This is a genomic window from Azorhizobium doebereinerae UFLA1-100, from assembly GCF_000473085.1.
In the GTDB taxonomy this organism is placed as follows: domain Bacteria; phylum Pseudomonadota; class Alphaproteobacteria; order Rhizobiales; family Xanthobacteraceae; genus Azorhizobium; species Azorhizobium doebereinerae.
The window spans coordinates 55,983-102,245 of record NZ_AXBA01000025.1 but is presented as its reverse complement, the minus strand read 5'-3'; the positions used below and the strand labels follow the sequence as shown (position 1 = coordinate 102,245).

The following is a 46,263-nucleotide window of genomic DNA, read 5'->3' as shown; positions in this document are numbered from 1 at the left end:
GCGCCAGATGTCCTGTACCCGCATCCTCCATGGTGACAAGGGCTATGATAGCGATGCCATCCGCCGACAGGTCGAGGGCATTGGCGCCATGCCGAACATCCCGCCCCGCTCGAACAGGCGCTGGAAGAACTGCTTTTCGCCAGCACTCTACCGCGACCGAAACGCCATAGAGCGCATGTTCTGCCGCCTCAAGGATTTCAGGCGCATCGCCACACGATATGACCGGCTCGCGACCAACTTCCTGGCCGCCGTCTCCATCGCCGCAGCCGTAAGCTACTGGTTATGAGTCTGGGCCCTAGGCAAGAGGGAAAGGGCGATGCGCCGGGCGTCGGCATCAATGGCCATGGCCTCGGCGACCGATCCGGGCGCCCTCCCCCGCCCGCTGCGGGCGAGCGTTTCCTCAACGGTGGCAGCGATTCCATAGAAGCCGATGCGTCCGTCGAGGAAGGCGGCGACGGCCACCTCATTGGCGCCGTTGAGGATGGTCGGCGCCGATCCGCCCTCCGCGAGAGCCGCCCGTGCAAGCCCGAGGCAAGGAAAGCGCCCGACGTCGGGGGCTTCGAAGGTCAGCCGGCCCAGCGTCGCGAGGTCCAGCCGGCGGCAGTTGGTGGGCAGCCGGCCGGGATGGGCGAGGCAATGGGCGATGGGCAGGGCCATGTCCGGCATGGCCAGCACCGCCACCACCGAGCCGTCCACGAATGACACCGTCCCATGGACGATGGATTCGGGGTGGACCACCACATCGAGCTGCTCGGGCGGCACCGCGAACAGATGGTGCGCCTCGATCAGCTCCAGCCCCTTGTTCATCAGGGTGGCCGAATCGATGGTGATCTTCGCGCCCATGGACCAGTTGGGATGCTTCAGCGCGTCCGCCGGCGTCGCCCGCGCGATCACCTCCCGCGTGGCGGTGCGGAACGGCCCGCCCGAGGCCGTGATCATCACCTGCTCCACCGCGCTGCGCGGCCCGGCGCTGAGCGCCTGGAAGACGGCATTGTGCTCCGAATCCACCGGAAACAGGTCGGCTCCGGTGCGCGCCGCCTCGGCGATGAAGAAGCTGCCCGCCGCCACCAGGCATTCCTTGTTGGCGACACCGATGCGCCGCCCGGCGGCGAAGGCCGCGACGGTCGGCTCCAGTCCGGCGATGCCGGAAATCCCGGCGATGACCACATCCGCCTCGCGCGCCGCCGCCTCCAGCACGGCTGTTCGGCCCGCGCCGCTGGCGATGCCGGTTCCGGCCAGAAGCTCCGCGAGGCCGGCCCCGGCGGCCTCGTCGGCAATGGCGGCGAAACGGGCGTTCAGGCGGATCGCCATGTCGGCCAGGGCCTGCGGGTCGCGCCCGCCCGCCACGGCCTCGACGCGAAAGGCGTCCCCCGCCCCGGCCAGCACCTTGGCGGCGCTGCGCCCCACGGAGCCCGTGGCGCCAAGGATGGAGACCGCTGTCATGACTGACGTCCTACCATAGAAGCAGCCCGGCCGCAGGCGTCGCCCCGCCGTGCAGCAGGGCGATCAGCAGCGCGGCGAGCGTCGCCGTGGCGAAGCCGTCCAGCCGGTCCAGCACGCCGCCATGCCCGGGAATGAGCTTGCTCGCATCCTTCACGCCGAAGGTGCGCTTGAAGGCGGATTCCGCCAGATCGCCCGACTGCGCCACGATGCTGAGAACGAGGCCGATGGCGATGAGCACGGGCGTGAAGACGAGCCCGCCGGCCAGGGCGACGGCCAGCCCCGCCAGGGTGCCGAACACCGCGCCGCCCACGGCGCCGGACCAGGTCTTGTTGGGCGACAGGCGCGGCCAGAGCTTCGGCCCGCCCAGCGCCCGGCCGGTGAAATAGGCGGCGATGTCGGTGCCCCAGACCACGGCGAACAGGAACAGGACCGCCAGCATCCCCACCTGATCGTCGCCGCGCAGCACCAGCACGGGCAGCGCGGCGGCGGCGGCGCAGAGAAAGCCGAGGGTGGACCAGAGCCGGGGCTTGGTGGTGACGGCGCAGGCTGCGGCGCCGGCGATGACCAGCCAGGCGGTGGTCCCGGGCTCGCCCAGCAGCAGCAGGATCATGCAGCCGATGAGCACCATGCCGCCGATGCCGTAGAACAGCGGGCCCGGCGTGATGCGGGCGACGCTGGCCCATTCCCACACCACGCCCAGCGCCGCCACCGTCCACAGCAGGAGGAAGGGCGCGCCGCCGAAATAGGTGGCCGCCAGCACCACTGGCGCCAGGACCACCGCGGACAGGGTGCGCTGCTTGAGGTCGCGTCCGCCGATCACGGGCATCAGCTGCCGGTTCGGGCGGCAAGCCCGCCGAACCGGCGATCCCGCCGGGCGTATTCCTGGATCGCGCCCAGAAGCGCGGCATGGTCGAATTCCGGCCAGTAGATCGGCAGGAAGACCAGTTCCGCATAGGCCGCCTGCCACAGCAGGAAGTTTGAGAGCCGCTGCTCGCCGCTGGTACGGATGATGAGGTCGGGGTCCGGGATGCCGGCGGTAGACAGGCGGCTGCCCAGGAGGTCGGCGGTGATCTCCTCCGGCCTCAGCGTCCCCGCCGCCACTTCGGCGGCAAGGCGGGCGGCCGCCTCGGCGATCTCCTGGCGGCTGCCGTAATTGAACGCCACCACCAGGGTGAGGCCGGTATTGTCGCGGGTCAGCGCCTCGGCCTCGTCCAGCATCAGGCACAGGTCGCGCGACAGGCCGGCGCGCTCGCCGATGATGCGGACCTTCACATTGGCCGCGTGCAGGTCGGCCAGATCGTGCCGCAGGAAGCGCCGCAGCAGGCCCATGAGCTCGGAAATCTCGCTCACCGGCCGCGACCAGTTCTCGCTGGAGAAGCTGTAGATGGTCAGGTAGCGGATGCCGATCTCGCGGGCGGCGCGCACGCAGCGGCGCAGGGCTTCCACGCCGCGACGGTGGCCTTCGACGCGCGGCAGGTTGCGCGAGGTCGCCCACCGGCCATTGCCGTCCATGATGACGCCCACATGAACCGGCACCCCCGTCTGCAACGGGGCGCCGGTCTCCTGAACGCCGTCTGCCCGGGACATGGCCCGCTCCCCCGTCACGCTGAGCGGTTCTTAGACCGACAGGATTTCTTTTTCCTTGTGGGCGAGCGTCTGGTCCACCTCGGCGATGGTCTCGTCGGTGACCTTCTGGACCTCCTTGGAATGGCGCTCCATGTCGTCTGCGCTGATGGCGCTGTCCTTCTCGAGCTTCTTCAGGAGGTCCATGCCGTCGCGGCGCACATGGCGCGCGGCGACCTTGGCCGCCTCGGCATATTTGTGGGCGACCTTGACCAGTTCCTTGCGGCGCTCCTCGTTGAGCTCCGGGATGCGGATGCGCAGCACCTGGCCTTCGGTATTGGGGTTGAGGCCGAGATTGCTGTCCCGGATCGCCTTCTCCACCGCATTGACCATGCCGCGGTCCCACACCTGCACCGACAGCAGGCGGGCCTCCGGCACCGACACCGTCGCCACCTGGGCCAGCGGCAGGTGCGAACCATAGGCATCCACCTGGATGGGCTCCAGCAGGGCGGCCGACGCCCGTCCCGTGCGCAACCCGCCGAGTTCCTGCTTCAGCGATGCAACGGCGCCCGCCATGCGGCGCTTGATATCGGCAATGTCGAAAGCGGTGCTCATGGCTGTCCTCTATGTTCTCCGGCGGCGCGGCCTGCCGCGCCCGCCTTCGTGTCGGGGCGCGGGCACAACCGGCCGCGCATGCCCACAGGCCGTGGGCTGGAATGGGTCGCCCGCGACGCCTCTGTCAAGAGCCGACGCAGGTTTCCGGCCGCCCTCTCCCACCACCGGGGTGGGCGCGGGCACCAGACCGAGACGGCATCGTCTCCGGAGAAACGGCGCGCAGCGGCCCGACATGCGGGAGATTTGTTCCGACGCAAGGTGGAAGGCGATGCCTGTCCCTCCCCCGCGCCGGCGAAGCCCCCTTGAGCCGGATCCGCTCAGGCTGAACCAGCCTGAGCGATGAATCCGCCTCGAAAGCGATGAACGGAGAACGCATGACCCGACCGGCCTGCGATGCAGGCCAGTCGGCGTGCGCCCTAGGGCGAGACCACCGTGACGCGCCCCTCCCCCTTCGCCGCGGCGACGATGGCGCCCGGCTCACGGATGGAGAATACGATTATGGGCAGCGCCGCTTCGCGGGCAAGGGCGAAGGCGGCCGCATCCATCACCTTGAGATCATAGGCCAGAGCCTGATCGTGGGTGATGCGCTCGTAGCGCGTCGCGTGAGGATCGGTCTTGGGGTCGGCGGTATAGACGCCGTCCACGTTGGTCGCCTTCAGCACCGCGTCGGCGTCCAGTTCGGCCGCGCGCAGCACGGCGCCGGTGTCCGTGGTGAAGTACGGATTACCGGTGCCGCCGGCCAGCAGCACCACGCGGCCGAGCCGCAGGTGGCGCATGGCGGGCTGGCGGGCATAAGGCTCGCAGACCGTGGGCATGGGAATGGCCGACATGGTGCGGGCGGGCTGGCCCGCCGCCTCGATGGCCGCCTCCAGCGCCAGGCAGTTCATGACGGTGGCGAGCATGCCCATGTGATCGGCGGTGGAGCGGTCGAGATCCTCGCCCGCCACCCGCGCGCCACGCAGGATGTTGCCGCCGCCCACCACCACGCCGACCTCGCAGCCGAGCTCACGCGCGGCCACGAGTTCACGGGCGATCCGGGCGACCGTCGGCGGATGCAGGCCGAACGGTTCGGATCCCATCAAGGCCTCTCCCGAGACCTTGACCAGGATGCGTGGGTAGGGAAGGTCCGGCATGGCCGTGCCCTCTCCGACCGCGGTCAGGACTGGCCAGCCGCGGCAGCCACTTCGGCGGCGAAGTCCGTCTCTTCCTTCTCGATGCCCTCGCCGAGCGCATAGCGCACGAAGCCGGTGAGCTTGATCGGCGCGCCGACCGAGCCCTCGTTCTCCTTGAGCACCTGGGCGACCGTCTTGGAGCCGTCGTGCACGAACGGCTGCTCCAGGAGGGTGACCTCCTTGAAGTAGGTCTTCATGCCGCTCTCGGCGATCTTGTCCTGCACGTTGGCCGGCTTGCCCTGGTGCTTCTCCAGCAGGATGGCCTTCTCGCGGGCGATGGTGGCCTCGTCGATGCCGGAGGCGTCGAGCGCCAGCGGGTTCAGCGCGGCCACATGCATGGCGATCTGGCGGCCGAGGGTGGAGAGCTTGTCCACGTCGCCCGTCGATTCGAGCGCGACGAGCACGCCGATGCGGCCCTGGCCCTCGGAGACGGCGCCATGCACATAGGTCGCGATCACGCCCGCCGACACCGTCAGCTTGGCCGCGCGGCGGAGAGTCATGTTCTCGCCGATGGTGGCGATCAGCGTGGCCAGCTTGTCGGCCACGGTGACGCTCTCGCCCGGGAAATGGGCGGCGGCCACGGCTTCGATGGTGCCGTCCGTATTGAGGGCCACCTTGGCGGCTTCGCGCACGAACGCCTGGAAATCAGCGTTGCGGGCGACGAAGTCGGTCTCGGCATTCACCTCGATGGCGGCGGCGTAGTGGCCGGAGGACTCAACCGCGACCAGGCCCTCGGCGGCCACGCGGCCAGCCTTCTTGGCGGCCTTGGCGAGGCCCTTCTTGCGCAGCCAGTCGATGGCGGCCTCGATGTCGCCGTCGGTCTCGGTGAGCGCCGCCTTGCAGTCCATCATGCCGGCGCCGGTCTTGTCGCGCAGTTCCTTCACGAGTCCTGCAGTGATCGCGGCCATGCTCAGCTTCCTCTTCTTCTCACACCACGGCCGGCCAGGGTGTTTCCCGAGCCGGCCGTCGGGGCTTCGCCCCTCACCTCAAGTTTCAAGACGCTGGAAGGATCACTCCGTCTCGGCGGAGAACCCCTTCGCCTGGGCGATCCAGCCGTCCACGCGGCCCGGCAGGCCCACCTCTTCGCCGATGCGCACGGCATCGGTGGCGTCGAGGTCGGCGATCTGCTGGAAGTGGAACACGCCGAGATCGTTCAGCTTCTGCTCGATCTCGGGGCTCACGCCGGTCAGCTTCTTCAGGTCGTCGGCGACGCCGCGCGGACCCGAAAGGGGCTCGAACGAGGACCAGATGCTGGTCTCGACCGGCAGGTCTTCAGAAAGCGGCGCCTCCGCCTCGCCCATGTCCACGCCGAGGTCGGTGTGGCCACGGCCGATGCCGTCGATGGCGGCGCGGGCGACGAGGTCGCAATAGAGCTGGATGGCGCGGCCGGCGTCATCGTTGCCGGGAACCGGGAAGGCGATGCCGTCCGGATCGGAATTGGTGTCGAGGATGGCCGCCACCGGGATGCCGAGGCGCTGGGCCTCCTTCACGGCGATGTCTTCCTTGTTCGTGTCGATCACGAACAGCAGGTCGGGCAGGCCGCCCATGTCGCGGATGCCACCGAGGGCGCGTTCCAGCTTCTCCTTTTCACGGGAGAGCGTCAGGCGCTCCTTCTTGGTGTAGCCGGAGCCCTGCTCGGGGCCGGACAGCATCTCTTCCAGCTTCTTCAGCCGGGCGATGGAATTGGAGATGGTCTTCCAGTTGGTGAGCATGCCGCCCAGCCAGCGGGAATTCACATAATACTGCGCGGAGCGGCGGGCGGCATCGGCCACCTGGTCGGCCGCCTGGCGCTTGGTGCCGACGAACAGCACGCGGCCGCCCTGGGCCACCGTGTCGGACACGGCCTGGAGGGCGCGGTGGAGCGCCGGCACGGTCTGCGACAGGTCGAGGATGTGGATGTTGTTGCGCACGCCGAAGATGTACGGGGCCATCTTGGGGTTCCAGCGGTGAGACTGGTGACCGAAGTGCACGCCAGCTTCCAGGAGCTGACGCATGGAATAATCGGGAAGAGCCACTTTGGTATTCTCCGGTTGAGCCTCCGCGGACGTACCCTCGGCCCGTCAGGGACGAAGGCACCGGATGGGCGATATGCCCGATGTCCGCGTGCGGAATGGCGCGGCTAATAGCTCAAGGGGGGCAAAAGGGCAAGGGCAGGACGGCCCGCAAGTCCTTTCTCCCCCGGCGATTGCCGCAAACAGGTGAGCTTTCCTCACCCGCGCGCGCATTTTTCGCGTTTGCCGGCGGCGACGGCGGCGGCCAGCGTCGGGGCATGCCCCCCGGCGCAAAACCCAAGGAGCCGTCATGTCCCATCCCGTCCTCTGCCAGGTCAACGCGGGAATCGCCACGCTTACGCTGAACCGGCCGCAGAAGCTCAATGCCATCGACTATGCCATGGCCGATGCCCTGCTCGCCCATCTCGATGCACTGGAGACCGACGCGTCGGTGGCGGCGGTCATTCTCACCGGGGCCGGCGACCAGGCCTTCTCCGCCGGCGGCGACATTCCCGAATTCTCCCGCAGCGTCGGCCTCGGACCCTTGAGCGCGGTGCGCGACTTCGTGCGGCGCGGGCAGGCCATGACGGCGCGCATCGAGGCCTTTCCCAAGCCGATCATCGCCGCCGTGAACGGCCTCGCCTTCGGTGGCGGCTGCGAGATCACGGAGGCGGCTCCGCTCGCCATCGCCAGCGAGCAGGCTTTGTTCGCCAAGCCGGAGATCAAGCTCGGCATGCCGCCGACCTTCGGCGGAACCCAGCGCCTGCCCCGCCTTGCCGGCCGCAAGCGGGCGCTGGAGCTGCTGCTGACCGGCGACAGCTTCCCCCCGGCGCACGCGCTCGCTCTGGGCCTCGTCAACCAGATCGTGCCCCATGGCGAGCTGTTGCCGGCGGCGCAGGCGCTCGCGCGGCGCATCATGCGGCATTCGCCGGTAGCCGTGGCCAGCATCCTCACGGCGGTGACCCGCGGCATCAACCTGTCCATTGCCGAGGGCTTGCAGATGGAAAGCGAGCAGTTCGCCCGCATGGTGCCCACCCATGATCTGCGCGAGGGGCTCGACGCCTGGATCGAACGGCGCCAGCCGCATTATCTCGGCCGGTAGGCCTGATCCGGCCTTGAACGCGCCGAAGAGGCACGGGCCGGAGCAGCGCATCCGCGGCTCGTTCAAAGAGTCGCGGCCATCTCCGGTGGCTGCGGGACGTCGAGTTCGTCCCGCAGCCACGCGCGGAACGCCGCCACGTCCGGCCGGCTCAAAGACGAGCCGTGGGCCAGCAGCCAATAGCCGGTACGCGCCTCGACCGGCGGCCCGAGAACCGCCACCAGCCGCCCCTCGGCCAGATCATCCTGGACCACCGGCAGGCGTCCCATGGCGATGCCCAGCCCCCGCGCCGCCGCTTCCAGCGCCAGATGGATGCCGTCGAAGCGCAGCCCGCGGTCGAGATCCGGCACGGCGACGCCACGGCGCGCCGCCCAGGCGCCCCAGTCCTCGGCGACATCGGTGACATGCAGCAGCGTCTGGCCCGCAAGGTCCGCCGGGGTTCGCAGCGCAGCCGCCTGGCCGGGCGCGCAGACCGGCACCAATTGCTCGCGCACGAGAAGATCGGCGCGGATGCCGCCCCAGCCACCCGTGCCCATGCGGATCGCCAGATCCACGCCGTCTCGCGGGAACTCAACGCTGCGGTGGGCGGTATCGAGGCTCACTTCGATGCCGGGATGCCGGGTCCGGAAGCGGGCCAGCCGGGGGATGAGCCAGCGCAGGCCGAAGGTCGGCGCCACGCTCAGATGCAGCCGCTCGGCGGGACGCCGGCCGGGCACGGCCTCGGTGGCGGCGGCGATCTGCGCCAGGATGTCCCTTACGCGCGGCAGATAGGCCGTTCCCGCCGGCGTCAGCGCCAGTTGCCGATGGCTGCGCGCGAACAGCGGCACGCCCAGCCAGTCCTCCAGCCCCTGGATGCCGTGGCTGACCGCGCTGGGCGTGAGGTGCAGTTCCTCGGCCGCCAGCTTGAAGGAGAGATGCCGCCCCGCCGCCTCGAACAGGCGCAGCGCATTCAGGGGCGGCAATCGATACGCCATATCGGCCCTCGCCCTACGCCGCCTCCACCGCCACCACGCCGGGGATCGCCTTCAGCGCGCCGGCGATCTGCGGGGAGACCGGATAGCGGCCGTCGAGGCGGATTTCCACCTCGGCCTTCCCCTCCTCCATCAGGAGGACGAGGCTCACCTCGCCGTCGCCCCGGCCGCCCGACAGGCGCTTGGAGATGCCGTCCAGCGGGTCGGTGGATTTCACGAAGATGCGCAGGCTCTTGTGGTGGCGGGAGGTCGCCTCGTCGAGGCGCTCGCACGACTGGATGCGCACCCGCACGTCCTCGCCCTGGAGCTCGGCCCCCACCATCATCAGGAGCGGCGTGCCCGGCTCCAGCAGGTCGCGGTAATGGGCGAGGCCTTCGGAGAAGATCACCGCCTCGAAATGCCCCGACGGGTCGGAAAGGCCGACGATGCCCATGCGCGTGCCGGACTTGGTGCGCCGCTCCTGGCGCGACACCACGGTGGCTGCCAGCCGCCCCGCCGCGGCGCCCGCGCGCACGCTGCGAGCGAAATCGCTGAAGATCGGCACCCGCATCTTCTTCAGCGCCTCGGCATAATCGTCCAGCGGATGGCCGGTGAGGAAGAAGCCGATGGCGTCATATTCCTTCTGCAGCCGCTCGGCCGGCATCCAGGGGGCGGCATCCGGCAGCGGCAGCTTGGCCTTGACCGGCCCGGAGCCGAACATGTCGTTCTGGCCCGACGAGCGGTCCGCCTCCACCCGCTGCGCATGCCCCACCACCGCGTCGAGGGCCGCGAACGCCTTGGCGCGGTTCTTCTCCAGGCAGTCGAAGCAGCCGGCCGCGGCAAGGCTCTCCAGCGTGCGCTTGTTGACCATCTTCACCGGCAGCCGGCCGGCGAAGTCGGCGAAATCCGCGAACGGCCGGTCGCCCCGCGCCGCGACGACCGCATCCACCGCATGGCCGCCCACGCCCTTGATGGCGGCCATGGCATAGATGATCCGGCCGTCCACCACCGCGAACTCGCGGGTCGAGAGGTTGATATTGGGCGGCACCACCTCGATGCCGAGCCGCTGCGCCTCCTGGCGGAATTCCGCCAGCTTGTCCGTGTTGCCCATGTCCAGCGTCATGGAGGCGGCGAGGAATTCGGTGGGGTAGTTCGCCTTCAGCCAGGCGGTCTGGTAGGAGACCAGCGCATAGGCGGCCGCGTGCGACTTGTTGAAGCCGTAGTCGGCGAACTTGGCCAGCAGGTCGAAGATGGTGTCGGCCTGCGCCTTGGGGACGCCGCGCTCCTCCGAGCCGGAGACGAAGCGCTCGCGCTGCTTCTCCATCTCCGCGCGGATCTTCTTGCCCATGGCGCGTCGCAGCAGGTCGGCTTCGCCCAGCGAATAGCCGGCCAGCGCCTGGGCGATCTGCATCACCTGTTCCTGGTAGATGATGACCCCGAAGGTCTCCTTCAGGTAGGGTTCGAGCTTGGGGTGGATATAGTCCGGCTCCGCCCGGCCGTGCTTGCAGTCGCAATAGACCGGGATGTTGGCCATCGGGCCCGGCCGGTAGAGCGCCACGAGGGCGATCAGGTCCTCGACGCGGTCGGCCTTCATGTCCACGAGGGCGCGGCGCATGCCCGCGCTTTCCACCTGGAACACGCCCACCGTCTCGCCGCGGGCCAGCATGGCGTAGGTCTTGGGATCGTCCAGGGGAATGGACGTGATGTCGAGGTCGATGCCGCGCTGGCGGATGAGCCGCACCGCCGTGGTGATGGTGGTCAGCGTCTTGAGGCCGAGGAAGTCGAACTTCACCAGCCCGGCCTGCTCCACCCATTTCATGTTGTACTGGGTGACCGGCATGTTGGACTTGGGGTCGCGATAGAGCGGCACCAATTCGTGCAGGGGCCGGTCGCCGATCACGATGCCGGCGGCGTGGGTGGAGGCGTGGCGGTTCAGCCCCTCCAGGCGCACCGCGATGTCGAACGCCTGCTTGACCACCTCTTCCTGGTCGCGCGCCGCCTGGAGACGGGGCTCGTCTTCGATGGCCTGTTTCAGCGTGACCGGGGCGGCCGGGTTCTGCGGCACCAGCTTGCACAGCTTGTCCACCTGGCCGTAGGGCATTTCCAGCACGCGGCCGACGTCGCGCAGCACGCCGCGCGCCTGCAGCGTGCCGAAAGTGATGATCTGCGCCACCTGCGAGCGCCCGTAGCGCTGCTGCACATAATGGATCACCTCTTCGCGGCGGTCCTGGCAGAAGTCCACGTCGAAGTCGGGCATGGACACGCGGTCGGGGTTCAGGAAGCGCTCGAACAGCAGGCCGAAGCGCAGCGGGTCGAGGTCGGTGATCTGGAGCGAATAGGCCACCAGCGAGCCTGCGCCCGAGCCACGGCCCGGCCCCACCGGGATGTCGTGCGCCTTCGCCCATTTGATGAAGTCCGACACGATCAGGAAGTAGCCGGGGAACTTCATCTTGCTGATGACGGAGATCTCGTAGGCGAGCCGCTCCTCATAGACCGAAGTCTCCAGCCCCGGCGCCGGCCCGTGCTTGGCGAGGCGGGCGACGAGCCCCTCCTGCGCCTGCCGTTCCAGCTCCGCCGCCTCTTCCGCCAGCGCGTCGCCGCCGCCGCCCGAGGTGAAGCGCGGCAGGATGGGCTTGGCGGTGCGCACCCGATAGGCGCAGCGCTGGGCGATCTCCACCGTGTTGGCGGTGGCCTCCGGCAGATCGGAGAACAGCTCCAGCATCTCGGCGCGGGTCTTGAAGCGGTGCTCCGGCGTCAGGCGGCGGCGGTCGCCGTCCGACAGCAGCTTCGATTCGGCGATGCTGATGAGGGCGTCATGGGCGTTATAGTCGCTCTGCGCGCCGAAGAATGGCTCGTTGGCCGCCACCAGCGGCAGGCCCTTGGCATAGGCGAGGTCGAGCAGGCCGCGCTCGGCGAGGCGCTCCAGGTCGGTATTGTGGCGCTGCAACTCCACATAGAGCCGGTCGCCATAAATCGCGGCAAGCTGTTCAAGGCGGGCCTCGGCGATCTCCCCATGGCCGCTCGCCAGCACCTTGTCAACGGGGCCGGCCGGGCCGCCGGTGAGTGCGATCAGGCCCTCATTCAGCTCCTTCAGCCAATCGAGCGTGACCCGGGGCTCCTCGTCATTGGGCGTTTCCAGATAGGCGCGGGACACCAGCGTCATCAGGTGCCGCCAGCCCGCCTCGCGGGCCGCCAGCAGCACGATGCGCGGCTTCTTCGGCGTCACGCCGCCGCGCTGCGCCACCGGCTCGGGCAGGTCGAGCGCCAGCGAGCAGCCGGCGATGGGCTGGATGCCCGCGCCATACATCTTCTCGGAAAATTCCAGCGCGCCGAACAGGTTGCCGGTGTCGGTCAGCGCCAGCGCCGGCTGGGCGTCCGCCTTGGCGAAATCCGCCAGCTTGCCGAGCGACAGCGCGCCCTCCAGCAGGGAATAGGACGAATGGACGTGGAGATGGACGAAGCCGGGGTCGCGCATGGCACTCGATCGTGAGTCGACGGTCCGGCGATCTTAGGGCCGGAGCGGCTGAGATTGAACTTATCTGCGCGGCGGTCCCCGCCTTCCCCTCCCCCGCCTTCCCCCTTCCCCCGAGGTCCGGCCCCCAAGGCCACGTCTTCCCCAAGGCCAGTCTTGCCGGAAGGCGGGAAGGCTCTTTAAGGTCCGCCGATGAAATCGGCTTTGATCTCCTGGCAGGTCTGGGCGCTCGGCGCCGCGGCCTTCGCCGCCCTCACCGCCATCTTCGCCAAGATCGGTGTCGCCGCCATCCATTCGGACCTGGCGACCCTGATCCGCACGCTGGTGATCCTCGTCCTGCTGCTCGCCATCGTGGCGGCGAAGGGGGCGTGGCAGCCGCTGGAGACGATCTCGCGGCAGACCTGGATCTTCCTGCTGCTGTCCGGCCTCGCCACCGGCGGATCGTGGCTGTGCTACTTCCGCGCGCTGCAGCTCGCTGACGCAAGCCGCGTCGCCCCGATCGACAAGCTCAGCGTGGTGCTGGTGGCGATCTTCGGTGCCGTCTTCCTCGGCGAGAAGCTCTCCTGGCACAACTGGCTCGGTGTCGCCTTCATCGCCGCCGGCACTATCCTGGTGGCGATCCGCTAGGCGGCTCCGCCCAGTTCCTTGGCCGCCTCGCGCTCCTCGCGCTGCGACAGGCCGCGCGCCACATAGACCATGGCCAACGCGGCCCCGAGCGCCATCAGCGCCTGCAGGCCGAAATAGACGCCGTAATTGACCACGCCATAGAGCTGGTCGAACAGCGCGCCGAAGGAATCGCCGGCGAAGCTGGTCATCAGGAAGAAGGCAGTGATCTGCGACTTCATGGAATGCGGCGCCACCACGTAGCAGAGCTGGAGCCCCACCACGGAGATGCACAGTTCGCCGATGGTGATGAGGAAGGTGGCGAGCACCAGGTACCAGACCGAGACCGGCCCATAGGTCGCCAGCGTCCCCGCCATGGTCATGACCGCCATGGCGGTCACCGTCAGCACGAAGCCGATCATCATCTTGTCCGTGGGCACGAGCGGCCGCCCCCGCGCCCCGTCCAGCCGGCGCCAGATGGCGGCGAGAATCGGCGTGCAGAAGATGATGATGAGCGGGTTGAGGCCCTGCGTCTGGGCGGCGGACAAGGTGATCCCGAACGGCCACAGGGTGAGGTCCATGTGGTTCTCCGCCAGGAACACCCAGGTGGAGCCGGACTGGTCGGCCACGAACCAATAGACCGAGACCAGCGCCAGGATGCCGATGAGCCGCGTCAGCACGGCGCGCTCGGCCAGCTTCTGCGCCTCGGGCTTCCCCGGCCCCATCCGCCAGCGCAACGCCTCCGGCGGGAAATGCCGCCGCCCCAGCACGAACACCATCATGGACACGGCGATCAGCGCGGCGGGGATGAAAAGCGCGATCTCATAGCCATAGTGGATCTGCACCAGCGGCAGGCCCAGCGAGGCGACGGTCGAGCCGATGTTGATGGCGGCGTAATAATAGGCGAAGGCATCGTCCAGCAGGTGCCCCTTGCCGAGGCGCTCGTACATCATGCCCATCAGCGTCGAGGTATTGGGCTTGATGGTGCCCGAGCCCAGCGCCAGCAGGGCCAGCGCCAGGAACAAGAAGGATTCCTGGCGGAAATAGCCGAGCACCAGATGGCCCAGAATGTAGGGGATGCAGAACCAGACGATGGTGCGGTAGCGGCCGAGGAAATGGTCGGCGATGAAGCCGCCGAGGATCGGCGTCACGTAGCAGGCGGCAGTGAACAACTGCACGATGGAGCCGGAATCGGCCTCCTTGAAGCCGAACACGTCCACCAGATACAGCGCCAGCAGCACGCGCATGCCGTAGAAGCTGGCCCGCTCCGACAGTTCGGCCCAGAACACGAACCAGAAGCCGGCCGGATGACTGGCCAGCAGCCATTTCCGGCCCGGTGCGGCCACAGCCCCCATCTCGCTCATCGACGCCACCCATTCCCGCCCCGCCTAGTGGTAGCAAGGAAGGGTGCCGCTGAGGCAATGGAATAAGCGCGATCCGGCGGAATTCAGGGGGTGTGGCGTCCGGGCCGCAGTCGCGCGCCCGACCTGGACGCCGGGCGCGAGCCGGACCTTGCTAGTCCAGCTCCACCACCTGCCCGTCGCGCAGCGTGACCCGACGGTCCATGCGCGAGGCCAGTTCCATGTTGTGGGTGGCGATGATGGTGGCGACGCCGGTCGCATGCACCAGTTCGGCCAGCGCTCCGAAGACGTGGTCGGAGGTCTTCGGGTCGAGGTTGCCGGTGGGCTCGTCCGCCAGCACGAGGCGCGGGGCATTGGCGAGGGCGCGGGCGATGGCGACACGCTGCTGCTCGCCGCCCGACAATTCGGAGGGACGATGGTTCAGGCGCTTGGCGAGGCCGAGATAGCCCAGCAGGTCACCGGCGCGGGCAGCCGCGTCGCGCTTGGAGAGGCCGCGGATCATCTGCGGCATCATCACATTCTCCAGCGCCGTCAGCTCCGGCAGGAGGTGGTGGAACTGGTAGACGAAACCGACATGGATACGCCGCAGCCGCGTGCGCTCGGCGTCCGGCAGGCCGGAGGTCGGCTCACCGTCCACGAACACCTCGCCGTCGTCCGGGTGCTCCAGGAGGCCTGCCAGATGCAGCAGCGTGGACTTGCCGGTGCCCGACGGCGCCACCAGCGCCACCGACTGGCCGGCTTCCACCGCGAGGTTGGCGTCGCGCAGCACCTCGATCACGCCCTCCCCTTCCGAATAGCGGCGGGCGACGTCGACGAGGGCAAGGGCCGGAGGGCTCTCGGGGGGCATCATTCGTATCTCAGGGCTTCCACCGGATCGAGCCGCGCCGCCCGCCAGGAGGGATAGAGGGTGGCGAACAGCGAGAGCGTGAGCGCCATGATGACCACCGAAGCGGTCTCGCCCACGTCCATCTTCGCCGGCAGGCGCGAGAGATAATACAGCTCCGGCGAGAACAGCTCGGTGCGGGTGATCCAGGAGATGAACTGCCGGATCTCCTCCACGTTCATGCACACCAGAACGCCCAGCAGCAGGCCGACCAGCGTGCCCACCACGCCGATGCTGGCGCCGGTGATGAGGAAGATGCGCATGATCGAGCCCTGCGTCGCGCCCATGGTGCGCAGCACGGCGATGTCGTGGCCCTTGTCCTTCACCAGCATGATGAGGCCGGAGATGATGTTCAGCGCCGCCACCAGCACGATCAGCGTGAGGATGAGGAACATCACGTTGCGCTCCACCTGGAGCGCGTTGAAGAAGGTGGCGTTCCGCTGTCGCCAGTCGACGATATAGACCGGCCGCTCGGCCGCCGCCTGCACCGCGCCGCGCAGCTCGCCCACGTCGTCGGGGTTGGCGATATAGACCTCGATGGCGTTCACGTCGTTGGCGCGGTTGAAATAGGCCTGCGCCTCGGGCAGCGGCATGAAGACGAAGGCGCTGTCGTATTCCGACATGCCGATCTCGAACACCGCCGCAATCTTGTAGACCTTGATGCGCGGCGAGGTTCCCATGGGCGTCACCGCGCCACGCGGCGCCACCAGCGTGATGTTGTCGCCCGCGCGCAGGGACAATTGGTCGGCCAGCCGCTTGCCGATGGCGAGCCCCTGCCCCTGGTCGAAGCCTTCAAGGGTGCCCTGACGGATGTTGTTGGCCACCGAGGGAAGCTGGCGCAGGTCCTTCTCCGCCAGCCCGCGCACCAGAACACCAGAGGCATTGTAGGGCGAGGAGGCCAGCGCCTGGCCCTCCACCAGCGGCACGGCGAGCTTGATGCCGTTCAGCTTGGAGATGCGCTCCGCCACCGCCTGATAGTCGGTGAGCGCATTCTCCAGCGGCTGCACCAGCATGTGGCCGTTGAGGCCAAGGATCTTGCCGAGCAGTTCCTGCCGGAAGCCGTTCATCACCGCCATGACGATGATGAGGGTCGCCACCCCCAGCACGATGCCGAGGAACGAGAAGCCGGCGATGACCGAGATGAAGCCTTCCTTGCGCCGCGCCCGGAGGTAGCGCAGGGACAGCATCCACTCGAAGGCAGCGAAAGGCCCGGTTCCCGTCGGCTCCGTGTCCGGCGCGGTTCCGCGCGAACCCGAGGCTGCGGCCATGCGCTGCCCTCCCGTCATCCCTTGAGCCTCTCAAATGCCTCTGCGGGCGTTACCAGCTCGCGCGAGCCGTCCACGCGCCGCTTCAGTTCCACCTTGCCGTCGGCGAGGCTTTTCGGCCCCACCAGGATCTGCCAGGGCAGGCCGATCAGGTCCGCGGTCGCGAACTTGGAGCCGGCCCGCTCCTCCGTGTCGTCATAGAGTACGTCGACGCCAGAAGCGGTTAGTTTCGCGTAAAGATCGGCGCAGGCGCCATCCACCGCCGCATCGCCCGCCTTCAGGTTGAGGATGCCCACCTGGAACGGGGCGACCGCGTCCGGCCAGATGATTCCCGCCTCGTCATGTGAGGCCTCGATCATGGCGGCCACGAGACGGGAGGGGCCGATGCCGTAGGACCCCATGTGGACGAGGCGCTCGGTGCCGTCCGGCCCCAGCACCTTGAGGCCGAAGGGCTCGGTGTACTTGGTGCCGAAATAGAAGATGTGGCCGACCTCAATGCCCCGCGCGGCCAGCTGGCGGTCAGCCGGCACGGCGCCGAAGGCCGCCGCGTCGTGCTTCTCCTCGGTCGCCGCATATAGCGTGGTCCACTGGTCAACGATCGACTGGAGGCCGGCGGCGGCGTCGAAGTTCACGTCGGCGGGCGGCGGCGCCATGTCCAGATAGTCGCCATGGCAGAACACCTCGCTCTCCCCCGTGGAGGCCAGGATGATGAACTCATGGGACAGGTTGCCGCCGATGGGACCCGTGTCCGCCACCATGGGAATCGCTTTCAGGCCCATCCGGGAGAAGGTGCGCAGATAAGCGACGAACATCTTGTTGTAGGAATGGCGGGCGCCTTCCGCGTCGAGATCGAAGGAATAGGCGTCCTTCATCAGGAATTCGCGCGAGCGGTAGACGCCGAAGCGCGGGCGCACCTCGTCCCGGAACTTCCACTGGATGTGGTAGAGGTTCAGCGGCAGGTTCTTGTAGGACTTCACCGAGCCGCGCACGATCTCGGTGACCATTTCCTCGTTGGTCGGGCCGAACAGCATGTCGCGCTCATGCCGGTCCTTGATGCGCAGCATTTCCTTGCCGTAGTCGTCGTAGCGGCCGCTCTCGCGCCACAGGTCCGCCGACTGGATGGTGGGCATCAGCAGTTCCACGGCGCCGGTGCGGTTCTGCTCCTCGCGGATGATGGCGCAGATCTTGTTCAGGACCCTGAGGCCCAGCGGCAGCCAGGCATAGATGCCGGCGCTCTCCTGCCGGATCATGCCCGCGCGTAGCATCAGGCGGTGGGACACGATGTCCGCTTCCTTCGGAACCTCGCGGAGAATGGGCAGGAAGTAGCGGGACAGGCGCATCGGACAGACTCGGAAGTTGGACGTTTCGGAAGAACTCGGGCTGAGAGAAAGCGGAACGACCCGAAAAACACAAGCCCGCCGGCCACAAGGCCGGTTTCCCGGCGTTTTTCGGCCGCCCGTCCCGGCCGCGCCCGGACCCGGCTCTCACCCTGGGAAACCTGCGTTGGCGGCGTATCGCATTGTAAGCGATGTATTTTTCACCACCATCGTGTTGCGGCGCAGCACGTAAAGTATTGCGCCGCAAGGATGACAAGCGCACGATTCTTGTTCTACGGTCTGTTCGCCACAAGAAAGGGGACCGTCCTGGTGCCGGAAGGCACAAGGAAGAGGGTCCGGGTCTCGGGAGGAATCTTTAAAAACAATACAGCCGACCGACGACCGCCTTCGAACGCGAGAGATTTTCGGAACGGCAGCACATTGGAAAAAGCGGCGGCACCCGCGATTTCCGCAAAAAAGTGCAAAAATTTAAAAAAGGCGAGACATCCGGTCTCGCCTTTCTTTTTTTGGGCCTCGCCAATACGGAAAAGTCGGTCAGCTGTTCTGACCTATAACTTGGGAGCTGACCTATGACTTGGAGCTTCCCCGGAGCCATCCGAATCCGCAGCGCCCCATCCGGCAGCTTTCGAGCATTTCCCGCTTCCTTGAAGCGGTGAAATTCTCAGACCCGTTTGTCGGATCGCGTTTTCTTCACGCGAAGCCGGATCCACTTCGTTCGAAAGCGCTCTAGTAACCGCGGTTGTCGAAAGGCATCGGCAGATCCTCCAGGCGGATCGTGCCGCTGCGGACCAGATACAACACGCCCGCCGTCACCACGATGGCCAGCAGCGAGGTGACAAGCGCCTTGCGCAGCAGAAGCGGCCGCACCGGCGCGCCGGGATCGGTGCCGGGATCGGGCGTGGCCCCTGCCTCCGCGGGGGAGCGGACGCCGAACGGCAGCACCGCGAACAGGCACAGCCACCAGACAATGAAATAGATGGCGAGGGTAGAACCAATGCCCATGGACGCCCCCTCAGGCCTGTTCCAGTTCCACCAGCGTGCCGGTGAAGTCCTTAGGATGCAGGAAGAGCACGGGCTTGCCGTGCGCGCCGATCTTCGGCTCGCCGTCGCCCAGCACCCGCGCGCCGGCGGATTTCAGCCGGTCGCGGGCGACGACGATGTCGTCCACCTCGTAGCAGATGTGGTGGATGCCGCCGTCGGGATTACGCTCCAGGAACTTGGCGATGGGCGAATTCTCGCCCAAGGGCTCCAGCAGCTCGATCTTGGTGTTGGGCAGGTTGATGAAGACGGTGGTCACGCCGTGCGCCACCTGCGGCACCGCCTCGGAGACGTCCGCCCCCATGGTGTCGCGATAGAGCGCGGCCGCCGCGGCGATGTCCTTCACCGCGATGGCGACGTGATTGAGCCGTCCGATCATCTGTGTCCTCCCCCCAGGCGGGCGCCCCGCCGCGCTCATGCTGCGGCGGGCCTTTGAAACCCGCTCGAAGGTATCAGACTTCGACGATGTGGACGTGGCAAACCGGCTTTTTGCCCCAGGCGCCGTTCACCGCACCGCGCACCGCGCGCTCCAGCGAATCCGACACCGCCTCGGGATCGCGGCGGCGCGCCTTGGGCATGCCTTCCATCGCCGCCACCACCGTGTCCAGCACGAGGTCGAGCATGTCGACGCCGCCCTCCCCGCGTTCCGGCACGCCGGTGATCTCCACCGAGGGATCGCCCACCAGTGTTCCACGGCTGTCCACCGCGAGCGCCACCGAAACCACGCCAACGAAGCCGAGGCGCCGGCGCTCCGGCACGGTCCGGGCCGAGTCGGGAATGAGCAGGCGGCCGTCCTTGTAGAGCCGGCCGAACGGCACGTCCTCCACTCGCTCGGCCGGTCCCGGCGCGAGGCGGATGACATGGCCGTCGAAGCAGGACACCACCTCCGGCACGCCGGCCTTGCGGGCCAGCGCCGCGTGCTCGGCGAGATGCAACGGCTCGCCATGCACCGGCACGGACACCTGCGGCCGCACCCAGCCGTACATCTGCTCCAGCTCGCCCCGGCGCGGATGGCCGGAGACGTGCACCAGGGCATCGCGATCGGTCATCACCTTGATGCCGCGCTTGATCAGGCCGTTGATGACCCGGCCCACCACCCGCTCGTTGCCGGGAATGGTGCGCGAGGAGAACACCACCAGGTCGGAGTGCGACAAGGCGATCTCCGGGTGGTCATCCTCGGCGATGCGGCTCAAGGCCGCGCGCGGCTCGCCCTGGCTGCCGGTCAGGATCGCCACCACCCTGTCGCGCGGCAGGAAGCCGAAGGCCTCCGCGCCGCGGAACGCCGGCAGGCCGTCCAGCAGCCCCTGCTCGCGGGCAACGCCGATGACCCGCTCCATGGCGCGGCCCACCACGACGACCTCGCGGCCGTTGGCGAGCGCCGCCTCGGCGATGGAGCGTACCCGCGCCACGTTGGAGGAGAAGGTGGTGAAGGCCACCCGGTACTTGGCCTTGGCCACCACCTCTTTCAGCGTCACCCCCACATCCGCCTCGGACGGCGAGATGCCGTCGCGGATGGCGTTGGTGGAATCGCAGATCATCGCCCGCACGCCCTCGTCGCCGAGCGCGCGCAGGCGCGCCTCGTCGGTGACGTGGCCGACCACCGGGGTCGGATCGAGCTTCCAGTCGCCGGTGTGCAGCACGAGGCCAGCCGAGGTGCGGATGGCGATGGCATGGCTGTCGGGGATGGAGTGCGCCACCGGCACGAACTCGACCTGGAACGGGCCGATGTCCACCGTGCCGCCGGAGCGCACCACGTTGATCGGGATCTTCGGCGCGCCCGGCTCCTGCAGGCGCTTGGCGTCGAGCAGAGCGGCGGTGAAGCGCGTGGTGTAGACGGGGCAGTCAAGGCGCGGCCACAGGTCGAGCATGGCGCCCACATGGTCCTCATGACCATGGGTGAGCACGAGACCGGCGATCTTGTCCTTCACGCTCTCCAGGAAGCGGATGTCGGGCAGCACGAGGTCGACGCCGGGCGCCTCCTCACCCGCGAAGCTCATGCCGAGGTCGACGATGAGCCAGGTACGTTGGCGGCGGGAACCGATGCCGTAAAGGCCGAGATTCATGCCGATCTCGCCCACCCCCCCGAGGGGCGCGAAGACGAGCTCGCTGGTATCAGCCATCAGATGGGTCAATCCACTTTCGGTTGGAGCGAAACGTCGCCCGCAGTCACGATTTCCGCGATCCCGTCGCGGCGGCGCAGCATCATGGCGCCACGATTGTCGATGCTCTCGAAGCGCCCGGTCACTTCCCGTTCGCCGATCTTCACGCTCACCGTGTCGCCGATGGCCAGAGCATAGCGTATCCAGTCGCCGCGGATGGAGGCAAAACCGTTGCCCGCGTTCCACTGGTTGAGCCGCACCGTCATGGCGAGGTCCAGCGCCTCCAGCAGGCGATCCGGCGCGGTCGGTGCGCCGGCCTCTTCCAGGCTGGTGGCACGATACGGCAGATCGTCCGGATGGTGGAGGCAGTTCACGCCGAAGCCGATCACCGCCGCCGGGCGGCCGTAGCGGTCATTGGCGCCTTCCACCAGGATGCCTGCCAGCTTGCCGCCGTCGAGCATCAGGTCGTTGGGCCACTTCAGCTTGAGACCGTCGAGCGCGATCAGCGGCGCCGCCGCGACCACCGCGTCGCGCAGCGCCAGCCCGGCCACGAAGCAGAGCTGAGCCAGATTGGCCACCGGCGCCGGATTGGGCAGCACGAGCGTGGCGAACAGGTTGCCGAGTTCGCTGGTCCAGGGCCGGCCGCGCCGGCCGCGCCCCGCCGTCTGGATGTCCGCCACCAGCCATGCGGGCATGGCCTCGCCACGGCTCAGGCGTGCGAGACCCTCCGCATTGGTGGAACCGATCTCCGAAAAGCGGATGATGGGGATGGTCGAGCTTTGGAACCTTTGTGCCGCCATCGTTCAGAAAAGCGCGCGCGCCGCAGCGCCCGCAGCCTCGATAAGAGGAGCCGGATAGACGAAATAGAAGATGGTGAAGAGGCCGGACACGCCGAGCACCGCCTTCAGTTCGCCGGGCATTCCATCGAACGCCTCGGCGGGTTCGTCGAAATACATGATCTTGACCACGCGCAGGTAATAATAGGCGCCGACCACCGAAGCGACCACGCCGATCACCGCCAGACCATACAGGCCCGCCTGGATCGCCGCCAGGAACACGTAATATTTCGCCAGGAAGCCGGCCAGCGGGGGAATGCCCGCCAGCGAGAACATCAGCGCCGCCAGCACCAGCGCCATCAGCGGCCGGGTACGGGCGAGGCCGGCGAGGTCGTCCACCGTCTCGACCGGGCGGCCGCCGCGGCGCATGGCAAGCACGCAGGTGAAGGAGCCGAGCGTCATCACCACATAAATGGCCATGTAGACCAGCACGCCGCGCACGCCCTGCGGCGTCGCCGCCGCCAAGCCCACCAGCGCGAAGCCCATGTGGCCGATGGAGGAATAGGCCAAGAGGCGCTTGATGTTGCGCTGGCCGATGGCGGCGAAGGCACCCAGCACCATGGAGGCGATGGAGACGAAGGCGACGATCTGCTGCCAGGAATGCGTCACATGCGGCAGCGCCTCGATGGCGACGCGCACGAACACGGCCATGGCCGCCACCTTGGGGGCTGTGGCGAAGAAGGCGGTCACCGGAGTGGGGGCGCCTTCGTACACGTCGGGCGTCCACATGTGGAACGGCACGGCCGACACCTTGAAGCACAGGCCGGCGAACACGAACACGATGCCGAACACGAGGCCGTTGGTGGGCGCGGTCGCCACTTTCGCGATCTCGGCGAAATTCACCGTGCCGGTGAAGCCGTAGAGCAGCGAGGAGCCGTAGAGCAGCATGCCCGAGGAGAGCGAGCCGAGGACGAAATACTTCAGGCCGGCCTCAGTGGAGCGCACCGAGTCGCGGTTGATGGACGCCATCACATAGAGCGACAGGCTCATCAGCTCGAGGCCGAGGTAGAGGGCGATGAGGTCGCCGGCGGAGATGAGGATGCAGATGCCGAGCGAGGACAGCACCACCAGCACGGCATATTCGAAGCGCGCCTGCTGCGCCCGCCCGAGCCAGTCCACCGACATGATGAGGGAGACCGCCGCGCCCAGCAGCGACACCGCCTTCATGAAGCGGGAGAAGGGGTCCACCAGCATGGAGCCGTGAAAGCCGACGACCGTGATCGCCGGCTGGAGCAGCACCAGCACCCCGGCGGCGACCAGCGCCGCAATGGCGAGCCCGTTCACCAGATTGGCCGACTTCTCACCCTGGAAGGCGCCGATCAACACGAGCACGATGGCGGAAAGCGCGAGCAGCAGTTCCGGAAGGACCGCGCCGAGCGGCGGCAGGACGGAGGGCATCGGACGACCTCGGATCAGTGGCTGAGCAGCAGCGCCGCGGTCTTCGCGGCGCTAGCGGCTGTCTCGGTACGGGCGACGACGAAGTTCACCGCGTGGGACGTCATGTCCAGCACGGGCGCCGGCCAGAAGCCGAACAGGATGGTGAGCGCCACCAGCGGAACCATGATGGCAATCTCGCGCGGGGAGAGATCGAGCATCTTGGCGAGGCTCTCCTTCTCCAGCGGGCCGAAGATCACGCGCCAGTAGAGCCAGAGCGCATAGGCCGCCGAGAGGATGACGCCGGTGGCGGCGAAGAAGGCCACCCAGGTGTTGCGCTCGAACGCCGCCAGCATGGTGAGGAACTCGCCCACGAAGCCGGAGGTGCCAGGCAGGCCCACATTGGCCATGGTGAAGATCATCATGGCCGTGGCGTAGAGCGGCATGCGCTTCACGAGGCCGCCGTAAGCGGAAATCTCACGGGTGTGCAGGCGGTCGTAGATCACGCCGACGCAGAGGAACAGCGCCCCCGACACGAAGCCGTGCGAGATCATCAGGAACATGGCGCCCTGGAGGCCCGCCTCGTTCATGCTGAAGATGCCCATGGTCACGAAGCCCATGTGGGCGATGGACGAATAGGCGATCAGCTTCTTGATGTCCTCCTGCACCAGCGCGACCAGCGAGGTGTAGATGATGGCCACCACCGAGAGCGTGTAGACCAGCGGCGCGAACAAATGCGACGCCTCCGGGAACATGGGCAGCGAGAAGCGGATGAAGCCGTAGCCGCCCATCTTCAGCAGGATTCCCGCCAGGATCACCGAGCCGGCAGTAGGCGCTTCCACGTGGGCGTCCGGCAGCCAGGTGTGCACCGGCCACATGGGCATCTTCACCGCGAAGGAGGCGAAGAAGGCCAGCCACAGCCAGGTCTGCATCTGCACCGGGAAGCCGTGCTGGATCAGGGTGGGCACGTCGGTGGTGCCGGCCTGCCAGTACATGGCTATGATGGCGAGCATCATGAGCACGGAGCCGAGCAGCGTGTAGAGGAAGAACTTGAACGAGGCGTAGATGCGCCGCGCCCCGCCCCACACGCCGATGATCAGGAACATCGGGATCAGGGCGGCTTCGAAGAAGAAGTAGAAGAGGACGAGATCCAGCGCGCAGAAGGTGCCGACCATGAGGGTCTCAAGCACCAGGAAGCAGATCATGTACTCCTTCACGCGCTTATGGATGCTCTCCCAGCTGGCCAGGATGCAGAACGGCATGAGGAAGGTGGTGAGGATGACGAAGGGCAGCGAGATGCCGTCCACGCCCATGTGGTAGGCGGCGATCTCGCCCAGCCAGGGCTTCTTCTCGACGAACTGGAAGCCCGGCGCGGCGGCATCGAAGCCGGGCAGCATGAGCAGCGACACCACGAAGGTGACGAGCGTCGTCCACAGCGCTACCCAGCGGGCATTGCGGGCCGCCACCTCATCCTCGCCGCGCACGACGAAGATGAACAGCGCACCCACCAGCGGCAGGAACGTGACGACGGAGAGGATCGGCCAGTCGGACATCGTCACACTCCGGCGAACATGAACCACGTGATGAGGGCGGCGACACCCACCAGCATCACGAACGCATAGTGATAGAGATAGCCGGTCTGCAGCCGGACCACCTGGCCCGTCACATCCAGCACGCGGGCGGAGATGCCGTTGGGGCCGAGGCCGTCGATCAGCATGCCGTCACCCTTCTTCCAGAGCGTGCGGCCGATCCACAGGGCCGGGCGCACGAACAGGAAGTTGTAGATCTCGTCGAAGTACCACTTGTTCAACAGGAACTGGTAGAGCGCGTCCTGGCTCTTGGCCAGCGCCACCGGCACCGTGCGGTCCACCACGTAGAACCAGTAGGCCACCGCGAAGCCCGCCACCATCATTCCGGTGGGCAGGTAGGCGGCCCAGCCGGGCACCTCGTGCATGGCATGCAGGATGTGGTTGTCGGAGGCCATGAAGATGGAGTGGCGGAAGAAGCTCTCCACGTCATGGCCGACGAACAGATTGTAGAAGGCGATGCCGCCGAACACCGCGCCCACGCTGAGCACCGCCAGCGGGATGGTCATCACCAGCGGGGATTCGTGGGCGTGGTCATAGTGGTGGTGGTCGTGCGGCTGGCCGTGGAAGGTCAGGAACACGAGGCGCCAGCTGTAGAAGGAGGTCAGCGCCGCGGCGAGCACCGTCATCCAGTAGGCGTAGACCGAGAAATGCGAGTGGCTGGCATAGGCCGCCTCGATGATCGCATCCTTGGAATAATAGCCCGCCAGGAAGGGGAAGCCGGTGATGGCCAGGGTGCCGATCATCATGGCGCCGTAGGTGAACGGGATCTTCTTATAGAGCCCGCCCATGTGGCGCATGTCCTGCTCGTGGTGCATCGCATGGATGACCGAGCCGGCGCCGAGGAACAGCAGCGCCTTGAAGAAGGCATGCGTCAGCAGGTGGAACATGCCGATCGAATAGGCGCCCGAGCCCATGGCCACGAACATGTAGCCGAGCTGGGAGCAGGTCGAATAGGCGATCACCTTCTTGATGTCGTTCTGCACCAGCGCGACGGTCGCGGCGAACATGGCCGTCGTGGCGCCGACGATGGTGATGAGGTCCAGGGCCGAGCGCGACAGTTCGAAGATGGGCGACATGCGCGCCACCATGAACACGCCCGCGGTCACCATGGTCGCGGCATGGATGAGGGCCGAGACCGGGGTCGGGCCTTCCATCGCGTCCGGCAGCCAGGTGTGCAGCAGGAACTGCGCCGACTTGCCCATGGCGCCGATGAACAGCAGCACCGCGATCACCGTCGGCGCGTCCCAATGGTGGCCGAGGAAGGGGATGGTCTTGCCGGCGAGGCCGGGGGCCTGGGCGAAGACGGTGTCGAAATTCACCGCTCCGGTCATCACGAACACGGCGAAGATGCCGAGCATGAAGCCGAAGTCGCCGACGCGGTTGACCACGAAGGCCTTCATGGCGGCAGCATTGGCCGAAGGCTTCTCATACCAGAAGCCGATGAGCAGATAGGAGGCGAGGCCGACACCCTCCCAGCCGAAGAACAGCTGCACCAGATTGTCGGCCGTCACCAGCATCAGCATGGCGAAGGTGAACAGCGACAGATAGGCGAAGAAGCGCTGGCGGCTCGGATCCTCGTGCATGTAGCCGATGGAATAGAGGTGAACCAGCGAGGACACCGAGGTGACCACGATCAGCATGATCGAGGTCATGGTGTCGATGCGCAGCGCCCAGTCGATCTTGAGGTCGCCCACATAGATCCAGTGCATGAGCTGGACCCGGGTGTCGGCGCCGCCGATGCCCACGCGGAAAAAGGTGATCCAGGCCAGCAGGGCCGCGATGAACAGGAACGCGGTCGTCACGATCTCGGACGGGCGCGGCCCCAGCACGCGCCCGAACAGACCGGCGATCAGGAAGCCGATGAGCGGCAGGAAGACGATGGCCTGATACATGCCCTCAGCCCTTCATGGCGTTGATGTCCTCGACGGCGATCGATCCGCGGTTGCGGAAGAACACCACGAGGATGGCGAGGCCGATGGCCGCCTCGGCGGCGGCGACGGTCAGCACCAGGAGCGCGAAAACCTGGCCCACCAGATTGCCCTGGAAGGCGGAGAAGGCGACGAGATTGATGTTCACCGCCAGCAGGATGAGTTCCACCGACATCAGGATGACGATGACGTTCTTCCGGTTGAGGAAGATGCCCAGCGTGCCCAGGGTGAACAGGATCGCCGCGAGGGTCAGGTAATGGGACAGTCCGATTTCCATCACCGGCTCCTCAAAGGCCCTGGCCGGGGCGCACCTTGACCACTTCCATCGCGGTCTCGGGCGTCCTGGCAACCTGGGCGGAGATGTTCTGCCGCTTCACGTTCGGCTTGTGGCGGAGCGTCAGCACGATGGCGCCGATCATGGCCACCAGCAGCACGAAGCCGGCGATCTGGAAGAAGTAGATGTAGTCCGTGTAGAGCACCTGCCCGAGGGCGTGGGTGTTGCCGCGCGGATAGGTCATCACCGCGTTGCGGGCGACGCTGACGCCCGGCCCGGAGGCCCAGGCGCCGACCACCAGCACCAGCTCGGCGAGGAAGATCAGCCCGACCACCACGCCCACAGGCAGATATTGCAGGAAGCCCTGGCGCAGCTCGACGAAGTCCACGTCCAGCATCATCACCACGAACAGGAACAGCACCGCCACCGCGCCGACGTAAACGACGACCAGGATGAGGGCGAGGAATTCCGCGCCGATGAGGATGAACAGTCCCGCCGCGTTCACGAACGCGAGGATGAGGAACAGGACCGAATAGACCGGGTTACGGGAGGAGATCACCATGAAGGCGGACCCCACCAGTATGCAGGCGAAGAGATAGAAAAACGCTGCCGCGAAACTCATGCGCCGAGCTCCCCTCTCCGCGACGCGCTGGCGTCGATCTTTTCCAGCCGCATGCGCCGGCCGGCCCGTCGATAGCCCGTACCCATCGCCCAAGTCCACTGTCCGGGTGCCGGCGGAAGGCCAGCACCGTGTTTCATGTCCCAATGGCGCGCCGTCGGCGCGCCGCTCGTCTCCCGCGCCTCTGGCGCGTCATACCCTTGCCGGGCGCCGGGGCGCCCTGCCCCGCGCTCAGCGGTAGGGCGCGTCGGCGGCTATGGAGCGCGCGATCTCGCGCTCCCAGCGGTCGCCGTTCGCCAGCAGCTTTTCCTTGTCGTAATACAGTTCTTCACGGGTCTCGGTGGCGAACTCGAAGTTCGGCCCCTCGACGATGGCATCCACCGGGCAGGCTTCCTGGCAGAAGCCGCAATAGATGCACTTCACCATGTCGATGTCGTAACGGGTGGTGCGGCGCGTGCCGTCGTTGCGGCGCGGGCCGGCCTCGATGGTGATGGCCTGCGCCGGGCAGATCGCCTCGCACAGCTTGCACGCGATGCAGCGCTCCTCGCCGTTGGGATAGCGGCGCAGCGCATGCTCGCCCCGGAAGCGGGGCGAGATGGGGTTCTTCTCGAACGGGTAGTTGATCGTCGCCTTGGGCTTGAAGAAGTAGCGCATGGCGAGGAAGAAGCCGGAGACGAGCTCCGTCAGGAAGATGGCGCGCGCGGCCTGGTCGAGTTTCATGGCCTCTCTCCTGCCGCGCGGAAGCGGCCAGACATGCGGACGTTCGGGCTGCCGAGGGCGCTCATTGCGGCGCCATCCCGGTGAAGTGGAGGAAGGACGCCACCACGACCACCGCCACCAGGGAAATCGGCAGGAACACCTTCCAGCCAAGACGCATGAGCTGGTCGTAGCGATAGCGCGGCACCATGGCCTTGGCCATGGCGAACAGGAAGAACATGAAGCACACCTTCAGCAGGAACCAGATGATGCCTGGAACCCAGGTGAAGGGCGCGAACGGGATCGGCGACAGCCAGCCGCCGAGGAACAGCACGGTGGCGAGCGCGCACATGGTCATGATGGCCACGTACTCGCCGAGCATGAACAGCAGATAGGGCGTGGAGCCGTACTCGGTCATGAAGCCGGCCACCAGCTCCGACTCCGCCTCCACGAGGTCGAAGGGCGGGCGGTTGGTCTCGGCCAGCGCCGAAATGAAGAAGATGACGAACATCGGCAGCAGCGGCAGCCAGTACCAGCCGAAAATGCCGAGGCGGGTATCCTGCGCCAGCACCACCTTGCTGAGGTCCAGCGAGCCCGCGCACATCAGCACCGTCACGATGACGAAGCCGATGGAGACCTCGTAGGATACCATCTGCGCCGCCGAGCGCAGCGCGGCGAGGAAGGGATACTTCGAATTGGACGCCCAGCCGCCCATGATGATGCCGTACACGCCGAGCGATGAGATGGCGAAGATATAGAGCGTGCCGAGGTTGAGGCTGGCGATCACCCAGCCGTCCGCCACCGGCACCACGGCCCAGGCGGCAAGCGCCAGCACGCAGGTGATGAGCGGCGCCAGCAGGAAGGCCACCTTGTTGGCGCCGGACGGGATCACCGGCTCCTTCAGCACGAACTTCAGGAGATCCGCGAAAGACTGGAACAGGCCGAACGGCCCCACAACGTTGGGGCCGCGCCGCAGTTGCACCGCCGCCCAGATCTTGCGATCGGCCAGCAGGAGGAAGGCGATGATAATCAGCAGCGCGACCAGCAGCGCGAGGCTCTGGCCGACGATGATGAGCACCTTGATCAGGGTGTCCTGCCAACTCATGGGTTCTTCTCGCCCTCAGTTCCGGCCGGCCCGGGCCTGAGCCCGGACGCCGCGGTCAGATTGGTCCCAGTGCCGCATCGCCTCACTCCGCCGCCACGGCCGCGCCGCCGAGGCGCAGGGAGGAGCATTCCGCCATCACCGCGGAAGCCCGCGCGATGGGGTTGGTCAGATAAAAATCACGGACCGCGAGGGCGAACGCCGCCTTGTCGGGCGTGCCGCCCACGGCCGCGAGCTTCGCCACCGCCGCCGGGTCCGCCGGCTCCACCTCGTCCAGCCGCCCGAGATGCGGGTGAGCCTGAACCAGCGCGGCGCGCAGCGCGAACAGCGTGTCATAGGGCAGCTTTTGCCCCAGCAACTCGGACAAGGCACGCAGCACGGCCCAGTCCTCCCGCGCCTCGCCGGGCGGGAACGCCGCGCGGTTGGCGAACTGCGGGCGGCCTTCCGTGTTCACATAGATGCCGGACTTTTCCGAATAGGCCGCGCCGGGCAGGATCACGTCGGCCCGGTGGGCGCCACGGTCGCCATGGGTGCCGAGATAGACCACGAAGGTGCCGGGGGCGACATCCACCTCGTCCGCGCCGAGCAGGAACACCACGTCCTGCGCGCCGGGATTGGTCATGGCGACGGTGCCGAGGCCGCCCTCGCCCGGCACGAAGCCGATGTCGAGCGCGCCGACGCGGCTCGCCGCCGTGTGCAGCACCGCAAAGCCGTTCCAGCCGTCCTTGACCGCGCCCACCGCCACCGCGACCCGCGCGGCCAGCGACAGCACGGCGGCGCCGTCGGCGCGGGTCAGCGCGCCCTGCCCGACGATGACCAGCGGGCGCTCAGCCGCCTTGAGCACATCGGCAAAGGTGCCGTTTCCGGCCAGCTCGGCCAGCGTCTCCGGCCCTGCGCCCAGATACTCATAGGGGTAGGTGAGATCGACCCGCTCGCCCACCAGGGCGACCTTCAGGCCGCCGGCCCGCCAGCGCTTGCGCAGGCGAGCATTGATGATCGAGGCCTCGTGGCGCGGGTCGGTGCCGATGAGCAGGATCGCGTCGGCGTCCTCGATGCCGGCGATGCCCGGATTGAAGACATAGGACGCGCGGCCGAGTGCCGGGTCCAGCGCCGCGCCGTCCTGGCGGGCGTCCAGATTGACCGAGCCCAGCTTGCCCATGAGCTGCTTCAGGGCGAACATCTCTTCGACGCTCGCCAAGTCGCCGGCAATGGCGCCGATCCGGCCCGGGGCAGCCGCCTTCACCTTGGCGGCAATGGTGTCGAACGCCTCCTGCCAGGTGGCGGGGACGAGACGGCCATTCTTGCGCACATAGGGGCGGTCGAGCCGCTGGGTCTTCAGGCCGTCCCACACGTAGCGGGTCTTGTCCGAGATCCATTCCTCGTTCACGCCCTCATGGACGCGGGGAAGGATGCGCATGACCTCGCGGCCGCGGGTGTCGATGCGGATGTTGGAGCCGACCGCATCCATCACGTCGATGGATTCGGTCTTCGCCAGTTCCCACGGGCGGGCGTGGAAGGCATAGGGCTTGTGGGTCAGCGCGCCGACCGGGCAGAGGTCGGCCACATTGCCCTGCATCTCCGAGCGCATGGCGTGCTCGAGATAGGTGGTGATCTCCATGTCCTCGCCGCGGCCGATGGCGCCGAGGTCCGGCACGCCCGCCACTTCGGTCGAGAACCGCACGCAACGGGTGCAGTGGATGCAGCGGTTCATGGAGGTCCGCACCAGCGGGCCGATGTATTTGTCCTCGACCGCGCGCTTGTTCTCGGCGAAGCGCGAGGTGTCCACGCCATAGGCCATGGCTTGGTCCTGGAGGTCGCACTCGCCGCCCTGATCGCAGATCGGGCAGTCGAGGGGGTGGTTGATGAGGAGGAACTCCATCACCCCTTCGCGCGCCTTCTTCACCATCGGGCTCTTGGTGAGCACCACCGGGGGCTCGCCATTCGGGCCGGGGCGCAGGTCCTTCACCGCCATGGCGCAGGAGGCGGTCGGCTTGGGCGGTCCGCCCTTCACTTCCACCAGGCACATGCGGCAATTGCCGGCGATGGACAGCCGCTCGTGGAAGCAGAAACGCGGGATCTCGACGCCCGCGACCTCACACGCCTGAAGCAGCGTGTATTCGGCGGGAACATCGACCTCGGTGCCGTCGACGATGATCTTGGCCATCACTCAGATCCTCAATGCGGCAGTTCGACGAGATCCAGGCGCCGTTCGATCCGGTCGTGGCAAGCCTCAACCCGGTCAATACGCCTGTTCACGCCCGCCAGCGCCAGTTCGACTGTGGCGAACCGCTCTTCGATCGCTGTCATGCGAACCTTGAGATCGCTCACGTCATCCACCACCCGGTCGCGCTTCTCGTCCAGGCGGTGCAGATAGACGAGCACGAGGCTCTCGGGTTCGCTGACCATTCAACTCACTCCGCCGCCACCGGCACCGGATCGGAATGCGGATTGGCCGCATACTGGTCGATCCGCTTCTCGATCTCGTGGCGGAAATTCCGGATCAGGCCCTGCACCGGCCACGCGGCGGCATCGCCGAGCGCGCAGATGGTGTGGCCTTCGATCTGGGTGGTCACTTCCAGCAACTGGTCGATCTCGCGCTTCTGGGCGCGGCCCTCGGCCATGCGGTTGAGCACGCGCCACATCCAGCCGGTGCCCTCGCGGCACGGCGTGCACTGGCCGCAGCTCTCATGCTTGAAGAAATAGGAGATGCGGGCGATGGCTCGGACGATGTCCGTAGACTTGTCCATCACCAGCACGCCGGCGGTGCCGAAGGAGGACTTGGCGGCGCGCAGGCCGTCGAAGTCGAGGATCAGGTCCTCGCAGGCCGCCGCAGGAACCACCGGGCAGGACGCGCCGCCGGGGATGATGGCGAGCAGGTTGTCCCAGCCGCCACGGATGCCGCCACCGTGCTTCTCGACCAGTTCGCGGAAGGTGATGCTCATGGCATCTTCCACGACACACGGCGTGTTCACGTGACCGAGGATGCCGAACAGCTTGGTGCCGACATTGTTCGGACGGCCGATGGAGGAGAACCACGCCGCCCCACGGCGCAGGATTTCCGGCGCCACGGCGATGGATTCGACGTTGTTCACGGTCGTCGGGCAGCCGTAGAGGCCCATGTTGGCCGGGAACGGCGGCTTCAGCCGCGGCATGCCCTTCTTGCCTTCCAGGCTCTCCAGCAGCGCGGTTTCCTCGCCGCAGATGTAGGCGCCGGCACCGTGGTGCACATAGAGGTCGAAAGGATAGTCGTGGATGTTGGTCTTGCCGATGAGGCGGGCCTCGTAGGCCTCCTCGATGGCGGCCTCCAGGCGCTCGCGTTCACGCACATATTCGCCGCGCACATAGATGTAGGCCGCATGCGCGCCCATGGCGAAGGAGGCGATCAGGCACCCCTCGATGAGGGTGTGCGGATCGTTCCGCATGATCTCGCGGTCCTTGCAGGTGCCCGGCTCGGACTCGTCGGCATTGACCACGAGATAGTGCGGGCGCCCGTCGGACTGCTTCGGCATGAAGGACCACTTCATGCCGGTGGAGAAGCCTGCGCCGCCGCGGCCGCGCAGCCCCGACGCCTTCATCTCGTTGATGATCCAGTCGCGTCCCTTCTCCAGGATGCCCTTGGTGCCATCCCAGTTGCCGCGCGCCAGAGCACCCTTCAGGCCACTGTCCTCGTAGCCGTAGATGTTGGTGAAGATGCGGTCCTTGTCCTGAAGCATGGCTCAAGCCTCCGCATCGCCGGCGCCCGCCCTGGGCGCTTCGGCATCCGCCGCAGGCGCGGCGTCGGCCGGCTTGCGGGTGTAGAGCGAGGGATCCGTCAGCGAGGCCCGGCCGCTCTCCGGCGCCGAGCTCTGACGGCCGATCTGCGAGCCGGTCTTCACCGGACGGCCCGCCTGGAGATCATCCAGCAGCTTCTCAAGGCTCTCGGGGGTAAGGTCCTCGAAATAATCGTAATTCACCTGGACCATCGGCGCGTTGGCGCAGGCACCCAGGCACTCCACTTCCAGCCAGGACAGGGCGCCATCCTCGGTCACGTGCCGCTCGGGGCCGATCTTGCGATGACAGACCTCCTTGAGCTTGTCGGCGCCGCGCAGCGCGCACGGCGTGGTGCCGCAGAGCTGGACGAAGTGGCGACCCACCGGCTCCAGGTTGAACATGGTGTAGAAGGTGGCGATCTCCAGCACCCGGATGTAGGCCATGCCCAGCTTGTCGGCGACGGCACGGATGGCGGGCTCGGGGGTCCAGCCCCCGGCCTGCTCCTGCGCCTTCCACAACAGCGGGATGACGGCGCTGGCCTGGCGGCCTTCGGGATATTTGGCGATCTGGCGGTCAGCCCAGGCTTCGTTCTCCGGCGTGAAGGCGAAGCTGGCGGGCTGTTCTGCGGCAAGACGACGGACGGACATCAGCGAGTTCCCGGCCCGGCTACATGACAATTGTTGTAGGTGCCGCCGGCCTGCGCGATGGCGCAATAGACGTAGACCCCATCCTTGTAGAGCATCACCACTTGGCCATCCGTATGGGCCAGCTGCCCCCTGGTGCCCGGCACGCCGGAAGTCGGGATCAGCGCGGCCTTCACCGGCTGCCAGCCGTCATTCAGCAGGCCGTAGACGGTCAGCTTCTCGGCCACCACGGCAAGCGGCGGCGCCGCCGGCGTGGCGGGCGCGACGATCTCGATGCTGAGCGGAGCCTTGGTGGCGTAGTCGGCCGCATGGGCCGCACCGATGGCGGCCAGCAGGGCCGCGGCGGTCAGAGCGAAAGTCTTCACCGGTCAACCTCCCCGAACACGATGTCGAGGGATCCCAGCACCGCCGAGACGTCGGCGAGCATGTACCCGCGACACAGGAAGTCCATGGCCTGGAGATGCGCGAAACCGGGAGCGCGAATCTTGCAGCGGTAAGGCTTGTTGGTGCCGTCCGCGACGAGATACACGCCGAATTCCCCCTTCGGCGCCTCCACGGCCGCATAGACTTCCCCTTCCGGCACGTGGAAGCCTTCCGTGTATAGCTTGAAGTGGTGAATAAGCGCTTCCATCGAGCGCTTCATCTCGCCACGCTTCGGCGGCGACACCTTGTTGTCGGTCGAGGAGACCGGACCCGGCTCCTTCAGCAGGCGAGCCACGCACTGCTTCATGATCTTGATCGACTGCCGCATCTCTTCCATGCGGACCACATAGCGGTCGTAGCAGTCGCCGTGCTTGCCGATCGGAATGTCGAAATCGAGCTCGGAATAGCATTCGTAGGGCTGCGCGCGGCGCAGGTCCCAGGCGGCGCCGGAACCGCGCACCATGACGCCGGAGAAGCCCCAGGCCAGCGCGTCTTCCAGGCTCACCACGCCGATGTCGACGGTGCGCTGCTTGAAGATGCGGTTGCCGGTGACGAGGGCATCCAGGTCGTCCAGCAGCTTCAGGCAGGGGTCGCAGAATTCGCCGATGTCCTCGACCAGCTTCTGCGGCAGGTCCTGGTGGACGCCGCCGGGCCGGAAATAGGCGGCGTGCATGCGGCTGCCGGACGCGCGCTCATAGAACATCATGAGCTTCTCGCGCTGCTCGAAGCCCCACAAAGGCGGGGTCAGCGCGCCCACGTCCATGGCGAAGGTGGTGACGTTGAGGATGTGCGAGAGGAGACGGCCGATCTCCGAATAGAGCACGCGGATCAGCTGGCCGCGGATCGGCACCTCGATGCCGGCCAGGCGCTCCACCGCCAGGCAGAAGGCATGCTCCTGGTTCATCGGCGCGCAATAGTCGAGCCGGTCGAAATAAGGCACCGCCTGGAGATAGGTCTTGGCCTCGATCAGCTTCTCGGTGCCGCGATGCAGCAGGCCGATATGCGGATCGACGCGCTCCACCACCTCGCCGTTCAGCTCCAGCACCAGGCGCAGCACGCCGTGGGCCGCCGGATGCTGCGGGCCGAAGTTGATCTGGAAGTTGCGGACGGGGTTTTCCGTCTTCGGAGGATCGAGCGTATAGGCCATGTCGCCCTCCTTCAGCTCGCCTTCGGCGCGTCTTTCGGCGCGCCGGGCTGCGATGACGCCTTCTCATCCCCCGGCAGGACGTATTCCACGCCCTCCCACGGCGAGAGGAAGTCGAAGTTGCGGAACTCCTGCGCCAGGCGAACGGGCTCGTAGATCACCCGCTTGGCCTCGTCGTCGTAGCGCACCTCGACGAAGCCGGTGAGCGGGAAGTCCTTGCGCAGCGGATGGCCGTCGAAGCCATAGTCCGTCAGCAGGCGGCGCAGCTCGGGATGGCCGGTGAACAGGATGCCGTACATGTCGTAGGCTTCGCGCTCGAACCAGTTGGCGCCGGGATAGACGCCGGTGACGGACGGAACCGGGGTCGCCCCGTCGGTCGCCACCTTCACGCGCACCCGCATGTTCTGCTTCAGCGACAGCAGGTGGTACACCACGTCCAAGCGCAGCTCCCGCGCCGGATAATCGGCGCCGCACACGTCCACGATGCAGGCGAACAGGCACGCCGGGTCGTCGCGCAGGAACGTCGCCAGCTTCACGACATGGGCCGGCGTCGTCTCCAGCGTCAGTTCGCCGAAAGCGATCGTGTGCCCGATCACGGCTTCGGGCAGAGCGCCCGAAACGTGAGCCGCCAGATCCTTCAAGGTCTCGTCCATGAGCCTGTTCCTGTCGCCGGTGCGGCGGTTCAGCGTTCGATGGTGCCGGTGCGGCGGATCTTCCGTTGCAGCAGGAGCACGCCGTAGAGCAGCGCTTCCGCCGTGGGCGGGCAGCCGGGTACGTAGATGTCGACCGGCACCACGCGGTCACAGCCGCGCACCACCGCATAGGAATAATGGTAGTAGCCGCCGCCGTTGGCGCAGGAGCCCATGGAGATGACGTAGCGCGGCTCCGGCATCTGGTCGTAGACCTTGCGCAAAGCCGGGGCCATCTTGTTGGTCAGCGTGCCTGCCACGATCATCACGTCCGACTGGCGCGGCGAGGCGCGCGGCGCGAAGCCGAAGCGCTCCACGTCGTAACGCGGCATGGAGACCTGCATCATCTCCACGGCGCAGCACGCCAGGCCGAAGGTCATCCACATGAGCGAGCCGGTGCGCGCCCAGGTGACGAGGTCGTCGACGGTGGTGATGAGGAAGCCCTTGTCCGCCAGCTCCGAATTGATCTCCCGGTAGAAGGGATCATCCGAGAGGATGGGGCGGCCGGTGCTGGGATCGATGATGCCCTTGGGGGCAGCGGACACCAGCGGCTTCGTCGCGGAAGGGGTCAATCCCATTCGAGCGCTCCCTTGCGCCACTCATAAATGAACCCGACGGTCAGCACGCCGAGGAACAGCATCATCGACCAGAAGCCGAGATCGCCCAGCCCGCCGAACGACACCGCCCAGGGGAACAGGAAGGCCACTTCGAGGTCGAAGATGATGAAGAGAATCGCCACCAGATAGAAGCGGATGTCGAACGTCATGCGCGCGTCATCGAAGGCGTTGAACCCGCACTCATAGGCCGACAGCTTTTCCGGGTCGGGATTCTGGTAGGCCACGAGGAACGGCGCGACCAGGAGGGCAAGTCCGATCACGAGAGAGACGCCGATGAAAATCACCACCGGCAGGTAATCCAGGAGCAAGGCGTTCATGATCCGCACCTCGGGGCGCGTAGGGCGATGCGCCTGAAGCGCACGCGCCGGCCTCGGTTGGAGGAGTTCGAAACGAGCGAGGCTTATCGCAGCGCCAGATGGGTGGCAAGAGCGAGGTGCGCACCCCACACGGCAAAAAGATCCAACTACATAGCGCAATGCAGCATATTTAGGACGGCACCGCCGCGTCGCGACCCGCGCCGCGCGCATGGCGCCGCGCGGCGGGTGCATGGAATTACCTCCCTACCACATCGCACCCATCCGGCGCGGCACGGCCTCAGGCGTGAATCGCCTCCTTCACCGCCGCCACCAGCTGCTTGAGCGAGAACGGCTTGGCGAGGAAGGAAAAGCTCTCCGTGGCAGGCAGGTTGCGGGCGAAGGCCTCTTCCGCATAGCCGGAAATGAAGATCACCTTCAGCTCCGGATGGCGCGCGCGCAATTCCCGCAGCAGCGTCGGCCCGTCCATCTCCGGCATCACCACGTCGGAGATGACGAGATCGAACCGATGCTCGGCCGCATCCACCAGCGCCAGCGCCTCCGCGCCGCCGGAGGCCGCGACCACATTGTAGCCGCGGGCGGTGAGCGCCCGGGTGGCGAAGGCGCGCACCGCGTCCTCGTCCTCCACCAGCAGCACCGTGCCCTGGCCGGTCAGGTCTGCGGACCTGCCGTCCGTCTCCGCCGGCCGGGGCTCGACCTCCTCGGGCTCGGCCGCATGGCGCGGCAGGAACACGCGGAAGGTGGTCCCCTGCCCCGCCGTGCTGGAGGCGAGGATCGTGCCCCCCGTCTGCTCGACGATGCCGTAGACGGTGGACAGCCCGAGCCCGGTGCCCTTGCCCACCTCCTTGGTGGAGAAGAACGGCTCGAAGATCTTGTCCATGATGTCCGGGGGGATGCCCGTGCCGGTATCGGCGACTTCGATCAGCACATAGTCCGCTGCCGGCAGGCCGCCGTCACCGAAGCCGGTGCAGTCGGCCGCCGCCACGTTGGCGGTGCGCAGGGTCAGCATGCCCCCGCCGGGCATGGCGTCGCGGGCGTTCACCGCCAGGTTCACGATCACCTGCTCGAACTGGTTGACGTCCACCTTCACCGGCCAGAGGTCGCGGCCGTGCTCCACCTCCAGCGTGATGGTCTCGCCGATCAGGCGGCGCAGCAACATGGACAGGTCGGAGATGACGTCGGTGAGCTGGATCACCTGCGGGCGCAGCGTCTGGCGCCGGGAGAAGGCCAGGAGCTGGCGCACCAGCCCCGCCGCCCGGTTGGCGTTCTGCTTGATCTGCATGATGTCCGGGAAGGACGGGTCGCTCGGTCGGTGGCTGGCCAGCAGCAGGTCGCAATAACCTATGATCGCGGTGAGCACGTTGTTGAAGTCGTGCGCCACGCCGCCGGCAAGCTGGCCGATGGCCTGCATCTTCTGCGACTGGGCGAACTGCGCCTCCAGCGCCCTCTGCGCCGTGGTGTCCACCGCATAGATGGCCACCCCGCCCCCCGGCGCGCCGAGTGCCGCCGCATAGATCCGCGCCGAACGCCCCCCCTCGGCGGCGATGGCCACGTCCAGCGGCTGGGCATTGCCGGGCGCGCCATCCCGCAAGGCGTCCTGGATCAGCTGCTCCACCCCCGCCCGGTCGCGTTCGGCGACGAGGCGCTGGAGCCTGGTGCCGGTCAGCACCGCGCCGCCGGCGAACAGCCGGGCGAAGCTGGTATTGGCCTCGGAGATGCGTCCGCGCCCGTCGATACCGGCCATGGCCAGGGGCGAGCGGGCGAAGAAGGCCGCATCCTCGCCGCCCCGCGCCCCGCTTGTCGCGACCGCAGGCGCCTGGGTGGCGAAACGGGGCGTGAGGACCACGATGCATTCGCCCATGGGCCGTCCGCCCATGAATGCGCGCACAGGTATGGTGGAACCATCCTTGCGGATGATCTCCATGTCCATGCCGTCCGGCTCGCTGCGGCCCCGGGCCAAGGCGGCGAGCACGGCCGGCGCGGATGCGGGGGCGATCAGCTCCTGGAATGCCAGCCGGCCGGCGCCAATCTCGGCCAGATCGTAGCCGAGGGCACGCGCCAGCGTCCCGTTGGGCAGCCGGGCCTCCTCCCGCGCCAGCAGGAACATGCCCAGCGGCGCCATTTCCCAGAGGGCGAGAAGGGCGGCTGCGGCTTGGCCATCGGCCGGAATGGCGCCGACGGCGCGCGGCTCCGGCGCGGAGAGCGCGGCCGCCGCCTTGGGCACGGCAGGGCCGGACGCCACCACATCAGGGCTGGCGGGCTTGGGCGCCGCGCCGCCGATCTGCGTCGGGCCAAGCGACAGCAGCCACATGACGCGCCGCCGCCCGCCCAGGGGGTGGACGGAGACATGCAGGCGCCGCCCATCGACTTCCGCGTCGAAGGGAAAGGCGCGCGTGCCGGCATCGCCATCGGCCAGCGACCGCAGCAGATCGGCCAGCGGCTCCTGCCCGCCGGGGATGCGGTTGAGGAAGCGCTCCGGGATGGGGGCCTGGCCCTCGCGGCTGCGGGTCAGGCGCAGATAGGCGGGATTGGCGGCGAGAATCCGTTCGCCGTCCTCGATCACCGCCACCGCGTCGGTGGTGGCCGCAACCAGGGCGCGGGCGAGTTCCTCGCCATATTTGTCGCGCGACAGGCCGAAGCTCAGCACCGAGTGCGCCAGCGCGAACACGCCGATGCAGGCGAAGGCGGCGAGCACCGGGAGCAGCCACGAAATCCCGCCCCCTTGCAGCGTCACCGCGAGAAACGCGCCGATAAAGGCGGCGCCCGCCAGGATCAGTCGGAGGAAGCGCGGCGCTTTGGCTGCGGCTGGCCCGACCGCCGGATCCGGATCCGACGCTCCTGCTCCGCCCGTCATCACTTCATCCTTGTTGGCGCGCCCAAATCGAGGGGCGCTTTGCCGTCATCGGTCACGCCGATTCCCGGAAATTAACGCAAAGTTGCGGCATTGGTTGAAATCCTGGCGTGATCGTCAACAATTTCTTAGGCATGGCGCTCAGGTTTGAATCTGGCGTCCCGCTGGCGCGTCCCATGTCGGTTTCATGCTATGGCACCGCGTGCAGCGATGAGGAGGGTTGATGTTGCAGGATCTATTCGGCGCGCAGCTTGAGCTTCCGGCTCGGGTAGCGATCGCCCTGGTGGTAATCGCAGCGCTGCTCGCCCTCACCATGTTTCTGGTGCGGCGGATCGGCGGCGGTGGTGGGCGCGGGGGGATTTCCCGGTCACGCCATCGCCTCGCGGTGATGGACAGCGTCCCGGTGGACCAGAAGCGCCGCCTCGTTCTCGTGCGGCGGGACGAAGTGGAGCATCTGCTGCTCGTCGGCGGCACCACGGATGTGGTGGTCGAATCCAGCATCGGACGGCCGCAGGCCCGGGACGCGACCCAGCCGCGCGAAGCCCTGCCGCTCCGTGAGCCGCTGCCGCCGCGCGGCGCCTTGCCGCCCCGCGAGCCACGCGAGGCCCTGCCGCCCCGCGAAACGGCGCCCGAGGCATTGCCGACGCGGCCCGCCACAAGCGTGCGCCAGCCGCTGCCTCCGCGCCGCTTCTCCGGCGCGGCCCCTGCCGAACCGGCCACCGCCGAAGCCGCGCTGCCGGCTGCCGACGCACCGCGCCCGGCCGAGCCGCGCCCGTTCGAGCGCAAGGCCCCCGAGAGCCGCTATGCGGAGCCCCGGAGCACCGACACGCGCCTCACCCCGCCGCGCCCGCTGGAGCCGCGCGTCGAGCGTCCCGCCGCCGAGCCGGTAGCCGGTGCCGCCACCCCGGATGTCGCCAAGTCGGAAGTTGCCAAGGCGGAAGTTGCCAAGACGGATGTCGCCAAACCGGAACCGGCCAAGGCGGAAGCCGCCGTGTCCGTCGAGCCGGCCGCGCCGCCCCCCGAGCCGACGCCGGCCGAGGTCGCGACGGTGACGGTCGAGCCCGCGCCTGCGCCGGCCACCGAGGCGGCGCCCGATCAGCCGCGCCGCTCCTTCCTGTCGCGACGCCCGCTGTCCGGACCGGAAGCGCCGGGCTTCGGCATCCGGGCCTTGCGCGACCGCAAGCTGACCCAGGATGCGGAGACGTCTCAGGCCGGCGACGCTCTGCCTGCCCCGGTGCCCCCCGCCGCCGTGCCGCCGGCCACCGTGGCTCCTGCCGCAGTGACGCCTCCGCTGGTGGCGCCCGAACAGCCCCAGGCCCCCACGGCCGAGCGCCCTGCCCCACCGCGCCGGGAATCCCTGTTCGCCAACCGGACCAGCAGCTTCCGCCGCGAGGAGCCGCGCCTCGGCGAGATGGCCCAGCGGCTGGAAACCTCGCTCGGACGTTCCCTGTCCAAGGCCGCGCCCATCGCCGCCGCACCCGTGCTGACGGTGGAAGACCTGCTCGGCGAGCCGGTCGCGGCCGCCGGGGCCAAGTCTCCGGCGGTGGACCCGGCCCCGGTTCCCGTCGTTCCCGCCCCGGAGGCGCCCGCCCCCGTCGCGGTCGCGCCCGAGCCGGTGATCGAGCCCGCCACCCCGGCGGCGGCCGAAGCTCCGCCCGTGGCGGTCCCCCTGGCGCCGGAAGCCGAGCCGGTGGCGTCCGTCGCCCCGGAGCCGGCACCTGCGCCGGAGGAGGCCGCTGCGGCCGAGCCGCATCCGGCCCCGCCCGAAGTGGTGGCAGCGGCCACCGCACCCGCGGTCGTCATCGAGCCCATTCCGGTAGTGGACGCCGGCGCCATCACCATTGAGGCGCTGGAACTGCGGATGTCGGAGATGGCGGCGGAGGAAGCCGCCAAGGCCGAGGACGCTTCAGTGGAGGCGGCCAAGGTGGACGAGGCGCCGGTCAGCGAAGCGAAGGTCGAGGCGGACCCAGTGGCGCCCCCCGTCGCTCCGGCCGAAGACGCCGCCACGCCCAAGGCCGACCCGGCGAGCGATCCGTTCGACGAGCTGGAGGCGGAGATGGCCAATCTTCTCGGCCGCACCGGCTCGGACAAGAGCTGAACCCGCACAACAAAAAGCCGGGCCTGTCAGACAGGCCCGGCCGATTCTCAATCCGGTTGAAGGCGCCGCGGAAGACCGCGGCGCGGCAGGGCGATGGTCAGTCGTCCCGGTAGACCCGCTCGCGGCGCTCGTGCCGCTCCTGAGCTTCCACCGACAAGGTGGCAATGGGGCGGGCCTCCAGACGCTTCAGCGAAATGGGCTCGCCCGTATCCTCGCAATAGCCGTAAGAGCCATCCTCGATGCGCTGCAATGCCGCGTCGATCTTGGCGATCAGCTTGCGCTGACGATCGCGGGCCCGCAGTTCGATGGAGCGGTCGGTCTCCGAGGAGGCCCGGTCCGCCAGATCCGGATGGTTCTGATTCTCGTCTTGAAGGTGCTGCAGCGTTTCCCGCGCTTCCCGCAGAATGTCTTCCTTCCAGTTCAGCAGCTTGAGCCGAAAATACTCACGCTGCCGATCATTCATGAAAGGCTCGTCCTCGCGGGGGCGATAGTCCTCGTCGATGCTGATCGACATCCGCAAAGTCCTCGATACCGCTACGCCGATCCCCGTCGGGTCGCCGCGCTTATATCCAGCACCCAGCGTCCCGACAACAGCCATCGCAACCCAACCTCGCCGCAGCGGCCACAACGGGTGCGACCCGCGCCCCGGCCGAGCCCCCGCATGCCCTCAGACACCGGCGGCCGGCAGCCTCGGGCACGGCGCGCTCACCACCAGGACTTGCCCATGTTGAAGGTGTAGCTGAGCGAGACGCCGCCGATGAACTGGTTGGCGGACTGGGTGAGCGGCGAATCTGCCGCGTCGCCGACCAGACGGTAATAGGAGCCGTAGACGCCCGCCTCGAACCCGTTGCCGAAATTCTTGGTGAGCTGGGCGGTGGCACCCCAGGCATTGAGCCCGCCGCCGGCCTGATAGACGGGCAGCGGATTGCCCACGAAATTGGCCGAGACCGCCTGGAAGGGCGTCACGCCATAGTAGGCCTGCATATAGCCCGAGCCCGCGAACGAGACGCGCGGTCCCACCGCCAAGCGCCAGGACTGGTAGGGAATGATCACATCGGCGGCGAGATCGCCCATGATGCCTTCGAAGCCGCCGAACCCGTAGCGCAGCTCGCCGCGCAGACGCAGCCAGTCCACCGGATACCATTCGGCGAAGCCGCCCACCTCGATCGACGTATCGACATTGCCGAGGCCGTTCAGCTTGGCATTGTCGTCCTCGTCCCGGCCCCAATCGAGCTTGCCGACCGCGCCGATGCGGAAGCGGCCGGTGTCGAACAGGGCGATGGACGGGTTGTCGTCGACGCTGCGGAAGGCATACAGGCTGGACGCCTTGGAGATGCCGAAGATCAGCTTGGGGCTGAAGCCGTAATCGTCGCTGCCGGGATACTCCGGAACCGCGCGGGCGGAACCACCGATGGTGAGATACCAGTCCTCCTGCGTACCGGCCATGGCCGGGGCGACGGGCTTGGTCGGATAATCCGCCGCCTGCGCGCCCTGCGCACCCAGGAGAACGAGCGCCACGAGCGCGGTAGACGTGGAAAGAGCACGCGACACGGGTATGCACCTCACCTGCATATTTCCGCCACACTAGCCCGCGCCGGCGCGGCTTTTGGTTGCAGAAATGTCACGTAACGGCAAGGATTTGGGTTAATGCCGGGGCGGGTTGCGCACGGCGCCCTGGGCGGCGTCGAAAGCCGGTTCCATGGTAGCGTCGGACTCGGCGTGGACCGGGTGTGGGCTCCCGGTCCCGTGGGAATGGGGGCCGCCGAGGCGAGGCACGGCGGGGTGGGCCGTGGCCGCATGCGCCGGCGCGCCATGCACCGACCCGCCATGCATCGGCGTCCCATGCGTCGGTGTCCCATGCACCGGCAGCCCATGCGCTGTCGGATGCGCCGGCCGTGCCTCCGGCCGCTTGGTCCGGCCCCGTGCCCGTTCGCGAGGCGCCTGGGGTGTCTGCCGCGGCGAAGCCGGCTCGGCGGGGGCCTCCCGCGAGGCGCGGGCGGCGGCGAGGTGCGCGACGCCGTCGCGCAAGCGCAGCCACCAGAAGCCGGTCGTCGCCGCCACCCGCCCGGCGGCGCCGAAGGCATAGCGCGGCGCGAACGGCGCCAGTTCTGCAATCTTGCCGTTGCGCTCGACGATGGCCCCGGTGATGGCCTCCGCGGCCAAGGCGGCATTGGCCAGCGGATTGGCGCCGAGCCCCGCCGCATACCAGACGCCCGGCCGGTGCTCGCCGATCAGCGGCAGGCCGTGCCGCGCACGGGCAAGGCTGAACCCGCCCGCATATTCCGCTAGGGCACGCCCGAGTTCGGGATAGACCGCCCGCGCCCGCCGCCGCAGGGTGACGGCCGCCGGCACCTCGCCATGCACCGCGCTGGCGGTGGGCGCCTCGAACATCAGTTCGCCGTCGGAGGGCACGAAGCGGGCGCCAAGCCGTCCCGGCTCGGCCACCAGGCCGGAGAAATCGGGCCGCGCGGCCCGCACCGCAAAGCCGCCCCGCACCCAATGCTCGAAACCCAGCGCGCCCGCGAGCCAGGGCGCCACGGGGGCGAGCCCGCGCCCCGCGCACAGCACCACATGGTCCGCCCGCACCCGCCCGGACGGCGTCATCACATATTTTCGCACCCCCGCGAGATCCGCCGCCACGGCCGGCGTCAACTCCAGAATGCGCACCCCGGCGGCGAGGGCCGCCGCCATCAGGGCGGCGCTCAGGGCCGAAGTCTCGTACAGCACCGCATGCGGCTCGTAGGTGCCGCCCACGTAACGTGTGCTGGCGATGGTGGCGGCGATCTCCTCCCCCGCCCAGCGGCGCAGTTCGACGAGGCCGAGAAGCTCGCGCGCCGCGTCCTCGGCGTCGAGGATGGCGACCTCATGGGCGGCGCCGACCCGCAGCAGGCCTCGCCCGCGCCGCTCCACCCCCAGTTCGTCGAACAAGGCGAGCGCGCCGGCCATGGCTTCCAGCGACAGATCGAAGGTGGAGCGCGCCGCCTCCTTGGAGAGACGGGCGTCGCCCTCCCCCAGCCACAGTGTCACGCCGGCGGCGAGCAGGGCCGTGCGCGGCGCCGGCGCGATCAGGGCGCGCTCCAGCAGCACCACGTCGAGGCCCCGGCGCGCCAGGCGCAACGCCGCGAGCAGGCCGGCAATGCCGCCGCCCACCACGCAGACGTCCGCATCCAGATCAGGCGGCGCGACGGCCGGCATTGCTCTGCCTCCACTGCCCGGACGGGTTCCGAGGGTTAAGATCCAACGTCGCAAGGTAACATGGCTTGCACATTTCTCGCGTCGATCGTGTGAGCGCGTCAGATTGTCGCGAAACGTGCACCGCCGGTGCCAAAGCGCCGCGCCACGGCATCGCCATGGGGAACGTGGTAAGCTGTCCTCCCGCCACGTTGTGCCTCGGGCTTCATGCGCCGCCTCATCCTGCTTCGCCACGCCAAGTCCGACTGGCCGGACGGCGTTTCCGACCGCGAACGTCCGCTCGCGCCGCGCGGCCGTCTCGCCGCGCCGCGCATCGGCCAGTATCTGGCCGACGAGGCGCTGATCCCGGACCGGGTGCTGGTCTCCCCTGCCCGCCGCACCCGCGAGACGTTCGATCTGGTGGCCCCCTTCCTGCTCGGCCTGCCCCAGTTGGCGAGCGAGCCGCGCATCTATGAGGCGAGCGCCGCGCGCCTGCTGGCGGTGCTGCGCGAGCAGCCCGCCGAGGCGCACGTGCTGATGCTGGTGGGCCACAATCCGGGCATGGAGGATCTGGCGGACACGCTGGTCGGCGGCGGCGCCGGCTCCGCCCGCGAGAGCATGCTGGAGAAATTCCCCACCGGCGCCCTGGCGGTCATCGACCTGCCGCTCGACGACTGGGCCGACATCGCCCCGGACAGCGGGCGGCTGGACCGCTTCATCACCCCGAAGGGGCTGGCGGTGGCGGACGATTGAGGTGACGGCGCGCATCACCCTCCTGGACGAGGCCCGCATCGGCCTGCGCTCGCTGATCGACCGGGTGGAGGACCTCGCCGCTCCCACCCTGCGGCTCGGCGTCACCGGCCTGTCGCGGGCGGGCAAGACCGTCTTCACCACCGCCCTCATCCACGCCCTCATCCGTGGCGGCCGGCTGCCGGTGTTCGAGGCCGCCAATGCGGGACGCATCGCCAGCGCCGAGCTGAAGCCGCAGCCGGACGATGCCGTGCCGCGCTTTTCATACGAGGACCATCTGGCGCAGATCGTCGAGGCGCGGCGGTGGCCCGCCTCCACCACGCGCATCAGCGAGCTGCGCCTCGTCATCCGCTATGCCCCGCCGCGCGGCGGCCTGCGCACGCTGACCCTGGACCTCGTGGACTATCCCGGCGAATGGCTGCTGGACCTGCCGCTGCTGGACATGAGCTTCGCGGACTTTTCCCGCACCAGCCTCGCCCTGGCGCGCGATCCGGCGCGCGCGA

General features: G+C 68.1%; 42 protein-coding genes and 1 pseudogene (1 of these 43 cut by a window edge). 6 read left to right on the top strand and 37 right to left on the bottom strand.

Features of this window, described 5'->3' with window-relative positions:
* The coding region (locus tag YU1_RS0117835; protein WP_029005241.1) for an IS5/IS1182 family transposase at positions 1 to 286 on the top strand (286 nt) is incomplete at its 5' end.
* On the opposite strand, the gene dxr is transcribed toward YU1_RS0117835, so the two are convergent.
* The 7 genes from dxr to YU1_RS0117800 all read right to left on the bottom strand — a co-directional run bounded on the left by dxr (position 274) and on the right by YU1_RS0117800 (position 6,808).
* Positions 274 to 1,443, bottom strand: coding sequence for a 1-deoxy-D-xylulose-5-phosphate reductoisomerase (dxr, locus tag YU1_RS0117830; protein ID WP_029005240.1), 1,170 nt, complete (start codon positions 1,441 to 1,443; stop codon positions 274 to 276). The genes YU1_RS0117835 and dxr overlap by 13 nt on opposite strands.
* A gap of 10 nt (positions 1,444 to 1,453) precedes the next feature.
* Positions 1,454 to 2,269 (bottom strand): phosphatidate cytidylyltransferase, encoded by an 816-nt coding sequence (locus YU1_RS0117825; protein WP_035715784.1) that lies wholly within the window; start codon positions 2,267 to 2,269, stop codon positions 1,454 to 1,456.
* Positions 2,269 to 3,030, bottom strand: coding sequence for an isoprenyl transferase (locus YU1_RS0117820; RefSeq protein ID WP_029005238.1), 762 nt, complete (start codon positions 3,028 to 3,030; stop codon positions 2,269 to 2,271). Before YU1_RS0117820 ends, YU1_RS0117825 begins: the two co-directional genes overlap by 1 nt.
* A gap of 30 nt (positions 3,031 to 3,060) precedes the next feature.
* Complete coding sequence (frr, locus tag YU1_RS0117815; RefSeq protein WP_029005237.1) at positions 3,061 to 3,621, bottom strand: ribosome recycling factor; 561 nt, start codon at positions 3,619 to 3,621, stop codon at positions 3,061 to 3,063.
* Between the two features lie 416 nt (positions 3,622 to 4,037).
* Positions 4,038 to 4,754 carry a UMP kinase gene (pyrH, locus tag YU1_RS0117810; protein WP_029005236.1) on the bottom strand — a complete coding sequence of 239 codons (717 nt, stop codon included), beginning with the start codon at positions 4,752 to 4,754 and terminating at the stop codon, positions 4,038 to 4,040.
* Positions 4,755 to 4,777: 23 nt separating this feature from the next.
* Positions 4,778 to 5,701 carry a translation elongation factor Ts gene (gene tsf, locus YU1_RS0117805; RefSeq protein WP_029005235.1) on the bottom strand — a complete coding sequence of 308 codons (924 nt, stop codon included), beginning with the start codon at positions 5,699 to 5,701 and terminating at the stop codon, positions 4,778 to 4,780.
* A gap of 102 nt (positions 5,702 to 5,803) precedes the next feature.
* Complete coding sequence (locus YU1_RS0117800) at positions 5,804 to 6,808, bottom strand: 30S ribosomal protein S2 (protein WP_029005234.1); 1,005 nt, start codon at positions 6,806 to 6,808, stop codon at positions 5,804 to 5,806.
* A gap of 286 nt (positions 6,809 to 7,094) precedes the next feature.
* Here YU1_RS0117800 and YU1_RS0117795 point away from each other — a divergent pair, with 286 nt between their 5' ends.
* The gene (locus YU1_RS0117795) at positions 7,095 to 7,886 is read left to right on the top strand and encodes a crotonase/enoyl-CoA hydratase family protein (protein ID WP_029005233.1); all 792 of its coding nucleotides are present in this window, start codon (positions 7,095 to 7,097) and stop codon (positions 7,884 to 7,886) included.
* Positions 7,887 to 7,948: 62 nt separating this feature from the next.
* Here the strand turns inward: YU1_RS0117795 and gcvA are convergent, their stop codons facing one another.
* Positions 7,949 to 8,845, bottom strand: coding sequence for a transcriptional regulator GcvA (gcvA, locus tag YU1_RS0117790; protein WP_210163765.1), 897 nt, complete (start codon positions 8,843 to 8,845; stop codon positions 7,949 to 7,951).
* A gap of 25 nt (positions 8,846 to 8,870) precedes the next feature.
* A complete protein-coding gene (gene dnaE / locus YU1_RS0117785; RefSeq protein WP_029005231.1) occupies positions 8,871 to 12,308 on the bottom strand; it encodes a DNA polymerase III subunit alpha in 3,438 nt (1,145 codons plus the stop codon).
* 189 nt (positions 12,309 to 12,497) lie between these two features.
* Here dnaE and YU1_RS0117780 point away from each other — a divergent pair, with 189 nt between their 5' ends.
* Positions 12,498 to 12,932, top strand: coding sequence for an EamA family transporter (locus tag YU1_RS0117780; protein ID WP_029005230.1), 435 nt, complete (start codon positions 12,498 to 12,500; stop codon positions 12,930 to 12,932).
* Here the strand turns inward: YU1_RS0117780 and YU1_RS0117775 are convergent.
* The 25 genes and pseudogenes from YU1_RS0117775 to YU1_RS30040 form a co-directional block, all read right to left on the bottom strand.
* Entirely contained in the window at positions 12,929 to 14,272 is a 1,344-nt protein-coding gene (locus YU1_RS0117775; protein WP_084539956.1) for a peptide MFS transporter, read from the bottom strand. The two genes, YU1_RS0117780 and YU1_RS0117775, sit on opposite strands and share 4 nt — an antisense overlap.
* Positions 14,273 to 14,423: 151 nt before the next feature.
* The gene (locus YU1_RS0117770) at positions 14,424 to 15,119 is read right to left on the bottom strand and encodes an ABC transporter ATP-binding protein (protein WP_035715780.1); all 696 of its coding nucleotides are present in this window, start codon (positions 15,117 to 15,119) and stop codon (positions 14,424 to 14,426) included.
* Positions 15,116 to 16,420 (bottom strand): lipoprotein-releasing ABC transporter permease subunit, encoded by a 1,305-nt coding sequence (locus YU1_RS0117765; protein WP_051356992.1) that lies wholly within the window; start codon positions 16,418 to 16,420, stop codon positions 15,116 to 15,118. The genes YU1_RS0117770 and YU1_RS0117765 overlap by 4 nt, the downstream gene beginning before the upstream one ends.
* Positions 16,421 to 16,434: 14 nt before the next feature.
* Positions 16,435 to 17,757 (bottom strand): proline--tRNA ligase, encoded by a 1,323-nt coding sequence (proS, locus tag YU1_RS0117760; protein WP_029005226.1) that lies wholly within the window; start codon positions 17,755 to 17,757, stop codon positions 16,435 to 16,437.
* Positions 17,758 to 18,480: 723 nt separating this feature from the next.
* Complete coding sequence (locus tag YU1_RS0117755; protein ID WP_029005225.1) at positions 18,481 to 18,756, bottom strand: DUF1467 family protein; 276 nt, start codon at positions 18,754 to 18,756, stop codon at positions 18,481 to 18,483.
* 10 nt (positions 18,757 to 18,766) lie between these two features.
* Positions 18,767 to 19,171, bottom strand: coding sequence for a methylmalonyl-CoA epimerase (mce, locus tag YU1_RS0117750; protein WP_029005224.1), 405 nt, complete (start codon positions 19,169 to 19,171; stop codon positions 18,767 to 18,769).
* Between the two features lie 73 nt (positions 19,172 to 19,244).
* Positions 19,245 to 20,912, bottom strand: coding sequence for a ribonuclease J (locus YU1_RS0117745; protein ID WP_029005223.1), 1,668 nt, complete (start codon positions 20,910 to 20,912; stop codon positions 19,245 to 19,247).
* Positions 20,913 to 20,920: 8 nt separating this feature from the next.
* Positions 20,921 to 21,691, bottom strand: coding sequence for a biotin--[acetyl-CoA-carboxylase] ligase (locus YU1_RS0117740; RefSeq protein ID WP_029005222.1), 771 nt, complete (start codon positions 21,689 to 21,691; stop codon positions 20,921 to 20,923).
* A 3-nt stretch (positions 21,692 to 21,694) separates the two neighbouring features.
* A complete protein-coding gene (nuoN, locus tag YU1_RS0117735; RefSeq protein WP_029005221.1) occupies positions 21,695 to 23,125 on the bottom strand; it encodes an NADH-quinone oxidoreductase subunit NuoN in 1,431 nt (476 codons plus the stop codon).
* 14 nt (positions 23,126 to 23,139) lie between these two features.
* Positions 23,140 to 24,654 (bottom strand): NADH-quinone oxidoreductase subunit M, encoded by a 1,515-nt coding sequence (locus tag YU1_RS0117730; protein ID WP_029005220.1) that lies wholly within the window; start codon positions 24,652 to 24,654, stop codon positions 23,140 to 23,142.
* A 2-nt stretch (positions 24,655 to 24,656) separates the two neighbouring features.
* A complete protein-coding gene (gene nuoL, locus YU1_RS0117725) occupies positions 24,657 to 26,582 on the bottom strand; it encodes an NADH-quinone oxidoreductase subunit L (RefSeq protein ID WP_029005219.1) in 1,926 nt (641 codons plus the stop codon).
* 4 nt (positions 26,583 to 26,586) lie between these two features.
* Complete coding sequence (gene nuoK, locus YU1_RS0117720; RefSeq protein ID WP_029005218.1) at positions 26,587 to 26,895, bottom strand: NADH-quinone oxidoreductase subunit NuoK; 309 nt, start codon at positions 26,893 to 26,895, stop codon at positions 26,587 to 26,589.
* A gap of 10 nt (positions 26,896 to 26,905) precedes the next feature.
* The gene (locus YU1_RS0117715) at positions 26,906 to 27,514 is read right to left on the bottom strand and encodes an NADH-quinone oxidoreductase subunit J (protein WP_029005217.1); all 609 of its coding nucleotides are present in this window, start codon (positions 27,512 to 27,514) and stop codon (positions 26,906 to 26,908) included.
* Positions 27,515 to 27,742: 228 nt separating this feature from the next.
* Positions 27,743 to 28,231: an NADH-quinone oxidoreductase subunit NuoI gene (gene nuoI, locus YU1_RS0117710; RefSeq protein ID WP_029005216.1), complete on the bottom strand. Its 489-nt coding sequence runs from the start codon at positions 28,229 to 28,231 to the stop codon at positions 27,743 to 27,745.
* Positions 28,232 to 28,292: 61 nt separating this feature from the next.
* Positions 28,293 to 29,312, bottom strand: coding sequence for an NADH-quinone oxidoreductase subunit NuoH (gene nuoH, locus YU1_RS0117705; RefSeq protein ID WP_029005215.1), 1,020 nt, complete (start codon positions 29,310 to 29,312; stop codon positions 28,293 to 28,295).
* A gap of 82 nt (positions 29,313 to 29,394) precedes the next feature.
* Positions 29,395 to 31,473 carry an NADH-quinone oxidoreductase subunit NuoG gene (gene nuoG, locus YU1_RS0117700; RefSeq protein ID WP_029005214.1) on the bottom strand — a complete coding sequence of 693 codons (2,079 nt, stop codon included), beginning with the start codon at positions 31,471 to 31,473 and terminating at the stop codon, positions 29,395 to 29,397.
* Between the two features lie 11 nt (positions 31,474 to 31,484).
* Positions 31,485 to 31,715 (bottom strand): hypothetical protein, encoded by a 231-nt coding sequence (locus YU1_RS0117695; RefSeq protein ID WP_029005213.1) that lies wholly within the window; start codon positions 31,713 to 31,715, stop codon positions 31,485 to 31,487.
* 5 nt (positions 31,716 to 31,720) lie between these two features.
* Positions 31,721 to 33,022 (bottom strand): NADH-quinone oxidoreductase subunit NuoF, encoded by a 1,302-nt coding sequence (gene nuoF / locus YU1_RS0117690; protein ID WP_029005212.1) that lies wholly within the window; start codon positions 33,020 to 33,022, stop codon positions 31,721 to 31,723.
* An 81-nt stretch (positions 33,023 to 33,103) separates the two neighbouring features.
* Positions 33,104 to 33,706, bottom strand: a pseudogene (gene nuoE, locus YU1_RS0117685) (NADH-quinone oxidoreductase subunit NuoE); the annotation flags it as partial.
* Positions 33,706 to 34,068, bottom strand: a complete 363-nt coding sequence (locus YU1_RS0117680) for a hypothetical protein (RefSeq protein ID WP_029005210.1) — start codon at positions 34,066 to 34,068, stop codon at positions 33,706 to 33,708. The pseudogene nuoE and the gene YU1_RS0117680, both read right to left, overlap by 1 nt.
* Entirely contained in the window at positions 34,065 to 35,273 is a 1,209-nt protein-coding gene (locus YU1_RS0117675) for an NADH-quinone oxidoreductase subunit D (RefSeq protein WP_035715777.1), read from the bottom strand. Before YU1_RS0117675 ends, YU1_RS0117680 begins: the two co-directional genes overlap by 4 nt.
* Positions 35,274 to 35,284: 11 nt before the next feature.
* Positions 35,285 to 35,923 carry an NADH-quinone oxidoreductase subunit C gene (locus tag YU1_RS0117670; RefSeq protein ID WP_029005208.1) on the bottom strand — a complete coding sequence of 213 codons (639 nt, stop codon included), beginning with the start codon at positions 35,921 to 35,923 and terminating at the stop codon, positions 35,285 to 35,287.
* A gap of 29 nt (positions 35,924 to 35,952) precedes the next feature.
* Positions 35,953 to 36,537 (bottom strand): NuoB/complex I 20 kDa subunit family protein, encoded by a 585-nt coding sequence (locus tag YU1_RS0117665; protein ID WP_029005207.1) that lies wholly within the window; start codon positions 36,535 to 36,537, stop codon positions 35,953 to 35,955.
* The gene (locus YU1_RS0117660; protein WP_029005206.1) at positions 36,528 to 36,893 is read right to left on the bottom strand and encodes an NADH-quinone oxidoreductase subunit A; all 366 of its coding nucleotides are present in this window, start codon (positions 36,891 to 36,893) and stop codon (positions 36,528 to 36,530) included. The genes YU1_RS0117665 and YU1_RS0117660 overlap by 10 nt, the downstream gene beginning before the upstream one ends.
* 277 nt (positions 36,894 to 37,170) lie before the next feature.
* Complete coding sequence (locus tag YU1_RS30040; RefSeq protein ID WP_084539955.1) at positions 37,171 to 39,744, bottom strand: response regulator; 2,574 nt, start codon at positions 39,742 to 39,744, stop codon at positions 37,171 to 37,173.
* 220 nt (positions 39,745 to 39,964) lie between these two features.
* On the opposite strand from YU1_RS30040, the gene YU1_RS0117650 reads away from it, so the two are divergent.
* Positions 39,965 to 41,839 (top strand): flagellar biosynthetic protein FliO, encoded by a 1,875-nt coding sequence (locus YU1_RS0117650; protein ID WP_029005205.1) that lies wholly within the window; start codon positions 39,965 to 39,967, stop codon positions 41,837 to 41,839.
* Between the two features lie 97 nt (positions 41,840 to 41,936).
* Here the strand turns inward: YU1_RS0117650 and dksA are convergent, their stop codons facing one another.
* The 3 genes from dksA to YU1_RS0117635 all read right to left on the bottom strand — a co-directional run bounded on the left by dksA (position 41,937) and on the right by YU1_RS0117635 (position 45,034).
* Entirely contained in the window at positions 41,937 to 42,353 is a 417-nt protein-coding gene (dksA, locus tag YU1_RS0117645; RefSeq protein ID WP_029005204.1) for an RNA polymerase-binding protein DksA, read from the bottom strand.
* Between the two features lie 191 nt (positions 42,354 to 42,544).
* Positions 42,545 to 43,390, bottom strand: a complete 846-nt coding sequence (locus tag YU1_RS0117640; RefSeq protein ID WP_029005203.1) for a MipA/OmpV family protein — start codon at positions 43,388 to 43,390, stop codon at positions 42,545 to 42,547.
* A 93-nt stretch (positions 43,391 to 43,483) separates the two neighbouring features.
* Positions 43,484 to 45,034, bottom strand: a complete 1,551-nt coding sequence (locus YU1_RS0117635; RefSeq protein WP_029005202.1) for an NAD(P)/FAD-dependent oxidoreductase — start codon at positions 45,032 to 45,034, stop codon at positions 43,484 to 43,486.
* A gap of 204 nt (positions 45,035 to 45,238) precedes the next feature.
* Here YU1_RS0117635 and YU1_RS0117630 point away from each other — a divergent pair, with 204 nt between their 5' ends.
* Complete coding sequence (locus tag YU1_RS0117630; protein ID WP_029005201.1) at positions 45,239 to 45,763, top strand: SixA phosphatase family protein; 525 nt, start codon at positions 45,239 to 45,241, stop codon at positions 45,761 to 45,763.
* 1 nt (position 45,764) lies between these two features.
* On the top strand, positions 45,765 to 46,263 hold the 5' end (the start) of the coding sequence (locus YU1_RS0117625; protein ID WP_029005200.1) for a YcjX family GTP-binding protein. 962 nt of this gene lie beyond the right edge of the window; the window shows 499 of its 1,461 coding nt (coding positions 1-499); the start codon lies at positions 45,765 to 45,767; its stop codon lies beyond the right edge, outside the window.

Bases quoted from the DNA above. Each gene is read 5' to 3' on its own strand.
- YU1_RS0117765 (WP_051356992.1), bottom strand. From the start codon at position 16,420: ATGGCCGCAGCCTCGGGTTCGCGCGGAACCGCGCCGGACACGGAGCCG.
- dxr (WP_029005240.1), bottom strand. From the start codon at position 1,443: ATGACAGCGGTCTCCATCCTTGGCGCCACGGGCTCCGTGGGGCGCAGC.
- YU1_RS0117745 (WP_029005223.1), bottom strand. From the start codon at position 20,912: ATGGCTGATACCAGCGAGCTCGTCTTCGCGCCCCTCGGGGGGGTGGGC.
- YU1_RS0117660 (WP_029005206.1), bottom strand. From the start codon at position 36,893: ATGAACGCCTTGCTCCTGGATTACCTGCCGGTGGTGATTTTCATCGGC.
- YU1_RS0117770 (WP_035715780.1), bottom strand. From the start codon at position 15,119: ATGATGCCCCCCGAGAGCCCTCCGGCCCTTGCCCTCGTCGACGTCGCC.
- YU1_RS0117740 (WP_029005222.1), bottom strand. From the start codon at position 21,691: ATGGCGGCACAAAGGTTCCAAAGCTCGACCATCCCCATCATCCGCTTT.
- mce (WP_029005224.1), bottom strand. From the start codon at position 19,171: ATGATCGGACGGCTCAATCACGTCGCCATCGCGGTGAAGGACATCGCC.
- pyrH (WP_029005236.1), bottom strand. From the start codon at position 4,754: ATGCCGGACCTTCCCTACCCACGCATCCTGGTCAAGGTCTCGGGAGAG.
- YU1_RS30040 (WP_084539955.1), bottom strand. From the start codon at position 39,744: ATGACGGGCGGAGCAGGAGCGTCGGATCCGGATCCGGCGGTCGGGCCA.
- YU1_RS0117635 (WP_029005202.1), bottom strand. From the start codon at position 45,034: ATGCCGGCCGTCGCGCCGCCTGATCTGGATGCGGACGTCTGCGTGGTG.
- YU1_RS0117780 (WP_029005230.1), top strand. From the start codon at position 12,498: ATGAAATCGGCTTTGATCTCCTGGCAGGTCTGGGCGCTCGGCGCCGCG.
- tsf (WP_029005235.1), bottom strand. From the start codon at position 5,701: ATGGCCGCGATCACTGCAGGACTCGTGAAGGAACTGCGCGACAAGACC.
- dnaE (WP_029005231.1), bottom strand. From the start codon at position 12,308: ATGCGCGACCCCGGCTTCGTCCATCTCCACGTCCATTCGTCCTATTCC.
- YU1_RS0117820 (WP_029005238.1), bottom strand. From the start codon at position 3,030: ATGTCCCGGGCAGACGGCGTTCAGGAGACCGGCGCCCCGTTGCAGACG.
- YU1_RS0117630 (WP_029005201.1), top strand. From the start codon at position 45,239: ATGCGCCGCCTCATCCTGCTTCGCCACGCCAAGTCCGACTGGCCGGAC.
- nuoN (WP_029005221.1), bottom strand. From the start codon at position 23,125: ATGCCCTCCGTCCTGCCGCCGCTCGGCGCGGTCCTTCCGGAACTGCTG.
- nuoI (WP_029005216.1), bottom strand. From the start codon at position 28,231: ATGAAACTCGACCAGGCCGCGCGCGCCATCTTCCTGACGGAGCTCGTC.
- nuoH (WP_029005215.1), bottom strand. From the start codon at position 29,312: ATGAGTTGGCAGGACACCCTGATCAAGGTGCTCATCATCGTCGGCCAG.
- nuoK (WP_029005218.1), bottom strand. From the start codon at position 26,895: ATGGAAATCGGACTGTCCCATTACCTGACCCTCGCGGCGATCCTGTTC.
- YU1_RS0117675 (WP_035715777.1), bottom strand. From the start codon at position 35,273: ATGGCCTATACGCTCGATCCTCCGAAGACGGAAAACCCCGTCCGCAAC.
- YU1_RS0117755 (WP_029005225.1), bottom strand. From the start codon at position 18,756: ATGGGCATTGGTTCTACCCTCGCCATCTATTTCATTGTCTGGTGGCTG.
- proS (WP_029005226.1), bottom strand. From the start codon at position 17,757: ATGCGCCTGTCCCGCTACTTCCTGCCCATTCTCCGCGAGGTTCCGAAG.
- YU1_RS0117730 (WP_029005220.1), bottom strand. From the start codon at position 24,654: ATGTCCGACTGGCCGATCCTCTCCGTCGTCACGTTCCTGCCGCTGGTG.
- frr (WP_029005237.1), bottom strand. From the start codon at position 3,621: ATGAGCACCGCTTTCGACATTGCCGATATCAAGCGCCGCATGGCGGGC.
- YU1_RS0117695 (WP_029005213.1), bottom strand. From the start codon at position 31,715: ATGGTCAGCGAACCCGAGAGCCTCGTGCTCGTCTATCTGCACCGCCTG.
- YU1_RS0117670 (WP_029005208.1), bottom strand. From the start codon at position 35,923: ATGGACGAGACCTTGAAGGATCTGGCGGCTCACGTTTCGGGCGCTCTG.
- YU1_RS0117825 (WP_035715784.1), bottom strand. From the start codon at position 2,269: ATGCCCGTGATCGGCGGACGCGACCTCAAGCAGCGCACCCTGTCCGCG.
- YU1_RS0117715 (WP_029005217.1), bottom strand. From the start codon at position 27,514: ATGAGTTTCGCGGCAGCGTTTTTCTATCTCTTCGCCTGCATACTGGTG.
- nuoG (WP_029005214.1), bottom strand. From the start codon at position 31,473: ATGGCCAAGATCATCGTCGACGGCACCGAGGTCGATGTTCCCGCCGAA.
- nuoL (WP_029005219.1), bottom strand. From the start codon at position 26,582: ATGTATCAGGCCATCGTCTTCCTGCCGCTCATCGGCTTCCTGATCGCC.
- YU1_RS0117665 (WP_029005207.1), bottom strand. From the start codon at position 36,537: ATGGGATTGACCCCTTCCGCGACGAAGCCGCTGGTGTCCGCTGCCCCC.
- nuoF (WP_029005212.1), bottom strand. From the start codon at position 33,022: ATGCTTCAGGACAAGGACCGCATCTTCACCAACATCTACGGCTACGAG.
- dksA (WP_029005204.1), bottom strand. From the start codon at position 42,353: ATGTCGATCAGCATCGACGAGGACTATCGCCCCCGCGAGGACGAGCCT.
- YU1_RS0117650 (WP_029005205.1), top strand. From the start codon at position 39,965: ATGTTGCAGGATCTATTCGGCGCGCAGCTTGAGCTTCCGGCTCGGGTA.
- YU1_RS0117775 (WP_084539956.1), bottom strand. From the start codon at position 14,272: ATGAGCGAGATGGGGGCTGTGGCCGCACCGGGCCGGAAATGGCTGCTG.
- YU1_RS0117795 (WP_029005233.1), top strand. From the start codon at position 7,095: ATGTCCCATCCCGTCCTCTGCCAGGTCAACGCGGGAATCGCCACGCTT.